The sequence below is a fragment of the Mesorhizobium sp. B2-4-12 genome (genome assembly GCF_006441575.1).
Lineage (GTDB): Bacteria > Pseudomonadota > Alphaproteobacteria > Rhizobiales > Rhizobiaceae > Mesorhizobium.
Map to the genome: position 1 here is coordinate 1 of NZ_VFVC01000017.1, position 57,671 is coordinate 57,671.

The following is a 57,671-nucleotide window of genomic DNA, read 5'->3' on the forward strand; positions in this document are numbered from 1 at the left end:
GCCAGCCATGAATCAAACTCCTGCTCTTGTGACAGAAGCCAAACAAAATGAAGCTTACTTTTGTTCCAGGGGACTAGAATGACGAAGGATAGGGCGGCGTTCGCTACGCTGCAGATAACGCCACCTCCAGCGCCGCCACGCCTCTCACGATCGCCGCCCGTTCCTCCGCACTCAGCCTCGCCAGCAACTCCCTTTCAAACGCCTTTGCCAGCGGCACCATCTCCCGATAGGCCGCGAGACCCGCTTTGGTCAGCGCCAGATGCTCGACACGGCGATCATTCTCGTCCGGCACACGCGTCAACCACCGCCGCCGCTCGAGCTCGGCGACCGCGCGCGACACCTTGGTCTTGTGCATGGCCGACTGCTCGCCGAGCTCCGTGGCCGTCATCGTGCCGCGCTGGCCGATCCCGGAAAGGGTACGCCATTCCGGCCGGGTCAGGCCGTGGCGCTCCTTGTAGATGCGCGAGAATTCGCGGCTGACTGCGTCGGCAAGCCTGTAGAGCCGATAGGGCAGGAAGCTTTCAAGTTCTAGGATTTCGGGTTCCATGATACGCACCGAGGATGCAGCGTTCGCCGTTGATAGTTACATTTTCAATGGTTACAAATGAAACCAATTTGGTCAATCGGGGAGGAAGCGATGGCCTTTTCCTATATGCCGGGTTTCGGCAACGACTTCGAAACCGAGGCGCTGCCCGGCGCGCTGCCGCAGGGGCGGAATTCGCCGCAGCGGCCAGCCTACGGGCTCTATGCCGAGCAACTCTCGGGCTCACCCTTCACCGCGCCGCGCGGCACCAATGAGCGCTCCTGGCTTTATCGCATCAGGCCAAGCGTAAAACACACTGGCCGATTCAAGCCGGCTAACTATCCCTTATGGAAGACAGCCCCCAATGTCGGCGATCATGAACTGGCGCTCGGCCAGTATCGCTGGAACCCGGTGCCGATGCCGAAGGAGCAGACCGATTTCATCCAGGGCATGCGCACCATCACCACGGCCGGCGACGTGCTCGGCCAGACCGGCATGGCAGCCCATGTCTATGTCGCCAACACATCGATGATCGATGATCATTTCTTCAACGCCGACGGTGAGTTGCTGATCGTGCCGCAGGTCGGCGCCTTGCGCCTTGTCACCGAGATGGGCGTCATCGAACTGCGGCCAGGCGAGATCGCCGTATTGCCGCGCGGCCTCGTGTTCAAGGTCGAATTGGTCGACAAGGAAGTACGCGGCTATGTCTGCGAGAACTACGGCGCCAAGCTGACCTTGCCCGACCGTGGCCCGATCGGCGCCAATTGCCTTGCCAATCCGCGCGACTTCAAGACGCCTTGCGCCTGGTTCGAGGAGAAGGAGACACCGTGCCGGCTGACCGTGAAATGGTGCGGCAATTTCCACGTCACCGACCTTGGTCATTCACCGCTCGACGTTGTCGCCTGGCACGGCAACTACGCACCCTACAAATATGATCTGGCGACGTTTTCGCCCGTCGGTGCGATCCTGTTCGACCACCCCGATCCGTCGATCTTCACCGTCCTGACGGCGCCGAGCGGCGAGGAGGGCACCGCCAATATCGACTTCGTCATTTTCCCGCCGCGCTGGCTGGTGGCGGAAGATACGTTCCGGCCGCCCTGGTACCACCGCAACATCATGAGCGAGTTCATGGGCCTGATCCACGGCCAGTATGATGCCAAGGAAGAAGGGTTTGTGCCCGGCGGCATCAGCCTGCACAATCTGATGCTGGCCCATGGCCCGGATGCGCCTGGCTTCGAAAAGGCCTCGCGCGCGGACCTGAAACCGGTCAAGCTCGACAACACCATGGCCTTCATGTTCGAGACGCGTTTTCCGCAGATGCTGACCCGCTACGGCGCCGAACTGGAAACCCGGCAGGACAATTACATCGACTGTTGGGCGGATCTGAAGAAGCGGTTCAATGGCACGCCGGAGGGCGATTGGTCTTGAGGTTCGTCCGATGAGCGACCGGCTGGTGCTGCTGGGCTCCAAGGGTGGTCCGGCGCTGAGGCCTGGCGGACCGTGGCCGAGTTCATCTCTGCTTGAGATCGGCGGGCGAGCTATCGTCGTCGATTGCGGGCTTGGCGTGACGCGCGGTCTGGTCGATGCCGGCATCGGCCTGAAGGCGCTCGACCTGATCTTCATCACCCATCTGCATTCCGACCATGTGCTGGAACTCGGGCCGCTGATCCATACCGCCTGGACGGCCGGACTGGCGACGCTGGTCACCGTGTTCGGTCCGCCCGGCACCGGCCACTACTGGCAGCGCTTCTGCCAGGCGATGGAATTCGACATCGAGATCCGAATTGCCGATGAGGGTCGGCCGGACATCCGCGAACTGGTTTCGATTGAGGAATTCGGCGAAGGCCAGGTGGTCGAGCAGAATGGCCTGAAGGTGACCGCGCTTCGCGTCGATCATCCGCCGGTGACGGACTGCTTTGCCCTGCGCTTCGAGCACGCCCCCAAATGCGTGGTGTTCTCCGCCGACACGGCCTTCTTTCCGCCGCTCGTCGATTTTGCCACAGGTGCCGACATCCTCGTCCATGAAGCCATGCTGGAGCAAGGCATCGAGCGTGTGGTTGCCAGAACCGGCAATGGCGCGCGGTTGAAAGAGCATCTGCTCGCCAGCCACAGTTTTGCCGGGGACGCCGGGCGCATCGCCAGCGATGCCGGTGTGAAGAGGCTGGTGCTCAATCATCTCATTCCCGCCGACGATCCCGGGATCAACGAGGCCGATTGGATCGCCGCTGTCAGGAAAACATGGGCCGGCGACTTGACGATCGCACGCGACGGCCTTGTTGTGGAACTCGCATGATCCCGAAAAGTGGGAACCGGTTTTCGGAAAGGATCATGCGTAAAGCAAAAGACCAAAGCAGCAGCAAAGCTGCACAAGGAGGGGAAATCGCATGAAGCTTGCCACATTGAAGGACGGGACGCGCGACGGAAAACTCGTTGTCGTCTCGCGCGACCTGACGCGCTTCACCGATGCCTCGTTCCTGGCGCGCACGCTGCAGGCCGCCCTCGACGACTGGCGCAGGATTTCCCCGCATCTGGCGACCATCGCGGAATCGCTGGAGAACAATGCGATGCCGTCTGCCCGCTTTCACGAGCACGACGCGCATTCGCCGCTGCCACGCGCCTATCAATGGGCTGATGGATCGGCCTATGTGAACCACGTCGAATTGGTGCGCAAAGCGCGCGGCGTTGAGATGCCGGCGAGCTTCTGGACCGACCCGCTGATCTACCAGGGCGGGTCCGATTCCTTCATTCCACCCCGCGATCCGATCCGCATGGCCGACGAAGCCTTCGGCATCGACATGGAGGCGGAAGTGGCCGTCGTCGTCGACGATGTGCCGATGAGCGCCAGCCTCGATGAGGCGCGCGCCGCCATCCGGTTGGTCATGCTTGTCAATGATGTCACGCTGCGCGCGCTCACCGGGCCGGAGCTGGCCAAGGGCTTCGGCTTCTTCCAGTCGAAACCATCCTCGGCCTTTTCGCCGGTCGCGGTGACGCCGGATGAGCTGGGCGACGCCTGGGACGGCGGCAAGGTCAGCCTGCCGCTGCTTGCCGATCTCAACGGCAAGCCATTCGGCCGCGCCAATGCCGGCGTTGACATGACCTTCGATTTCCCGGCGCTGATCGTGCATGCCGCCAGGACAAGGCCGCTGGTGGCCGGCACCATCATCGGCTCGGGCACGGTCTCCAACAAGCTCGACGGCGGCCCCGGCAAGCCCATCTCGGCTGGTGGCGCCGGCTATTCCTGCATTGCCGAACTGCGCATGATCGAGACAATCGAGACCGGTGAGCCGAAAACGTCGTTCCTGCGCTTTGGCGACACGGTGCGCATCGAGATGAAGGACAAGGCCGGGCATTCGATCTTCGGCGCGATCGAGCAGAAGGTCGAGAAGTACGAGGGGGTAGGGGCTACGAGAGGTTGAGGTTTCATTGATGAACCTTCTGAATCACATGCGCCGCATGGCCGGCAACAATCTCTGGTCGAACGACCGGCTCTATCGTGCCGTACTGTCGCTCCAGCCGGGTGAATTCGAGGCCAAGCGCACCAGCTTCTTTCCGTCGATCAAGGAGACGCTCAACCACATACTGGCGGTGGACCGTCTCTATCTCGATTTTCTGGAAGAGGGCGGCGTCGGGGCAGCAGTCTATGACGATTTCGTGCCGTTCGACGACCCCGTGGACCTAGCGGCGGCGCAGGCCGATTTCGATCGCAGGCTCGTTGCTTTCTGTGATGGGTTGTCGGAGCTCGACCTCGACCGCCGCGTCAACACCGACCGGCGCGAGGATGGCATGATTCCGGAAAAGATTGGGGACATCCTCGCCCATGTCCTCCTGCACGACATCCATCATCGCGGTCAGGTCCATGCGATGCTGTCCGGCACCTCGGTCGCACCGCCGCAGTTGGACGAGTTCCTGCTCGATTATGACGTCAAGGTTAGGCAGGAGGAGGTTGAGAGGCTTCGGCTCTGATACCAACCGCCTGGCTAATCACGCTACAGCGACATCGTAACGGGCCAGATGCGGGTCGGAAGTAAGGATGGTCAAGTTTTCCACTTGCGCCTGCGCGATCAGCAATCTGTCGAACGGATCGCCATGGTGGTGGGGTAGGCCGCTGATGGCATTCGCATGCTGTAACGTCACAACGAGCGGCTGAAATCGCATCTTTGGAAGCAACGTCGGCAGATCATCCGGCGCATTGAGTTTTCCGATCGATCGTTTGATGGCAATTTCCCAGATGCTTGCCGCGCTCGCAAACACCACCGCTTCCGAAGCCAAGATGGCGCGGTGATGCTCGCTGAGACGTCGATCGTCCGAAATCGACCAGAGGATGATATGTGTGTCGGCGAGAAAGGGGCCGACCGTCATTTTACGTACTCGTCCCATTCGGGACCGAGTTCGTCAAAATCGTCCGCAATCCAGATTTTGCCCTTCAATGCGCCGATACGGGGCAGAGGTTCGGCCGCTGCCGGAGGTACAATGCGCGCTGCGACCTTGCCGTGCCGAGTGAGTACGATCTCCTCACCTGCTTCCGCGCGGCTGACGAGTTCGGACAATTTGGCCTTGGCTTCGGCGATAGAAACATTCATGTGCTCGACCCTTCATGACTAGAATTTAGGTCATAATCGGTCGAGCCGCAAGAACTCCCATCTATTCCGCGGCCTGCACTTTGATCACGCCGCGTTTGATCTGGTCCTGCTCGATTGACTCGAACAGGGCGCGGAAATTGCCTTCGCCAAAGCCCTCGTCACCCTTGCGCTGGATGAACTCGAAGAAAATCGGCCCGATCACGGTTTTGGAAAAGATCTGCAGCAGGATCTTGGTCATGCCGCCATTGACCACGCCCTCGCCGTCGATCAGGATGCCGTGCTTCTTCATGCGCTCGATCGGCTCGTCATGGCCGTTAACGCGTTCATGCGACATCTCGTAATAGGTGTCGGGCGGACCTGGCATGAATTTCAGGCCGTTGGCGGCGAGCTTGTCGGTGGCCTCGTAGATTTCGTCGGTGCCGACGGCGATGTGCTGGATGCCTTCGCCATTGTACTTCTTCAGATACTCGGCGATCTGGCTGGTCTCGTCCTTGGATTCGTTGAGGGGAATGCGGATCTTGCCACAGGGCGAGGTAATGGCGCGGCTGACAAGGCCGGTGATCCTGCCGTCGATGTCGAAGAAATGGATCTGCTTGAAGCCGAACAGATTGCGGTAGAAATCCCACCATTTGTCCATCTGGCCGCGATAGACATTGTGGGTGAGGTGGTCGAGGAAATAGAAGCCGACCCCTTGCGGCCGCGGGTCGCGCGCACCGAGCCATTCGAATTCGGCATCATAAGCCGAGCCCTTCTTGCCATAGGCATCGATGAAATAGAGCAGCGAGCCGCCGATGCCGACGATGGCGGGCACGTCGAGCGCCTTGTCGTCGCCTTCGTAGGGCGTCGCACCCTTCGAGACGGCATGCTCGAAAGCATGCCCGGCATCGACCACGCGCCAAGCCATCGAGGCGGCGCAGGGGCCATGCTTGTCGACGAACCTCATCGCATGCGAGCCTGGTTCGGCATTGACGACATAGTTGATGTCGCCCTGGCGCCAGACGGTAATGTCTTTGGTGCGGTGCTTGGCCACCGCCATATAACCCATCCGGGTGAACAGTTCGGCCAGCTTCTGCGGTTCTGGATGCGCGAACTCGACGAACTCGAAACCGTCGGTGCCTGCGGGGTTGTCTTTACTGATTTTTGCGGGCGGGGCGTCGTGCGGGAAGGGACCCATGGCTATCCTCCAAAAATGTGAGGTGGCCGCGTTGGACCACACATAGCGTGAGGATAATGCAAATAGGCTGCACGGTGCTTGCATTCAAACGCTTGAAATGGTCATGTCGTGCGTGAAATATGCACGATAGGAGAAAAAATCGTGGATGAGGCGCGCATCGATCAGTTTGACCGCAAGATAATGGCGCTCTTGCAGGGCGATGCGCGGCTGACCAACAATGATCTATCGGAGCGGGTAAACCTGTCGGCATCGCAATGCTCGCGCCGCCGCCAGCGCCTCGAGGAAGACGGCTATATCAAGGGCTATCGGGCGGTGCTCGACCGCGACAGGCTAGGCTTCTCGCTGGTCAACGTCATTTCGGTGACCTTAGCCACCCACAACCGCGACAATGCCCGGCGCTTCGGCGAATTGGTGGCGCGGTTGCCGGAAGTGCAGGAGGCGCACGCGCTGACCGGCGAGATGGATTACATCTTGAAAGTGGTGACGCCCGACCTGAAGTCGCTGTCGGAATTCGTCAACGGCGTGCTCCTGCCGCACGAATCCGTGCAGCACGTGAAGACGGCGATCGTGCTGGAGACGCTTAAAGAAACCGGCGCGCTGCCGATCTAACCTTTCGATTGCTGGATCAGCCCGTATAGATTGGTGCAGCGGGCGCCGGAGCGGCAATAGGCGAACACCGGGCCTTCCAACTCGTCCAGCGCCTCGGCCTGATCCTCGACATTCTCGGCGGTGATCTGGCCGCTGATCACAGGGATGTAGCGGAAGGCGAGCCCGGCGCCTTCGACCGCCGCCCTGAGCGTGTCCGCCGACGGCTGGCCCGGCTGCTCATCGTCAGGCCGGTTGCAGATGACGCTTCTAAAGCCGGCGGCCTTGATGGCTGCGACGTCTTCGGGCTGGATCTGGCCAGAGACCGAATAATCCTCGCTGATTTCGCGGTATTCCATGGCAGCATCCTCGCAATCTGGTTTGTCGGGGAGTCTTGCCACTCCCCGACGTGGCCGGCAATCCGCGCCGACAGAAATCGTTCAGCGCAGATAGATGTTTCCGGCGAGGAATCCAACTTAAGCCGATCCGGATGGAACGAATCTGTTCGGCATGAGTGGGTGATGGAGATGTTGTTACATCAGTCGACAAGCCACTCGGGTGGAATTGCGGCCTCGAACAGCTTCCTTTCTGGTCCAAGGGGATTTGGCGCCGGCGGCCTTGCCCGAAGCCCATGGCGACTCTAAACAGGCGCGACCCTCAAAACGAAGGAACTTCCCATGAGTATTCGTCGCATCGATGTTGGCCCGCGCATGAGCCAGATCGTCATCCACAGCAACACCGTCTATCTGGCCGGCCAGGTCGGCGAGCCCGGCGGCAACGTCGCCTCGCAGACCCGCGACATCCTGGCGACCGTCGACGAATTGCTTGCCAAGGCCGGCACCGACAAGACCAAGATCGTTCAGGCAATCATCTGGTTGGCCGACATGGGCACTTTCGCCGAGATGAATTCGGAATGGGACAAGTGGGTGCCGCAAGGCCACACGCCCGCCCGCGCTACTGGCGAAGCCAAGCTCGCCGGCCCGGAATATCTGGTTGAGATCATTATCACGGCGGCGATTTAAGCCGACAATGAAGCCGCCAATCTCCCCTTGTGGGGAGATGCCTGGCAAGGCAGAGGGGGGCGCTGTCCCGCCAGCCGTCCCGTCTTCTACATGAGTTCCCGGCAGGCACATTCGAAGTTCGCGCTCTACGGCGTCCTGGCCTGCCGGCCATCTCCCCCCACCAGGGGCAGATCACTCATCCCTGCGAAGGCGTGAACCTTGCCACCAGCGTGTGGCTTTCCGCCGGATAGACGAAGCGTACATGGGTGACCGGGTGCTCCGCGCTCCAGGTGCGGCGCTCGACCACAAGGCAAGGCGCGCCGGGATCGATGTCGAGCGCATCGGCGATAAGCTCATCCGCCGCCATGGCGCGTATCCGATGCTCCGCCTCGCTCCATGGTACACGGCCGATCAGCCAAGGTCCGGCGGCAATTTCCAGAAACTCTTCGTCCCCGGCTTCCGAAACCGCCGAAAGGTTGATCAGGCGCTGCTCGAGCGCGAACGGCCGCTCGCCCGCGAAATGCAGGCCTTCAAGCCATAGCACCGACCCTGCGGCGGACGGTCCGAGCAGCGCCCTGTCTTCAGCGTTGCTGCGCCGCTTCAGGCGCTCCAGCCGCTCGTAGCGGTAGGGCAGGCCGAGCGCTTCGACTTCGATCCTGATGTCGTGGAGTTCCAGCACGGCCGCCTGCGACTGCGGCCGGCGGACAAAACTGCCCGAGCGGCGGCGGCGTTCGATCAGACCGGATTTGGCGAGTTGCGACAGCGCCTTGTTTACCGTCATGCGCGAGCATTTATATTCGGTGGTCAGCTCATGTTCAAACGGGATACGGTGGCCGGGCGCCCAGGTTCCGGACAGGATCTTTTCGCGGATATCGGAAAGAATGCGCTGATGCAGCGAGACTGTCTCGCTGTCCTCCATCTCCGTCGTTTCGGCCATGTTCATCTGGAATCAGCCCTCGGAAAGTGCCGTCATCACCTTGCGGAACCGCTCGCCAACCGCTTCACGGTTCAGGTGCTTGCCGCCGCTCACCTGTTTCTGCCCATGCGCCCAGACGCAGTCGACCTTGCTGCCATTGGCGAAGATCCAGGCGTCGAGGATCGCGTCACCGGTCTTACCGGCCAGCGAGGGGTTGGCGGCGTCGAGCGAGACGAGATCGGCGGTTGCGCCGACGGCGATCTGCGAGGCGCCGGCACCGAGCGCGGTGCTGCCGCCGTCAAGCACGGCGTCGAACAAGGCACGCCCGGTCGAACCGCCGGCCACGGCAAGCACATTGCGGGCGCGATGGGCGAGGCGCTGCGAATATTCGAGCTGGCGCAATTCGTCGGGCAGGCCGATCAGTACGTTGGAATCGGAGCCGATGCCGAAGCGGCCGCCATGCTCCCTGAACAGCGGTGCGGCAAAAGTGCCGTCGCCAAGATTGGCCTCGGTGATCGGGCAGAGGCCGGCGATGGCGCCGCTTTTGGCCATGCCGATGGTTTCGGCGCCGGTCATGTGGGTGGCGTGGATCAGGCACCAGCGCCGGTCGACATCGGCAGCCCCAAGCAGAAATTCGACCGGGCGCGCACCGGCCCAGGCAAGGCAGTCCTCGACTTCCTTCACCTGTTCGGCGACGTGGATGTGGATCGGCCCGTTCGGCGCCAGAGCGGCGACCTCTGTCAGTTCCTCCGGCGTCGCGGCGCGCAGACTGTGCGGGGCGACGCCGACGACAGCGTGATTCAACACGCGAACCGATTCGCGGCTTTTCTCAACAAGCCGCGAGAACCGATTCACATCATTTATGAATCGCCTTTGGCCTTCATTCGGCGCGGCACCGCCGAAGGAGGAATGCGCATAAAACACCGGCAGCAGCGTCAGGCCGATGCCGGTTTCGCTGGCCGCGGCAGCAATCCGTTCCGCCATCTCGGCAAGGTTGGCATAGGGTTGTCCATCGCGGTCGTGATGCAGATAGTGAAATTCGCCGACGCGGCAAAAACCGGCCTCCAGCATCTCGACATAGAGCTGCGCGGCAACCGCCTCGACCTGATCCGGTGTCATCGACAGCGCGAAACGGTACATCACCTCGCGCCAGCTCCAGAAACTGTCGGCGGAGGGGCCGCGAAGTTCGGCGAGCCCGGCCATGCCGCGCTGGAAGGCGTGGCTGTGCAGATTGGGCATGCCGGGCAGCACAATGGCATGACGCTCGTCGTCGGCATGCGCGGCCACGCCGGCATCGATCGCGGAAATCAGCCCTCCGCTCATGGCGATCCGAACATTATTCTGCCAGCCTCCCGGCAGGAGTGCCTGTTCCGCGAAGATTGTCGTCACGCTCGTCTCCGAATCCGGTTCGCCGATAACAATAGCACTTGCAGTGCAAGTTAATATGTATATACATAATCGCCATCCTTTCAAATGGAAAAGATAATGGCTGGAGAGAGCAGGGCAGGAGGACTTCGTCTTTGGCGCAATGCGCGCCTGGCGACCATGGCCGAGAGTGCGGCCGGACTCGGCATCGTCGAGAAGGGCGCGGTCGCGGCGCGAGATGGGCTGATCGTCTATGCGGGCGCCGAGGCCGAAATGCCGATGGCGTTCGCGGGAGGGGAAACCGTCGACTGCGAGGGCCGCTGGATCACGCCCGGGCTGATCGACTGCCACACCCATCTGGTCCATGCCGGCAACCGCGCCAACGAGTTCGAGATGCGGCTGGCCGGCGCCACCTATGAAGAGGTCGCCAGGGCCGGCGGTGGCATCGTGTCATCGGTCAAATCCTTGCGGGCCGCCAGCGAGAACGAACTGGTCGCCCAGTCCCTGCCCCGCCTCGACGCGCTGATCGCCGAGGGCGTAACCACCGTGGAAGTGAAATCGGGCTACGGACTCGACCTCGAAAACGAGCAGAAATCGCTGCGCGCGGCCCGCCAACTTGGCGATCGGCGGCCGGTGACGATCCGCACGACCTTCCTCGGCGCCCATGCGCTGCCGCCGGAAGCCAAGGGCGACAAGGACGCCTTTATCGATCTGGTCGCCAGGCAGATTCTCCCTGCCGTTGCCGCCGAAGGACTGGCCGATGCGGTCGACGGTTTTTGCGAGGGCATAGCGTTTTCGCCGGAACAGATGGCGCGCGTCTTCGACGCCGCCAAGGCCGCAGGCCTGCCGGTCAAGCTCCACGCCGACCAGCTGTCCAACCTGCACGGCGCCGAACTCGCCGCCCGCTATGGCGCGCTGTCGGCGGATCATCTCGAATACACCGATGAAGCAGGCGCCGTGGCCATGGCCAAGGCGGGAACCGTGGCGACGATCCTGCCCGGTGCCTACTACTTCATTCGCGAGACGAAGAAGCCGCCGATCGACCTGTTCCGCCGGCATGGAGTCAAGATGGCGGTCGCCACCGACAACAATCCCGGCACTTCGCCACTGACCTCGCTGCTGCTGACCATGAACATGGCGGCGACATTGTTCGGCATGACGGTCGATGAATGTCTTGCCGGCGTTACCCGCGAGGCCGCCCGCGCGCTGGGGCTGTTGAAGCAGACCGGCACGCTGGGAGCGGGAAAATCCGCCGACCTGGCGATCTGGGACATCGAGCGTCCCGCCGAACTCGTTTATCGCATGGGCTTCAATCCGCTGCATGCCCGTATCTGGAGAGGACAATGAACGAACTGACCTTGAAGCCCGGCAATGCGACGCTGGCCGACTGGCGCGCCATTTACCGTGGTGCCGTGCCGAGACTTGACGATGCTTGCCGTCCAAAGATCAAGGCGAGCGCCGAAGCGGTCGCCAGGATCGTTGCCAAGGGTGAGCCTGTGTATGGCATCAACACCGGCTTCGGCAAATTGGCCAGTGTGCGCATCCCGGCTGGCGATCTCGAAACCTTGCAGCGCAACATCGTGCTGTCGCATGCCGCTGGCGTCGGCGAGCCGATGCCGGTGGCCGTTGCCCGCCTGATGATGGCGCTGAAGCTTGCCAGCCTGGCGCAGGGTGCATCCGGCGTGCGACCCGAGACCATTCAGCTGCTCGAAGCGATGCTCGCCAACGACGTCATCCCGGTGGTGCCGGCGCAAGGCTCGGTCGGCGCGTCGGGCGATCTGGCGCCGTTGTCGCACATGACGGCGGTGATGATTGGTGTCGGCGAATGCTTTACCCCGCATGGCCGTTTCCCGGCCAAGGTTGCCTTCGTCTCGCATGGGCTGGAGCCGGTCACATTGGGCGCAAAGGAGGGTCTGGCGCTGCTCAACGGCACGCAGTTTTCGACGGCCTATGCGCTGGCCGGCCTGTTCGAGGCCGAAGTGCTCTACCAGTCGGCGCTGGTCGCGGGGGCGCTGTCGACCGACGCGGCCAAGGGTTCCGACGCGCCTTTCGATCCGCGCATTCATCTGTTGAGAAAGCACCATGGCCAGATCGAGACGGCGGAGGCGCTGCGCAATCTGATGGCCGGCAGCGCCATCCGTGAATCGCACCGCGTCGGCGACGAGCGCGTGCAGGACCCGTACTGCCTGCGCTGCCAACCGCAGGTGATGGGCGCCGCGCTCGATGTGCTGCGCAAAGCCGCCGATACGTTGGAAACCGAGGCCAATGGCGTCACCGACAATCCGCTGATCTTCGCCGAGGACGACACCGCGCTTTCCGGCGGCAATTTCCACGCCGAGCCGGTCGCTTTTGCCGCCGACATGATCGCGCTGGCCGTCTGCGAGATCGGCTCGCTTTCGGAACGCCGGATCGCCATGCTGGTCGACCCGGCGCTGTCGGGCATGCCGGCCTTCCTGACGCCGAAGCCCGGCCTGAATTCCGGTTTCATGATCCCGCAGGTGACGGCGGCTGCTCTCGTTTCGGAAAACAAGCAGAAAGCCTATCCGGCCAGCGTCGATTCGATCCCGACCTCGGCCAATCAGGAGGACCACGTTTCGATGGCCGCGCACGGCGCGCGCCGGCTGATCGGCATGGTCGAGAACGCCACGGCGGTGATCGGCATCGAACTGCTGGCTGCCGCACAAGGCTGCGATTTCCACCAGCCATTGGCGTCGAGCGATCCGTTGGAGGCCGTGCGCAAGCTGGTCCGGGCCGAAGTTCCCCATCTCGACAACGACCGGCATTTCCATCCCGATATGGAAAAAGCCATCGCCATGGTGCGCAGCGGCGCAGCCGCCAAGGCCGCTGGCGCGGTGGCGCTGCCGTCGATCGCGGGAGCAGCGTGATGGCTGCCGCTCCCTGGCTCACCGTCAGGCAAGGCACGGCGCCGCTGCTGGTGTCGATCCCGCACACCGGTATCGACCTTGCCGACATCGAGAGCCGGCTTGTCTCGACTTGGCTAGGTCGGCGCGACTGCGACTGGTGGATCGACAAGCTCTATGATTTCGCCACCGACCTTGGCGCCACCGTCGTGCACACCGCCATCTCGCGCACCGTCATCGACGTCAACCGCGACCCTTCCGGCGTCTCGCTTTATCCCGGACAGGCGACAACCACGCTTTGCCCGACCGACACGTTCGACGGCGATCCCCTCTATCGCATGGGCGAGGAGCCGACCCCGTCCGAGATCGACCAGCGCCGCGAGACCTATTTCAAGCCCTACCACGCCGCCCTTAAGGCCGAGATCGACCGGCTGCGCGGCATGCATGAAAAAATCGTGCTCTACGATTGCCATTCGATCCGCTCGGTGCTGCCGCGCCTGTTCGAAGGCACGCTGCCGGTATTCAATCTTGGCACCAATGACGGCAAGAGCACGGATCCGGTGTTGCAGGAAAAGGTAGCCGCCATCCTCGCGACGACTGGCGAGACATGGGTGGTCAATGGCCGCTTCAAGGGCGGCTCGATCACGCGCACCTTTGGCCAGCCGCAAAACGGCGTTCACGCGCTGCAGATGGAGCTTTCCAACCGTGGCTACATGCGCGAGCCGGCGGAGAAGGGTTCTCCGGAGAATTGGCCGGTTCCCTACGATCCGACTTATGCCGCGCCGATCCGCGCCACGCTGAAGCAGATTCTCGAAACCGCCATTGACTGGGCCGGTCGCTGACGCGCCGCCATCCGAAAGGGACAATGATGACCAATCCTCGCCACAACATTCGCGAAGTCCGCGCGCCACGCGGTGACAAGCTCAATGCCCGGTATTGGACGACCGAGGCGCCGCTTCGCATGCTGATGAACAACCTCGATCCCGACGTTGCCGAAAACCCCAACGAACTGGTCGTCTATGGCGGCATCGGGCGGGCGGCGCGCACCTGGAACGATTTCGACCGCATCGTCGCTTCGCTGAAGACGCTCGGCGAGGACGAGACGCTGCTGGTGCAGTCGGGCAAGCCGGTCGGTGTGTTCCGCACCCATCCGGATGCGCCGCGTGTGCTGATCGCCAACTCCAACCTGGTGCCGCACTGGGCGACCTGGGAAAAATTCAACGAGCTCGATAAGAAGGGCCTGATGATGTACGGCCAGATGACGGCCGGCTCCTGGATCTACATCGGCACGCAGGGCATCGTGCAGGGCACCTACGAGACCTTCGTCGAGGCCGGCCGCCAGCATTATGGCGGCAACCTGAAGGGCAAATGGATCCTGACCGGCGGTCTTGGCGGCATGGGCGGCGCCCAGCCTCTCGCTGCCGTCATGGCCGGCGCCTGCTGCCTGGCGATCGAATGCAACCCGGATTCGATCGATTTCCGCCTGCGCACCCGTTATGTCGACGAGAAAGCCGAGACGCTCGACGAGGCGATGGAAATGATCGAGCGCTGGACCAAGGCCGGCGAGGCGAAGTCGGTAGGCCTGCTCGGCAATGCCGCCGAAATCGTGCCCGAGATGTTCAGGCGCGGCATCCGCCCCGATATCGTCACCGACCAGACTTCGGCTCACGACCCCATCAATGGCTATCTGCCGAAGGGCTGGACCATGGCCGAGTGGCGCGAGAAGCGTGTCAGCGATCCGAAGGCGGTCGAGAAGGCGGCGCGCGCGTCGATGCGCGAGCATGTCGAGGCGATGGTGGCGTTCTGGAACGCCGGCGTGCCGACACTCGACTACGGCAACAACATCCGCCAGGTGGCCCTGGAAGAAGGTTTTGAGAACGCCTTCGCCTTTCCGGGTTTTGTGCCGGCCTATATCCGCCCGCTGTTCTGCCGCGGCATTGGCCCGTTTCGCTGGGCAGCCCTTTCCGGCGATCCGGAGGACATCTACAAGACCGACGCCAAGGTGCGCGAGCTGACCCCTGGCAATACCCACCTGCACAACTGGCTGGACATGGCGCGCGAGCGCATCTCCTTCCAGGGCCTGCCGGCGCGTATCTGCTGGGTTGGCCTCGGCGATCGCCACCGGCTCGGTTTGGCCTTCAACGAGATGGTGGCCAGGGGCGAGCTCAAGGCCCCGGTCGTCATCGGCCGCGACCACCTCGATTCCGGCTCCGTCGCCTCGCCGAACCGTGAGACCGAGGCGATGAAAGACGGTTCCGACGCCATCTCCGACTGGCCGCTGCTCAACGCGCTTCTCAACACGGCGTCCGGCGCCACCTGGGTGTCGCTGCACCACGGCGGCGGCGTCGGCATGGGCTTCTCGCAGCATGCCGGCATGGTCATCGTCGCCGATGGCACGCCCGAGGCGGCAAAGCGGCTGGAGCGGGTGCTGTGGAACGACCCGGCGACCGGTGTCATGCGCCATGCCGATGCCGGGTACGAGATCGCCATCGAATGCGCCAAGGAGCACCAGCTCGACCTGCCCGGCATTCTCGGATAACGGGCTGACGTCATGCGCGTCCTGCGGGCAGCCGAATATAAGTCGATGCCATGGAAGAACGGCGGCGGGGTGACGACGGAAATCGCCGTCTCGCCCGCTGGCGCCGGGCTCGACGATTTCGACTGGCGCGTGTCAATGGCCCGCGTCGAAAGCAGCGGGCCATTCTCCCGTTTTGCCGGGATCGACCGCACGCTGTCGGTGCTGGAAGGCGAGGGGATCGTACTTGATATCACCGGTCAGCCGTCGACACGGCTGGCGCCGGCTACCGCGCCTTTTTCCTTCCCAGCCGACCTGCCCACGAGTGCCGCCTTGATCGCCGGCCCGATCACAGACCTCAACGTCATGACTCGCCGCGGCCGCATGCTGCATTCGGTCGAACGCCTGGCGATTTCGCGGCCTGTGGAAATCGTGACCCGGGCCGGTTCGACCCTCATCCTTTGTCACGACGGCGAAGCCGTTTTTCCCGATGCCGGGCCAATTCGCCTAGGGCCTCTCGACGCGCTGCTGCTCGGGCCGGATGCTTCGGTCCTGCGGGCTGAGCCCGCCCGGAATGGGACGCTGTTCGTGGTCCGGATAGCCGCTGCGGCCTGATGCCTTCGCGCTAACGGTTACCGCCTGTTTCCAAACATGATCGCGATGTCGGCGAAATATAGCGTAAGCTGTCGGCGGCACCACGAAAAAGCCTGAATCCTCGCCGCCGATCAGTGCCGACGGGAGGGAGGGGCGCTCGTCTTAGAATCTTGTCGAGAGATGACGCCCTGTCGTGGTGCGGAAACAAACTTTCGGCAAGTGGGACTATGCAACCAATTGCATTTGAATCGGTTTTAGGGCCATTGCCGTGGCGGTGACGCCGCTGAGTGCTCCGCTTACGGAATTTTCAATGAATATTCAGACGAACCCAGCCCAGATCGAGAAGACGAGCGCGAGCTTCCCGGTCATCACGGAAGAGCCGATAAGATCGACATTCCTGCCGGAGGAACGCCTCCGGCTGCTTGGCGAAAGCCTGGCAAAGGGGGACCTCGCCGACCTGTTCGGCCTCATCCCATTCGATTTCCAGGCCCGTATCCGCGACAGCGCCAAGAAGATCCTCGAAGTCTATCGCTCGACCAATGCGGCGCAAGCCAAGGGCGAGACGATCACTCCGGCCGCGCAATGGCTGCTCGACAACAATTATCTGGTCGAGGAGACCATTTTCCAGGTCAAGCGCGACCTGCCGCGCCGCTTCTATCGTCAGCTGCCGACGCTGAAGCTGCCCGATGGCGGCACCGTGCCGCGCGCGCTGGCGCTGGCCTGGACCTATGTGGCGCATTCGGACAGTTCCGTCTCGGCGACGATGTTCAAGGCGATCGTCCAGGGTTTTCAGTCGGTCGAGCCGCTGAAGATCGGTGAACTCTGGGCGCTGCCGTCGCTTCTGCGCTTCGTGCTGATCGAAAATCTCCGCCGGCTGGCCGTCAGGGTCAATCGCACCCGCCAGATGCGCCAGATCGCCAACGATGTGGCCGACAAGGTGCTGGCGACCGACGACAGCGCTGACCGGCAGGCGATCCTGGCCAATTTCAGCATGCACGCGCAGGACACCACCTTTGCCACCCAGCTTCTCTATCGCTTGCGCGATGGATCGCAGAACGCCGGCAAGGCGCTGGAATGGCTGGAAGGCGAGCTTGAGAAGACCGGCTCCGATGCCGAGGAGATCATCATCTCCGAGCATCACACGCTGTCCAGCGGCAATGTGACGACCGGCAACATCATCCGCGGCCTGCGCCTCATCAACGACGTCGACTGGACGGTGTGGTTCGAAGGCGTCAGCCGCATCGATACCGTGCTGCGCGAGCGCACCGATTTCGCCGCGCTCGACTTCTTCTCGCGCGACCAATACCGGACCGCGATCGAGGAATTGGCGCGCCGCTCGAGCCTGTCGGAATACCGCGTCGCCGAAAAGGCGATAGAATTGGCCGGTCATGCCGTCGGTGAGACCACGTCAGTCGGTAGCGAAGGCAGTGATGCCCCTGTCGCATCCGCCCATACCGATGTCGGATTTTATCTCGTTGGCCCGCGCCGGCTGGAGCTGGAAAGGGCGATCGGCTATCGGCCGACTGTCAGCCAGACGGTCAAGCGGACCTTCGCCAAGACCGGATGGCTTGGCATCGTCCTGCCGGTCTTCGCGCTGACCGTGCTGCTGCTCGTGCTTTCGGGCAATGCGCTGGCCAATCTCGGCCTGTCGGTGCCGTCGATCGTGCTGATGCTGGCGCTGTTCGCCGTGCCGGCCAGCGAGGGCGCACTCGCTTTCTTCAATACCGTGGTCTCGTTGTTCCTCAAGCCGACACGGCTGATTGGCTATGATTACAGGCACGGCGTGCCGCCAGAAGCGCGCACGTTGGTGGTGGTGCCGTCGCTGATCGGATCGCGCGACGATGTCGAGGAAAACATCCGCAACATCGAAGTGCACTACCTTGCCAATCTGGCGGACGAGATCCATTTCGCGCTGCTGTCGGACTGGCCCGACAGTAAGATGGAGATCGATGCGGCGGATACCGAAATCCTCGAATATGCCCGCGCCGAGATCGCCCGTCTCAATGCCCGCTATCCCTCGGAAGGCGCGCCGCGCTTCTACATCCTGCACCGCCGCCGGCTCTTCAATGCGGCTCAAGGGTCCTGGATGGGCTGGGAGCGCAAGCGTGGCAAGCTGCACGAGCTCGACCTGCTGCTGCGCGGCGACAGTGACACCACATTCCTGCCGCTCGATGTGCCGCTGCCGGAAAAAGTCGTCCACGTGATGACGCTGGATGCCGATACGCGCACCACCCGTGATGCCGTATCGAGCCTTGTCGGCAAGCTCTGCCATCCGCTCAACCGCCCGCATTTCGACGCGACCAAGCGCGTCGTCACCGCTGGCTATACGATCCTGCAGCCACGCATCACCGCCTCGCTTACCAGTGGCGACGAGGCTTCGTTCTTCCAGCGCGTCTTCTCGGCCAACCGCGGCCTCGACCCGTATGTCTTCGCCGTCTCGGATCTCTATCAGGATGTGTTCGGCGACGGATCCTTCACCGGCAAGGGCCTCTATCATGTCGACGCTTTCGAGGCGGCCCTGCAGGGCCGCATCGAGGAAAACACCATCCTCAGCCATGATCTGCTCGAAGGCGCGCTGGCGCGCGCCGCGCTGGTCACCGACGTCGAACTGGTCGAGGACTACCCGACCCGCTACTCGGTCGACGCCTCTCGCCACCATCGTTGGGCACGCGGCGACTGGCAGCTGCTGGGCTTCATCCTCGATCCGCGTTCGGGCGTTCCGGCCCTGTCGCGCTGGAAGATGGTCGACAATCTGCGCCGTTCGCTGACACCGATCTTCTGGGTGATGGCGGCGATCGCCGGCTGGACGCTGCTGCCTTTCACACAGGCCGCGCAATGGCAGGCTTTGCTGATCCTCAGCCTGTTCATGGCACCGACCTTCGACGTGGTCAACGCCATCCTGCCCAAGAGCGGCGACCAGACGCCGCGCGGCCATTTCTCCGCGCTCGCGCGCGACGTCGCCTTCGGCACCGCCATGGTGGCGCTGAAAATCGTGCTGATGGCGCACAATGCCTGGATGATGGGCGACGCCATCGTGCGCACGCTTTACCGGCTGTTCGTCAGCCGCCAGAACCTCCTGGAATGGCGCACCGCCTCGCAGGCGCACAAGGCCGGCGACAACGACGTCGGCTCTTACTATGGCATGATGTATGGCGCCGTGATCATCGGCTTCGTCGGCCTCGCCATTCCGGTGCTGGCCGATTCCACCGGTGCCTTCGTCGCCTTCTTCTTCGCCCTGTTCTGGATCGGCTCGCCGGCGATCGCCAGCTGGATCAGCCGCTCGGCCGAAACCGAGGATCGCTTGCGCATATCGCAGGCCGATATCCATGCGCTGCGCACGGTGGCGCGGCGCACCTGGCACTATTTCGAGACCTTCGTCACGGCAGAGCATCACAATCTGCCGCCCGACAATTTCCAGGAAAGCCCGGCACCGGTCGTGGCGCCGCGCACCTCGCCGACCAATATCGGCGTCTATCTTCTGTCGATCGTCTCGGCGCGTGATTTCGGCTGGATCAGCCTGTCCGATGCCATCACCCGCATCGATGCGACGATGACGACCATAGAGAGCATGCCGCGCAACCGCGGCCATCTCTTCAACTGGTACGACACCACGACGCTGAAGCCGCTCTACCCGCTCTATATTTCGGCCGTCGACAGCGGCAATCTCGCCGGCCATCTCGTGGCGGTGGCGGCTGCCTGTGCCGAGTGGGCGGAAGCGCCTTCCGTCCATCTCCAGGGCGATTTCGAAGGCATTCTCGACACGGTGACCATTCTCAGCGAAAGCCTGGACGAGTTGCCCGACGATCGCCGCCAGCTGCGGCCTCTGCGCCAGCGTCTTGTTGACCGCCTGGATGGCATGCGGCGCGCCGTCGACACGATCAAGGCGCAACCGGAAATGGCCTCGATCCGCACCATCAACCTGGCGGTTCTGGCAGGCGAGATCCGCAAGCTGGCCACCGCCATCCACACCGAGGCGGCATCGGCCCAGAGCGACGTCATCGTCGACTGGGCGGCGAGGCTGGAAGCCACGTGCGAGGCGCATGTCCACGACGCCCACAGCGACGACAACGCCGTCGAAGCACTGCGCGCCAAGCTCTTGACCCTGCGCGAGCGCACGCGCCGCTTCGCCTTCGAGATGGAGTTCGCCTTCCTGATGCGGCCGGAGCGCAAGCTGCTGTCGATCGGCTACCGGGTCGAGGAACACCAGCTCGACGAAAGCTGCTACGACCTTCTTGCCTCCGAGGCGCGGCTGACCAGCCTGTTCGCCATCGCCAAGGGCGACCTGCCGACCGAGCACTGGTTCCGGCTCGGCCGCCCGATCGTCGAGATCGGCTTCCAGGGCGCTTTGATGTCCTGGTCGGGCTCGATGTTCGAGTATCTGATGCCGCCGCTGGTGATGAAGGAGCCGCAAGGCAGTATCCTGAACCAGACCAGCAAGCTGATCATCAAGCGTCAGATCCAGTATGGCCGTCAGAAGAACGTGCCGTGGGGCATTTCGGAGGCGGCTTACAACGCCCGCGACCGGGAACTGACCTACCAGTACACCAATTTCGGCGTGCCGGGCCTCGGCCTGAAGCGCGGCCTTGGCCAGAACACGGTGATCGCGCCTTACGCCACTATCCTGGCGGCACAGTTCAATCCGCGGGAAGCCGTGCAAAATCTTGCGCGTCTGCGCGAGATCGGGGCGCTTGGCCGCCATGGCTACTACGATGCCGTCGACTTCACGCCGCAGCGCGTGCCGGAAGGCACCAATCATGCCGTGGTGCAGAATTACATGGCCCACCATTCCGGCATGTCGATCGCCGCCGTCGCCGACGCCATCTTCGAAGGCCGCCTGCGCGATCGCTTCCACAGCGATCCGGTGATTGAATCGGCTGAACTGCTGCTGCAGGAGAGGGCGCCGCGCGATATCCCGACGGCGACCGTGCGCACCGAGGCGGACGAGCGCGCCAAGGACGAGACCGAAACCGAGAGCCCCGACACCCGCATCGTGCTCGATCCCTTGCGGGCATTGCGTTCCACCAATGTGATGTCGAACGGCCGCTATTCGGTGATGGTCACCGCGACGGGCTCCGGCTACAGTCATTGGGGCGATCTTTCCGTCACCCGCTGGCAACCCGACCCGGTCGAGGATCGGCTTGGCTCCTATATCTTCTTGCGTGATGCAGCCACAGGCGATTGGTGGTCGGCGACGTCAGAGCCCAAGCGTGCGATCGAGGAAAGAACGCAGACCCTGTTTTCCGACGACAAGGCGAGCTTCGTCAAAACGGTCGGCACGCTGCGCTCCGAGGTTGAATGCATCGTCATCTCCGAAGGCAATGGCGAAGGCCGGCGCGTCACAATTTTCAACGAGGGCCCCGCTGACCGTCATATCGAAGTGACGTCCTTTGCCGAGCTGGTGCTGGGTTCGGAGGCCTCCGACAACGCGCATCCGGCCTTCTCGAAGATGTTTGTGGAGACGGAAATCGCCGCCAACAATGGCGCGATCTTCGCCACGCGCCGCAAGCGTGAAACCAGTGAGCCCGATGTCACCCTGGTGCATTTCGTCACCGATCCGTCGGGGCCAGCGCGCGATGCCGAGGCCGAGACCGACAGGCGCGCCTTCATTGGCCGAGGCCGCACCATCGTCGACGCAGCCGCCTTCGATCCAGGCGCCAGGCTCGGCGGCCATTCCGGTTTCACGCTCGATCCCATCGCTTCGCTGCGCCGCCAGGTGCGCGTGCCCGCCAACAAGAAGATCTCGCTGACCTTCTGGACCGTGGTCGGTGCCAACCGCGCCGAACTGGTGGAAGCCATCAACCGGCTCGACCATCAGGAGAGCTTTGCCCGCCAGGCCATGCTCGCCTGGACGCGCAGCCAGGTACAGACCCGCCATATGGGCCTCAGCCTGACCGATGCCGCCAACGTGCAGAAACTGGCGCGTTATCTGATCTATCCGGATTCATTCCTGCGCCTGCCGGCCGAATCCATCGCCTCCGGCCTCGGCAAGCAGTCAAGCCTGTGGCCGACCAGCATTTCGGGCGATTTCCCGATCTTCCTGGTCAGGATCGGCGATGTGGCCGACCTGGAGATCGTTGCCCAGGCGCTGCGCTTCCAGGAATATATGCGCACCCGTGGCATGATGATCGACTTCGTCGTCGTCAACGAGCAGGCCTCGTCTTACGTCCAGGATCTGCAGCGTGCGGTCGAGACGCTGTGCGAAAACAGCCGTTTGCGCGGCAAGGAGCTTGGGCCGAGACAGCACATCTTCGCGGTGCGCCGCGATCTGATGGAAGAAACCACCTACAAGACGCTGCTCGCCGTTGCCCGGGTGGTGCTGCATACGCGCAACGGCACCATCTTCGATCAGATCGAGCGGGCCGAGGCGGCTGCCCTGCAGGCGCGCGACGGACTGGTGCCGGCCGGATTGCTGGCTCCGCGCGAAATTCAAGCGACGGCTCCGATCGCGCATGCACATGCCTCGCAGGCCGTGACGGTTGCCAGCGCCGATGGCTCCGGCCTCAGCCAGTGGAATGGTTTCGGCGGTTTCGACGGCGACGGGCGGCACTATGTGGTGCGGCTGGCAGGCCGGCGCACCACACCGCAGCCCTGGATCAATGTCGTCTCCAACGCTTCTTTCGGCTTCCACACTTCGGCCGAGGGGGCTGCCTTCACCTGGAGCCGCAACAGCCGCGACTACCAGTTGACGCCGTGGTCCAATGATCCGGTTTCCAACCGGCCGGGCGAGGGCATCTACATCTATGATCAGGCAAGCGGCCGGGCGTTCTCGCCGCTAGCCGCGGTGGTGCGCGATCCCTCGGTGACCTACGAAGCCTGGCACGGCCAGGGTTTCTCGACCTTCCGCGCCAGGCGTGGGGCCTTGTCGATGGACCTGACCCATGTCGTCGATCCGGTCGATCCGGTGAAGATCACACGGCTGCGCATCCAGAATTCTGGCTCGGTGCCGGCGCGGCTGCGCGTCTATGCCTATGCCGAATGGGTGCTTGGCGGGCATCGGTCCCGCACCGCGGCAACCATCGTCCCCTCCCGCGACGGTGCGACCGGCGCGTTGCTGGCGCAAAACCCCTACGGGCTCGATTTCAGCGAGCGGGTGGCTTTCCTTGCCGCCGATGCCGGCGTCCATTCGGTGACGGCCGACCGCTCGGAGTTCCTCGGCCGGCATGGTTCCAGCGAACTGCCGCAGGCGGTGCTGAGTGGTGCGGCGCTGTCGGGCCGCGTCGAAGCCGGAGACGATCCTTGCGCGGCGATTGCCCGCGACATCGAAATCCCCGCCGGCGGCGACGTCACGCTGCTCTGGCTGCTCGGCGATGCCGAGTCCTCGGCTCATGCGAGTGCCCTGGTGCAGAAGCATCGGGGCAAGGATTTCGATCAGCGCCTGGCCGACAATGAGCGCGAGTGGCGCGGCTTCCTCGACACCATCCAGGTCGAGACGCCGGATAAGGCGCTCGATGCCATGGTCAATCACTGGCTGCCCTATCAAAGCCTTGCCTGCCGCATCCGGGCCCGCTCGGCCTTTTACCAGGCAAGCGGCGCCTTTGGCTTCCGCGACCAGTTGCAGGACACGCTGGCACTGCTGGCGCATGATCCGACGCTGGCACGCGACCAGATCCTCAACGCCGCACGGCGGCAATTCCCGGAAGGCGACGTGCAGCATTGGTGGCTGCCGCGCACCGGAGCCGGCGTGCGCACCATGATCTCCGACGACGTGGTCTGGCTGGCCCACGCCACGGCGCGCTACCTCTCGGTGACCGGCGACGCCGGCATCCTGAAGGAGCAATTGCCTTTCATCGATGGGCAGGCGCTGGGCGAGGGCGAGCACGACGCGTTCTTCACCCCGGAAATATCGAAAAAGACGGTGTCGCTTTACGACCATTGCGCGCGTGCGCTCGACCTGGCCATCAAGCGCAGCAGTCCCGCCGGTCTGCCGCTGATCCTTGGCGGCGACTGGAACGACGGCATGAACCGTGTCGGCGAGCACGGCAAGGGCGAGAGCGTGTGGCTGGGCTGGTTCCTGCTGAAGACGCTGGGCGACTTCGCCGCCGTCGCCAAGAGCGAAGGCGACAGCAAGCGCGCCCAGGCCTGGGCCAAGCATGCCGAGGTCCTGAAGCGGGCTCTTGAAAGCACCGCATGGGACGGCGAATGGTATCGGCGCGGCAGTTTCGATGACGGCACGCCGCTGGGTTCCCGCACGTCGCAGGAGTGCAAGATCGACTCCATCGCCCAGTCCTGGAGCGTGCTTTCGGGCGAGGGCGACCCGGCGCGATCGACAACGGCGATGCAGCAGGCGACGAACCTGCTCGTCGACGACCAGCTCAAGATCGTCAAACTGTTCACGCCGCCTTTTTCGAAGACGGACAAGGACCCCGGCTACATCAAGAGCTATCCGCCCGGCGTGCGCGAGAATGGCGGCCAGTACACCCACGCCGCTACCTGGTTCGTCATCGCCCTCGCGGAGATGGGACTGACCGACGAAGCTTATCGCTGCTTCTCGATGCTGAACCCGGTCAACCACGCATTCGACGAGGTTTCGGCCGAGCACTACCGCGTCGAGCCCTATGTGGTCGCCGCCGATATCTATGCCGGAGACGGCAGTGCTGTTGGTGACAAGGGCGGGCGTGGCGGCTGGACTTGGTACACAGGCTCGGCCGGCTGGCTATACCGCGCTGCGGTCGAAGGCATCCTCGGTATCGAGCGGCGCGGAAAGCAGATCACGTTCCGGCCCAAACTGCCCAGCCATTGGGATGGCTATGAAGCCTCGCTCAAGATGCTGGGCGCCGAGATCAAGGTTCACGTCGTTCGCGATAAAAAGACCAAGATGATCTCGCTTGAAGTCGATGGCGCGAAAACAAAGTCGGCGTCTTTCGAGCCCAAAGCCGGTGGTAAAATCGACGTCATCGTCAAGATACCGGCATAAATCAACAGCTTAGATCAAAAGATCGCGCGTCCTCCGGGGCGCGCGAAACCGCTTCCTGTTTACTTGCGTCCGATCTGTGACGGTGTCCGTTAAACACGCCCGATCCGACTGCGCAGGCCTGTTGTGCTCAAAAATGTGGCAGTGCTCGTCTATTGCCATGATTTTGCCGCAAGGCTGACATTTCACCTTTTATCTCAAACTGTTAGGTGATCACGTCAGATTTCGTATCGTCGTCATCTTTTGTTCGCTAAATGGGAACGGAAGCGATAGACGAGCATTGTTTTGCGACGCGTCAGCCGTTACGTGTCGGGAAATGGTGCAGTGCACAATATTGGTATTGGGCACAATAGAGAGTTGGCGGAGTAGCTGAAGTGTCACTTCTGCAGATCTATTGGAGAGCGCTGGGGTATCTGGCCGCCGACAAGAAGCGCGTCGCGCTGATTTGTTCGGCCAACGTGGCCCTTGCCGCTGTCGCCATTCTCGAGCCGATCCTGTTTGGCCGGGTGATTGACGCAATCTCCGCGCATGGCTCGGTATTCTCCACGCTTGCCGTGTGGGCCGCCTTGGGCGCCTTCAACGTGGTCGCCTTCGTTCTGGTGGCGCGCGGCGCGGACCGCTTTGCCCACGCCCGGCGCAGCCAGGTTCTGTGCGAGTCGTTCGAGCGTGTCATCACCATGCCGCTCGCCTGGCATCACCAGCGCGGCACTTCCAACGCCCTGCACACGCTGCTGCGTGCCGTCGAGACGCTGTTCAGCCTTTGGCTCGAATTCATGCGCCAGCATTTGTCCACGGCTGTTGCCCTCGTCCTGCTGGTTCCGACCGCCATCAGCATGGATGTGCGCATGTCAGGGGTACTGCTTGCGCTCGGTGTCCTCTATGTCGGCATAGGCCGCCTGGTCATGAAGCGCACCAAGGAGGGTCAGGCCGCTGTCGAGCGCCACTACCACAAGGTGTTCGCTCACGTGACGGACTCCGTGAGCAACGTCGCCGTTCTCCAGAGCTACAACCGTCTTGGCCATGAGGCCGAGACGCTGCGCTGCTACGTCAAGAACCTGCTTGATGCGCAGAACCCTGTGCTCGACTGGTGGGCCATTGCGAACGCGCTCAATCGCCTGTCATCGACAATCTCGATGATGGTGGTGCTTCTGATCGGCGCCTATCTGGTCACCCATGGCCAGCTGCGCGTCGGCGATGTCATCGCCTTTACCGGTTTCGCCACGTTGCTGATCTCGCGGCTCGACCAGATGTCGGCTTTCGCCAACCAGATCTCGGAGGCTCGCGCCAAGCTCGAGGACTTCTACAAGCTCGAGGACTCGGCAGCCGATGCCGCCGAGCCGGATGGCCTGCGTGACCTCGCCAACGTCACCGGCCATGTCCGTTTCGAGGATGTGAGCTTCGAATTCGCCAATTCGGGGCAGGGCGTCAGTGATGTGTCTTTCGAGGTTCAGGCTGGCCAGACGGTTGCCATCGTCGGACCGACGGGTGCGGGCAAGACCACGCTCATCAACCTGCTGCAGCGTGTCTTCTCGCCGTCCAGCGGCCGCATCCTGATCGACGGCATCGATACCCGCACCGTGACCCGCAAGTCACTGCGCCATTCGATTGCCACCGTGTTCCAGGATGCCGGGCTTCTCAACCGCTCGATCGAGGACAATATTCGCGTCGGCCGTGCCGACGCCACCAATGACGAGATCCATGCGGCGGCCGACGCGGCCGCGGCCCAGGACTTCATCCTGGCCAAGAGCAATGGCTATGACACGGTGGTCGGCGAGCGCGGCGGCCAGCTCTCGGGTGGCGAGCGCCAGCGCATCGCCATTGCCCGTGCCGTGCTGAAGGATGCCCCGATCCTGGTGCTCGACGAGGCGACCAGCGCGCTTGACGTCGAGACCGAGGACCGCGTCAAGGAAGCGATCGACGAGCTGCGGCGAGACCGCACCACCTTCATCATCGCCCATCGCCTGACCACCGTTCGCGACGCCGATCTGGTCGTGTTCATGGACAAGGGCAGGGTGGTCGAAATGGGTGGTTTTGCCGAACTGTCGCTGCGCAACGGCCGCTTTGCCAGCCTGCTGCGCGCGGGCGGCCTTCTCAACGACGAGGAAGTCCGCCGCCTCAGCCGCTCCGTGCAGGGCGAGGCTGCCTGAGCAGATGATGGTTCTTCCTTCTCCCCTTGTTGGGGAGAAGGCGTTGCCGAAGGCGACGGCTGAGGGGGGCTCCAGCTGGCGGAACCCAAGTCCGCATAGAATTTCCATCGCCTCATTCCTTCCAGCACCCCTCATCCATCTCGGCGCTGCGCGCCGATCCCGGGAAAAGGCAAGGCCTGCGACACCGCCGCTCGATTGCTCCAAACGCGCCGGCGGTCTATGTAAGGCGGCATGAGTGATACCACTTCACGCCTGAGCGGCTGGACCGATCTTGCCAACCCGACGCGGTTCGTCGCGCTGGCAGACAGGCTTGTGCCATGGCTGGCGGCGATCGCCGCACTCATTCTTGCCGTCGGGCTCTATATGAGCTTCACGGCGCCGGAAGACTTCCAGCAAGGCATCACCGTGCGCATCATGTACATCCATGTGCCTTTCGCCTGGCTCGCCATGATGTGCTATACGCTGATGGCGGTTTCGGCGCTGGGCACACTGGTCTGGCGCCATCCGCTGGCCGATGTCGCGCTGAAATCGGCCGCACCCATCGGCGCCGTCTTCACCGCGCTGGCGCTGATCACCGGCTCGATCTGGGGCAAGCCGATGTGGGGCACCTGGTGGGTGTGGGACGCCCGCCTGACGTCGGTCTTCGTGCTGTTTTTGATGTATCTCGGCATTATCGCGCTGACCCGCGCGCTCGACGATGCCGGACGCGCCGCCTGGGCCGCCGCCATTATCACGCTGGTTGGTTTCATCAACATCCCGATCATCAAATTCTCGGTCGACTGGTGGAACACGCTGCATCAGCCAGCCTCGGTGTTCCGCATGGGTGGTTCTACCATCGATCCCTCTATGCTGTGGCCGCTGCTGGCGATGGCACTCGGCTTCACCGTGCTGTTCTTCGCCCTGCACCTGATGGCGATGCGCACCGAAATCCGCCGCCGCCGGATCATCGCCATGCGGCGAGTGGCGGCGCGGCAGGTCAACTGACGCACGCCGAGTCTCTTCCCAGCGCCAGCGTTGTGATGAATTCCGCGACCCGCGAGGTCGTCCGGCATCTCATCCCATCAGCCCGCGCGCTGCCACCGGCAGCGTATCGAGCACCTTCTCGCCGTCGACCAGATTGACCTCGTTGAAGAGGTTGGTGACCACGCAGCAATGATCGGGCACGACACGCACGCGCTCGCCGATGCGCAGCCTGGCCTCGCTCGACAGCGTGACCGTGCCATGCTCCTCGCTGAGGCCCGTCACCCGCGCCCCCGGGACACCCATCAACTCGCCGAAATCGGGCAGCCCCAGCGTGTCGCTGGACAGCGCCTTGCTGCCGCTATCCAGAATGGCGCGGCTCGGCGTCGGATGGCTGACCACGGTCGACAGCACCGTGAGCGCGCAATCGTCCAAGGTGCCGACGCCTTTGGCGACCTGATAGCGGTCGAGATAGATGTAGGTGCCGGGCCGGTATTCGGTGACGACGGATGCGGCAGCGGAGCGCCACATATCCGGCGTGCCACCGCTCGAAACGCGCTCGCAGGCGAGACCCGAAGCGGCCAGCACCCGCTTGGCGTCGGCAAGCCAGGCTTCGGCTTCCGCTGCCCGGCCGGCGGCCGGATAGGTCATCAGCCCGCCGAAGGCGAGGCCGCCGGCCTTGTCGATCAGCCTCGCCAGCGCAACCGCTTCATCGGCCGTCTGCACGCCGCAGCGGCCCATGCCGGTATCGCATTCGACCAGCACCGGCAGAGGGTGGCCGGCATCGGTGAAAGTTGCCGAGAGTCCCTCCAGCGTATCCATGCTGTCCGCCGTCACCGACAGCGTTACGCGACCGTGCAGCGCCTTCAGCCGCTCCAGCTTGGCGCGGCCGAGAATGTTGTAGGGGAGAAAAATGTCGGTGAGACCGGCATCGGCCATCACCTCGGCCTCGCCGATCTTCTGGCAGGTGATGCCGACGGCCCCCGCCGCCACCTGTTTCTTCGCCCAATAGGGCAGCTTGTGGGTCTTGATGTGCGGCCTGAGCTTCAACCCGTTCTTCTCGGCATGGGCTTGCGCGCGGGCAATGTTGGCTTCGGCGCGTGCGGCGTCGATCAGGATCGACGGCGTATCGAGGTCGTGGATCGTCGGCATCGGCTATCCCTATGAAAATTCACAGGGGTTATGAGCCTGAAAGCACGCTGTGTCACGCGGCCAGCCGACCGGATCGGTAGGCCATCCGTTCACGGTGCAAGGCAGGGCAGGCGGCTGGGTGGATCGACACCGAACCCGCGTTCGGCTATGCGGTTTTCCAGACAAGTCGACGCCAAGGGGTCACGATCATGAAACGCTCCGCCATCAACGAAATCATCCGCGAAGCCGACGCTTTCATACGCTCGTTCGGCTACATCATGCCGCCCTTCGCCTACTGGTCGCCGGAGGAAATGAAGGCGCGCCAAGTTGACTCCTCCGCCATCCACACCTCGCGGCTGGGCTGGGACATCACCGACTATGGCCAGGAGAAATTCAAGGAACTCGGCCTGTTCCTGTTCACCGTCCGCAACGGCCGTTACGAGGATATGAAGAAGGGCATGGGCATGCTTTATGCCGAGAAGATCATGATCTCGCGCAAGGACCAGCTGTCGCCCATGCACCGCCACAACATCAAGGCCGAGGACATCATCAATCGTGGCGGCGGCAAGCTGGTGCTGGAACTGTTCATGCACGATCGTGACGGTGGCATCGACCCCAAGGCCGAAGTATCGGTACCCGTCGACGGAACCATCCACCGGCTTCCGGCGGGCGGACTGTTGAAACTCGACCCGGGCCAGAGCGTCACGCTGCTGCCGGGCGTCTGGCACGCCTTCTGGGCCGAAGGCAAGGACGTGCTGATCGGCGAGGTCTCCACCGTCAACGACGATCTCACCGACAATGTCTTCCGCGAGCCGATCGGCCGCTTCTCCAACATCGAAGAGGACGTCGCTCCCCTGCATCTGCTGGTGGCCGACTATGAGAAGTGGCTGAGATAAGGCAAGGCCGGCAGCGGCCGCCTCCCGGCAGCTTTAATGGCAGCAACCTGCGGCAGTCTCATCAAAATGGATGGCGACTCTCGTCCGCGTCTGTGGTGGTATCCGGCCCAGGTGGGGAGCGGGGACCCGGAGCAAAAAGGTGGTCCCATCCCCGTAAGTGGGCCAACACCCTCATTGATCTGGCCTCTCTATGGGCTCTGACCGAGGAGAGTCGAGAATGCTGTATCCTGCCGAGAGGAACAAAAGGCCGCCTTGTAGCCAACCAGCCGACGATGAGCGCCAGGCGCGGCTCGAGAAAACAGCCAGGCTCAAGCGGCTTCGGTCGTACGCTTCCTGGCTCACGCCTGACCCACACGCCCCACTTCATGATGAGATAGACTGCTCTGTGGTAATTGAGGAAAGCAGGTCAGTGAGCCTGGCCTGATCGGCAGAGTGAAGCAGCTTGCCGGCGAGGCGCCTACGGTAGCCTCAAAGACAGCAGCTTGCCGCCGATTGCACGCTCGTCCGGCATAGGCATGACGAACTGATCGGCACGTCGGCCTTGGCCATCGCCGTGGCGAGCTTTGCCTGCAGTGCCGGCAACTCGTCGCTCTCGCCGCGCCGTTTCAGGCACTCCACCAGACCGTGCAGCGCCCAGACATTGTCCGGGTGCTGCGCGCAGCGCTGCACCTTGTCGCTCAAGCCCAGATCGTCGCGATAGATCTGTTCGGCCTCCTGCGCGTAGCCCTGGTCGAGAAGCAGCGCCGCCAGCGCATGGCGCGGCGGGTGCATCCACGCCCACGGCTCGGTGTAGGACAGATTGTCGTCGAGCTCGACCGCTTGCCGCAGATGCCTATAGGCCTCCTCATGCCGGCCCTGATGATAGGCAAGCTCGCCATCAAGCAAGGCAGCGCCCACGGCGAGCGAGGCGCGGGTCGGGTTGCTGAGGAAACGCCGCTCGACTGGAATGCGCGCCATATGCTGGTGGAATCGGTCGCGCTCACGCTCGGCCTCAGCGAAGTTTTTCAACGTCGCATGCGCGACGCCCTTGGCATAATGCTGCATGGCGGCCGTGAGCACGTGGAGGCCGGGCTCCGCGGTGATCGGCTCGTCCACGATCTCCCGCCAGCGGCCGAAGCGCACCTGCACATGCGATTTCATCGCATGATAGCCTTCCACCGTCTGGGTGAGCTTTGGCCGATCGGGCAGGCTGACCACATCGCGCGTCACCAGGCTGCGCACCTTGTCGGCGGCCCACAGCGCCGGCCGGTACTGGCCGAGGAACATGCAGGTGAACATCATCAGATGCAGATCGTGGCAGCAGCCAAGCAGGTAGTAGGTCGGCTCATCGGCATAGGCGAGATAGAGGTCGTTGGCGCGGACAGCCTTTTCGCTGGCCAACTTCGCCTTCTCGTATTCGCCGCACAGCACATAGATATGCCCCGGCATGTGGTTCATGTGCCCCGCATCGGGGCAAATTTCGCCCAGCAGGTCGGCCGAGCGCATGCCGCGTTCCGGCATGGTGGACATTTCCAGGAGATGGATGTGCAGATGCAGGATCGCCGGATGCTGGGTCGCCCGGGCTTCGTCGGCGAGCCGGATTGACCGCTCGCAGACCTCCAGCGCCTCGACGACATCGGAATTCGGCGCCGGCGCGCCGGTCTTGAGGTTCCATAGGCGCCGGACGGTGCGCATCATCAGCGCCTCGACCAGCAGCGCCATCACATCATGGTCGTCGGCAAAATCCTGGTAGACGCGCCGCATCGCGGCGGCATAGGCATCATCCCACTGTTCGAATTCCTGCGGGGTCACCCGCTGCGGCTTCTGGAAGCGACAGGCCAGCGCTTCGATCAACCGCTTTTCGACGTCGCTGGCGCCAGCCGCGTTGGCGCGCGCCAACTGGACATGCTCGAAGCAACGCTTCGTCGCATTGTTCGCCTCGGCCTCGCCATGCTCCTTCCAGGTCAGATTGTAGAAGGGCCCGGCGGCATAGGCGATGCCCCAATGAACAAAAGCGCAGTCCGGATCCGTCTCCAGCCCCTTCTCGAAACACCTGATGCCTTCCTCATGGTTGAAGCCGTAGCACCAGTTCAGCCCGATATCGAACCAGCGCTGGGTTTCGGCGGAGCGGGTAGAGATGGGGCGGCGGTAGGTGCCGAGGTCGAAGCGGTCCATGGGGTCTCGTTAGTTCTTGTTGGCAGGCAGCCAAGTTCCGGAGAGATTTCGTCACCAACAATGTGTGCCGAAATCTCCAGGCATGGCAAACGCCCAGAGTGCAATCGCCACTGTTTGAGAGGTACGGCTGTAGGCGCGGGCGGCTTTTTTAAAAATGGAGGTCTGAGTGGGAATTGAACCCACTACGTCGGTTTTGCAGACCGATGCGTCACCGTCCCGCCCTCAGACCATGTTGCTCTTATGACCACCCCATAAACACTCGTCAACTTTGCTGAAGGGCGCAACAGGCATTTGGCCCAGAATGTCGCCTTCGTCGGACCTGTCGCTCATCTTGTGCAAGGCGTCCTGCTGCTTGTCCACGGCCATTCTGTGTAGAGGGTGCGGGCCGCGTCAGGACATGCGACGGGACAAACTGATCAAGCACGCGCCGGGGTCTGGTGGCGGTTGCAGCTTGACACTTCCGGGCAACGATGTAGCCTGAATTGACTGGTCTAGCGCGCCGATCGTTCGCTGTGTTGGCCTGTTAGCCGCTCGCCGATGGAGGTGAAGCGGCGCCACCTGCCAAGAAAGCGGCGATACGCCGACGCGCCTCACGATGGGGAGGAGCCAATGGCAACCGGTTGGCAATTGTCTGGAAACTATTTCGAGAATTGTAGCTGCGACGTCGTATGTCCCTGCCTGATGTCGCCCAACGCGCAGCTGACATCAAGGCCGACGCGAGGCGTTTGCGATGTCGCCATGGCCTTCCATATCGATACGGGCAACTACGGTGACGCTCGATTGGATGGCCTCAACGTTGCGATGATTGCCCACACTCCGGGTCCGATGGCGGACGGCAATTGGACGGCTGCCGCCTATATCGACGAACGGGCCGATGAAGGGCAGATGGAGGCGCTGGGCGCGATCTTCACCGGCGCCGCCGGCGGTCCGTTGGCTATGCTCGCGCCTCTGATCGGCACGAACCTGGGAGTCAGGAAGGTGCCGATCAAGTACCAGATCGACGGCAAGAAGCGGTCGGTGGAAATCCCGGGTGTCATGCAGATGGCGGTCGAACCACTGCCGACAATGCGCGAGGACGGCGAGATGTGGGCCGCGACCGGCCATCCCGTCAATCCCGACTGGCTTGGTATGGCGATGGGCGTGCCGGGCAGCACGTTCGGCGACCACGGCATGCGCTGGGACAATTCCCGCCGAAACGGGCATTACGCGCCGATCAACTGGTCCGGCCAGCAATAGGCCGCGCTCCCATATCGGAACGGGGCTCGCCCATGGCCAATGCGGGAACTCCATCGCTGACGCTGCAGCGAAACATCATTGTCGCGCTGTTGATCGCTATCGCGGCGGCAGCTTGGGCCATGCTCGTCTGGCAGCAGACTGGCATAGACATGCCAATGGAAATGAAAACGCCCACCATGGGCATGAATGCGCCGTTGTTCCTTGCAGTCTGGATCATTATGATGACCGCCATGATGTTTCCGACAGCCGCCCCCATGATCCTGACGTTTCACCAGGTCCAGGCCGGTCGGCAGGGGCGCGGTGAGACCTTCGTCTCAACCTGGGTATTCATGGGGGGCTACATGCTGGTCTGGGGCGCGGCGGGCGTGCTTGTCTTTGCTGGCGCGGCTGGCGCGGAGAAGATTGCAACGCATACAGGAATGTCCGCGGCGACCGCCTCCCGCATCGGCGGCGTGCTGCTGATCATTGCCGGCGCCTATCAACTTTCGCCGCTCAAGGATCTCTGCCTGGCCAAATGCCGTACTCCGATGAGTTTCATCCTCACCTCATGGCGCGATGGACATTGGGGCGCGGTGCGCATGGGATGGGAGCATGGGCTCTTTTGTCTGGGCTGCTGCTGGCTCTTGTTTCTTGCCCTTTTTCCTCTCGGGATCATGAACATTGCTGCGATGGCTATGCTCACCTTGCTGATCTTTGCGGAAAAGACCTTCCCGGCAGGAGAGAGGATAGCAAAGCTATCGGGCACCGCTTTGCTGCTTTACGGCGCGGCGGTGTTGGTCTTTCCACAACTGTTGCCGACGTTTCCGGCAGTGCACGCCATGTTAATGAATTGACGAACGGCTTGATGCGCCCACCGCGCCGCTTGGCTCGAGCATTCCTAAGCGGAAGAGGCATATTCTACTTAAATTTAAATTGATCTATGCCCTGCTGTAGAGACAGCTTTTCAAGCATGTGCTAACAAAGGCGTTGCAGGGGGATGCCATGCCGTCCTTGAGGTGGGCTGCTATTGCCGCGCTGGCCGCGATGTTCAGCAATGCGACGCCGACCATGGCCGCCGAAGCAGTGGGCCAAGCGGTCGTGATCAAGACTGCCGTTACCGGCGCAACCGGACCGCTGGTGGTCAGTGCACCCGTTTATCGGGACGAACGTATCAGCACATCCAATACCGGGCTTGGCCAATTCGTGTTCCTGGATGGCACCAAGCTGGCGGTAGGGTGGGGTTCTTCCGTTGTCATCGACAAGTATGTCTTCAACAATGAGAATTCGGTCAAGAACCTGACCATCCGCGCTGCCAAGGGAACGTTTCGCTGGATAAGCGGAAGCTCGCCTTCGTCAGCTTACCAGATCGTGACGCCTGCAGGCACGATAGGCGTGCGGGGAACAGCATTCGATGTCCACATCGCGCCCAACGGCAAAACCGCCGTCGTGCTTCTGAAGGGGGCGGCCAGATTCTGCAGCGGCGGCAGATGCAGGGAACTGAAGCGGCGCTGCGATTGTGTGGTCGCGACGCCATCAGGCGCAATGACCGATGTTACCAAGGTCAATCGGTCTGTGCTCAGCACACTCGGCACCTTGCGGGCATTGCCGTTTCTGACAGGCAATCAGCAGCTTTCGGGAGGCTTTGCCGCACTCGGAAATTGCGGGCTTATGGCAGCCAGTCAGCAAGAGGATAGGGCGCGGCCGCAGCAGCGCAACTCACCGGCGCCCACTCCGCCCAGTCCGCCTAGCCCACCTAGCCCACCCGGTCCGCCGGACCCACCGCATGGCGACACCGATGACGGCAACAACGGCCATGGAAATGATCCAGGCAAGCATGATGGCAGCAATCCCGGAAAATCCAACGGCCACGGCAAGGGCAATGGGAACGGCACGGGCGACGGATAGCCGCTCTTTTTCTTGGCGCGCGTCTGGTGTTCGACTTCGCTGGCCAGCGAGTCCTGCGGTCAACGGCCCTGTTTGAATGCAGGTCAGGAACCGGAGCCGAATTGTTGCTCCGCATAGCCGGCATTCGCCTCCACCGCTGCTCCCGCCCGTTTGGCAAGAAAATCATCCGGTCTGCGCGATATCCGGCCATAGAAGTCCTGCAAGTCTGCCGGCAGCCCCGCGGCCTTGGCTTTGGCCGCCGCTATGATCTTTCGGCTGCCTGGCGAGCGCGAATGCAACGCCTCGATGAGTTTGCCGTGGAGAAGCCGCAATTCCGCGAAATCCGGCGACGACGCAACATTTTCATCGCCGACAACGGCATTGATTCTCGTCCTAGCGCTCTTTCCCTTGAGCTCCAGCGATCCCGCTTCGAGCAACGCCCAGCCGGGCAGCGATCTTGCTGTGTCGTAGGACGCGAGGATGTCGAAACTCACCGTCTTGCACGCTGTCTCGATACGCGCTGCGATGTTCACCGCGTCGCCAACGGCCGAATAGTTGAATCGCGACTCCGCCCCCATGTTTCCGACGCAGGCGATGCCGGTATGGATTCCGATACCGATGCGAACCGTCTGCCCGGCCCCGAATCCGAATGCATCGCTTTCGTTGAGGCGGGCCATCGTCTCGCGCATGGCCAATGCCGCGCGAACGGCCTTGGCAGGATGATCGGCGACGTCGACCGGGGCATTCCAGAAGGCCATGATCGAGTCGCCGATGAACTTGTCGAGTGTGCCTTCATTGGCGGTGACATGACGGCTGAGCGCGTCGAGAAGCGTGTTCAGAAACCGCACGAGGGCGGTGGGCGGCAGTCTTTCGCTGATCTCAGTGAAGTTTCGCACATCGACGAACATCACGGTCAGCTCGCGGTCGTCTCCGCCAAGACGAAGTGCGTTGCGCGTGTGCTCGATGCGGTAGAGAAGCGATGGCGATAGATATTGGCCGAAGGCCCGCCGGATCGCGCGCCGCTCCCGGTCGGTCACCAGGAAGCGGAAAGAGGTTGTCGCGAAATGCGTGATCGTGCCCATGACGATCGGCGCAAATGGATCGAACAGCAGTCCGGCCAGCGAAAAGGCAAGCCACGATGCGACGAGCGCAAGGCCCGTGATCGCCAGGCCGCAGGCGAGCGCAATCGCCGGGCTCACGAAAATTGTGAGAAACACCAGAAGGGTGCCGAGGATCGCGATGGACGCGATTTCCAGCCCGTTTGCCCAGTCGGGCCGCGACAGATAATGCCCGGACAGGATCTGTTCAACCATCTGCGCGTGGAGCGATACACCGGGCACGTTCTCACCGAGTGCCGTGACACGAATATCCTGCAAGCCGGCGGCGGAAGTGCCGACAAACACGATGTTGCCCTCGATGGCGGCCCTTGTTTTGGGTGAGACGCCGGCGAGTGCGAGCAGGTCCTTCGCAGAAACATATCGTTCCGGCCTGTCGGGACTGACATAGAGCCAGAGTTCGCCGGCCGAGGTCACCGGGATAACGAAGTCGCCGATCTTGACGGATGTCATTATGCCCTGCCGATCCGGCACGCCGGCAATCAGATAGGTGGATGCGCCCTGCGCTACCCTCATGGCTTCGAGGGCAAGATTCGGATAAAGCTGCTCGCCGTCGGTCAGAAAGAGTGGAGCTGCCCTGACCACCGCGGTCGATCTGCCCGGATTGAGGCTGATATGTCCGAGACCGGCGGCGTTGGCCTCGAGCTGCGGCCGCAGCGGTGTGGCTGCCCTGATATGAGGGGGAGCCTCCATCGGGCTCTCGCCCGTAAAGGCGATGCCAGCCCTCATGTGCGGCCGATAGGTCCCTTCGTTGGAGATGCCGTAACCCAGGATAACCGGCTTGCCGGCGATCGATCGGGCGAAGATTTCATCATTATCGGGCAGGCGATCGAGCAGGGCAGGATCGATGCCCGGCACCTCGCGGACAACACTGCGAGGCGACAAACGATCGGGTTCGGCGAAAAGGATGTCGAACGCGATGGCTGCCGCACCAAGCTCCGTCAGTTTCTCGACCAGAGCAGCCATGCGATTCCTGGGCCACGGCCACTGCCCGAACTGCTGCAATGAGGCTTCGTCGATGTCGACCACGCGGACAGGCATCGGTTCGAAGCTGCGAGGTGCCAACCTCTGATATTGGTCGAATGTGGCTTCGCGGGCGAGTCTCAACGGCTGCGGATCGATCGCCCGGACAACGGTAAGTGCTGCCACCAGGGACAAGCCCAGGATGACGCCGGCCAACTGGGAGCGGGTCATGACTGCTGCATCAATTGTTGTGCCGCGTATCCTTGCTGCATGGTCCCGCTCCGGGAATAGCTTTTCGAGCCTTGAGGCTAGGCTGCATTGTTCCCGGCGAATGCGCAATCGCCAACCTTACCGCCCAGCGGAGTAATGCAGTTGCGGCGCTGGCGCGACCGCTCGCCCGGGAGGCCCTTCGCTGCCGGTCCTTCGAGACGGGTACGGGCGAGCACGGCATCGAAGCTCCAGGAACAAAGTGGTTCCGCTAATGTTGGGATGAAAATTAGCGGAGACTAATATGAAATTCTTACCCGTTCTGGAACCCTGCGGCACATGGGCGGTATTCGACACTACAACCGACGAACCGGCCGAGTTTGCAGGTGAGTGCCTCATTGGTCTGACAAAGGCTGCCGCTATTTGGCTCGCGGCAAGAGCCAGCGACGATGAAAGAAGAAACCGTTGCCGGCATGCCTCGAGCATCAGCGTACTGGGTAGCGCTGGGTTTTTTCAGCAGCAACCGCGTGAACAGTCGTGGGGGTGATGAGTGACGAGGCCATGGCTGCCGTATTGGCCTCACGCGATGATGAAGTGCAGGTCCTTGGTGTATTCGACGCAGCGAACAAGAAAGAAGCTTCCCTTGAACTTCGCCGTCTTGGAGAGGCAGTTCAGTTTATAGCAAACGCGTCGGTATTGGGCTACGACGTTCGTTCTGCGATAATCTTCCATGGAGTTGCGGGAGCGCCAAGCTTGAGAGCGAAGCAATGTGAGCAACTTTGGGCGAAACACGGCGCGCTGCTGGTAAAGTAGGACTGCAGTTCTTGAGGGGCGGTTTGTCGGTGATGGGCTGGCCCGACCGTCTCTGTGAGTCCCGACGGCTGGCCCGGGCCTCGCCCGATCAGGTTGCTTTACGGATGACCGCCTTGAACGAATGATCCATGATGAACGCATCTGGCCGGCCGCCCCGCTCAACTTGGCCCCAGGTCACTGGAATGGGCGATTGGAACCCGCAGCGGGTTCGGGGAGAGAACACGCCCACGGCCGTGTTGCCTCTCCCCAAAGCGCCCCATGTTGCCTGTGGCGTTCGCCAAACTCCGACCCATTCGGAGCCGCTTTTTGACCAGCCGGATATCAAGCTAAGACACCAGCCAATTACGGCATTTCTTCCCGACCCCCAGAGCCATGCGAGAAGGACTGGATTTCATCCATGTCGATCTTCCCGTCACCGTTCTGGTCGATTGCAGAGAAGATTCGGCCGACAGCCTCCTGGACCTCGTTCTCGGACAGCGATCCGTCACCATCCGTGTCCAGAAGCGCGAGTACAAGTCGCATCCCGGTGCCGCGCATCATGCGAGGACCATGATTTCCGACCATTCCATGCTCACCGACTGGGCCGCCATTGCGGTGCCACCGCCAACCGTCTCCATGACGGGAAGCTTCCTGTTGCCGATTGTTACCTTCGTTAGAGCTCCGATCCTGTTGCATCCTCTCCTGGACGGCTTGCTCAATCATCTGGCGAATCATTTCATGCGTCGGCCCACCCGCCTGTCCGTTCACATCCGGCAGTTGCCCGGCACCGGGCTGTTGGGTGGTCGCCGGGGTTGGTGCAGGTGTTCCGTTCGTCTGGGCGAGCGCAGGGAAGGTCGCTAACATAAAAGCGGCGGCCGCGGTGGTCGTGCAGCGTGGAAATCTCATGACATGCTCCATTGGTTGGTCGTGGTCTGCCTCAAGCTGATTGGCTGGCCCCAACTTGGAGTTCATTCCGATTGTTCCTCCCTGGAGATCGGGTCACGATGAAGTTACACGAACCATAGGGGTATAGGCTTCAACATACTGTGCCGACAGCAGCCGCACGTCACGGCCAGGAAGCGGGCCTCTATTCCTACATGATCGGTTGAAGTCCGCTGGCGCCGACCCCGCAGGCGAACAAAAGCTCGGAGCGAAGCCGCCGGCCAAATCAGCGGAGGTGATGGGGATCATTTTAATGAATCGTTGACCGCGCTGTCCTATTTTGGAACAGCGCGGTCAAACCCCAACCTGACTGCGTAGGCGGCTCCGGCAACCAGCCCGCCAGCTATGCCGGAGCCGCCGCTACCACGCTTGCATAATACCAGCAATGGTTGAATCAACTGTTACTAAGTGTCCTTTCTAGTTCGCTTTCCCGGTCGTTAGACCTTGATAAAACCGGGGATTTCAGATCCCGTGCCCGCCCTCGATAAAGCCGGGAAAATCGATCTCGGCATCATCCCGCTCCCGGTCGGTGCATACCTCCCGCTCGTGGTCGCCACGCGCGCCGTCCGCCCAATGGGTTTGATTGTGGTAGCGGTTCGGAGCGCCTAGCGTCGGCTCCTCGGTGCCGTCGTCCTCCAGGTCGCGGTGATCGGCCTCACGATCGTCGTTGTCGCCAGACCAGCCCGCCATGTATGGCTCATGGTCTGCGCCGTCTTCCAGATCGCAATCGGCTTCCATGAGGTCGAGCGCGGTGATGAGGCTCATGGCGCGGTCTAGGAGGTCGTCAAGGCGCTTCTGGACTTCGCTGGGCCATGTGCGGGGATCTATCCCAGCGGGCATTCCATAGGGCTTTAGAAGGCTGACAGGCGCGTTCATATGGTCGCCCCCGACAACTTCGCTTTGAATTGCGCGAAGACTCCATCGTTATCCTTCAGGCCGCGAATGTATGCCAGGATTTCAGCACGGGGAGCGCCGCCCTCGTTCATCCATACTATATGGTCAATCCATCTGCGCAGCTGCGCACGATAGGCGGCGGCCAGTTCTGGCGGCAGCGTGTCCAATAAGGCTTCGATGCGGCGTATTTTGGCCTCGGTGCTTTCTCTGCTGGGCGCGACCAGGGTAAGCGGCGCCGGCAGGGCCAAGGCCGTTGTAGCTGCTCCCATGGCTGCAACAGAGGTGAGACCGACAAGGAGCCGGCGGCGAGAAAATCGCCCGGTGATGATGTGCATTCCCTCGACAGCGGCCATAGTTTCGCCGGCCGCCGGAACATGGGTGTTCGGCATGGTGACTTCCAGGTTGATGTTTTCGTATTACAGTGATACGAATAGATCACATTGGCACAAACGTCAACACTTTTAGATAAAGTTGATCCGAATGGATAAGCCGACAGGCCGACAAATCGCCGCTGCTCGAACGCTCGTCGGCATGACACAACCGGAATTGGCAGAGCTGTCAAAGGTTTCTGTGCCGACCGTCAAGCGCATGGAGGGCAGCGACGGCCAGGCTGTCGGTATGGCGAATAATGTCGAAGCAGTGTGCCGCGCCCTTGAGGCGGCTGGCGTCGAGTTCATCCCAGAGAACGGCGGCGGGGCTGGCGTGCGGCTCCGCAAGGCCTGAAGGCAGCTTGCGTGCAATCCTAGATTGCGCAATGCTTGCTGGGGGAAAAAGGGAGGGGTGTATCTTGAGTAGATTCCCACTCGTTGTTGCGCTTGGTCTTTGTGCGAGCGTGACGGCCCATTCAGTCTCGGCAATGACCACAGATGAAGCATGTGCGCAGGTCGCTGGAGCCGCACAAGCGGTTATGACTGCTCGGCAGAACGGCACCCCGATGCAATCAGTTCTTGAAGTCGCCAACGATCCCAAATTTGCATCAGGCAAGGCAGGCTTCCGGGCTATTATTATGATGGCTTACGACCAGCCTCGTTTCAACACTGACGAAAACAAACAACGGGCAATAGATGATTTCCGCGGCCATGTTCAACCCGAAGGAAAACCGGCGGGCAGGGCAAGGATATCAAGACGGTGCAGGCGCGCATGGGGCATTCCAGCATCGTCATGACCGCCGACACCTACGGACACCTGTTCCCCGGCACCAATGACCAGGAAGAACTGGCAGCGGCGGAAAAGTCCCTGCTTGGCGCTTGACGCGACACAAACGCGACATGGCGGCTTGTTCGGCGTGTCTAGATTTGGCTAAGTGCTTGATTTGTTTGGCTGGGGAACCTGGATTCGAACCAGGACTAACGGAGTCAGAGTCCGTGGGTCTACCGTTAACCTATTCCCCAGCAGGTGCGGTCATGAACCGCGCGGCCGAGCGGCTGAGCCGCTTGAGCGCTGCCTTGTAGCCGCCAGCGGAAAATAGTCAAGCCTGCTCTGCGGTACAAATCGGGCAATCGCACAAGTTTGCGCTGCCCTTCATCAGCCTGCCGGCAGCTTCTGCCCGTGAACAGGAGAAGCCCGCTGGCCGCGCCTCAGCTCTCTGTCCGGCTGAATTGCGAGCGTTCGAAGAACAGCACGATGCCCAGCCCGAGAATCAGCGGGATGATGAGATAAAGCAGCCGGAACACCAGCAGTGCGGCCAGCACGCCCACCGGGTCCATGTCGGAAAGCCCGGCGAGAAATACCACTTCGAACACGCCGAGCCCGCCCGGCGCGTGCGAGAGCTGGGCGACCGAAAAGGAGACGAGGAAGACGCCGAGCACGACGAAATAGCCGGGATTCTGGGCTTCGGGCAGGGCAAAGAAGATGATCGCGGCGGCGGCGAGCAATTCGATCGGGCCGATAAGCAACTGCCTGGCGACGATCGGCAGCGCCGGATAGTGCAGTTGGAAGCTGGCGATCTTCAGCGGGCGCAGATGCAGCCAGCTGCCGAATATATAGGCGGCGACGATCAGCAGCATCGCAATGCCGGCCGCTTCCGACAGGCCATGATGGGCAATGCCGGAAAACCGGTCGAGGATCTCGGGCTCGAACACCAGCACCAGGCCGGCCATCAGGATGGTCGACAGCACGAAGGTGATCCAGCAGATTGCCACAAGCACGCCGACATCCTGTCCGGTCAGCCCTCTGGTGCCATAGGCGCGGTAGCGGATGACGGCGCCGGAGAACACCGAACCGCCGATATTGTGCGAAAGTGCGTAGGTGGTGAAGGAGCAGAGCGTCACGAACAGCCACGACACCTTCTTGCCGATATGCAGGAGCGCGATGTGGTCGTAGCCGGCGAGCGCGGCATAGGCGATGACGGAACTGAGCGCCGCCAGCACCCAGCCACGGGTTGGAATGGCGGCAAGCCCGTCCCAGACATCGTCGATCGAGATGCCGCGCAGCTCGTGCCAGAGCAACAGCAGCGAGAAGATCACCGCGGCACCGCCGACGACCGGCCAGAAATAGCGTCTCCAGTTCATTGCCTGACTGCCATGCGTTGCGTGTCCGCTTCCTTTTCTCTTGAAGATGGGAGGCCGGTTGCCCGGCTTCTTCCGTTCATTTCAGAAATGCCTCATTGAAGCCGGCTATTCAACCGCGAACGCTTACCGGTGCTACCCACCTGCAAGATCCGCCTGCACCGAAGGCGGTGCAAAGGCGCCAGCAAGCGGTGAGGCGTCGGCTCTTCCGGGAGATCGTCTCCGACAGTCTCACACTATCAATCCAGCCTTGCGGCTAGATTACGCACGAAGGCGGCTTGGGAGCCCAGCCGGCAAAATTCGGCGCATGGCTCTTGGTGATCGGGCGCACCGCTGTTAGTCTGGCGGCAACTTGAAACATGCCAAAGCGCCTGCAGCGTCCGTCATCGGTTCGCGCGGCGCCGGAAGGAACGACAGTGGAAGACCGCGACACCGGCGCAGGCGCGCCGGAGGTGGGCGCGTCCAGCGCTTCCCCAGGGCCATCTGGCTCGGGGACAGCCGGTTGGCAGCAACGCCGCCCGACGGAGCTTGGCTCCGCCGACGGGCCGGCGGGCGACGCGACCCGCAACCAGAAGGGCAAGCCCAAGAAGCGGCGCAAGCGAAGGCGAGGGCGCAAGGTTTTTGCGCGCGACGAAGCGCGCCCCCAAGACAATCGATCGCCGATGCCAGGCAAAGCCGCTGTCTCGGCCATGGAACCGAAGCAGGCGGCTCCGGTGATCTCGCCCGTCGCTTCAACGCCGCGCCCGGAGCAGGGCGTCCGCCGCCCGCCGGTGCACGAGCTTCCCGTCTTCGCGGCCCTCGACCTCGGCACCAACAATTGCCGGCTGCTGGTCGCCGTTCCCTCACGGCATGGCCAGTTTCGCGTCATCGATGCCTTCTCGCGCATCGTCAGGCTGGGCGAAGGGCTCACTGCCAATGGCCGGCTCAGCCAGCCGGCGATGGACCGCGCCGTCGAGGCGCTGAAGATCTGCGGCGACAAATTGCGCAGCCGCAAGATCAGGAAGGCAAGGCTGATCGCCACGGAAGCCTGCCGCTCGGCGGCAAACGGCGTCGAGTTCCTGGAACGCGTCGAGCGCGAGGCCGGCGTGAAGCTCGAGATCATCGACCGCCAGACCGAGGCGCGGCTGGCGGTGTCCGGCTGCGGCTCGCTGGTCGAGCGCGACACGCAGGGCGTCGTCCTGTTCGATATTGGCGGCGGCTCTTCCGAAATCGCACTGATCGATCTCACCGGTCGCCGGTCGCCGCGCCTCGCCAACCATATCGTCTCCTGGACGTCGCTGCCGGTCGGCGTCGTCTCGCTGGCCGAACGTTTCGGTGGCCGCACGGTGACACGCGAGATTTTCACGGCCATGGTCGATGACGTTGCCGGCCGGTTGGCCGCCTTCGATGGCCGCGACCGGCTAAGCCACCTCAAGGCCAACCCGAACTTCCATCTGCTGGGCACCTCCGGCACGGTAACGACGCTCGCCGGCGTCCACCTCGATCTCGAACGCTATGATCGCCGCCGGGTCGACGGGCTGTGGATGGACCGCGACAGCGTCGACCGCATGGTGGAGAGACTGGTCGGCTGGGATTTCCAGCAGCGTGTGGCCAATCCCTGCATTGGCGCCGATCGCGCCGATCTGGTGCTGGCCGGCTGCGCCATACTGGAGGCGATCCGCGCGGTTTGGCCGTCGGAGCGGCTGCGTGTCGCCGACCGTGGCCTGCGCGAGGGCATACTGAGCGAACTGATGGCCGATGACGGCGTCTGGCGCAATGATGGGCGTGGCAGAGCATGATCATGCTCGGACAAGAAATCAAGCGATGACCAAGAAACCGGAAAAGCCAGGAACGGCCGGCATTCGCGTGCTGAAGACGCGTATCAAGAAGAAGAGCGGCCTGAAGGAGTCCTCGCGCCGCTGGCTGCAGCGCCACATCAACGATCCCTATGTGCAGAGGTCGAAGGCTGATGGCTATCGCTCGCGCGCGGCCTACAAGCTGATCGAGATCGACGACAAGCATCATCTTCTAAAGCCCGGCATGAAGGTGATCGATCTTGGCGCTGCGCCCGGCGGCTGGTGCCAGGTGGCAGCCGCGCGCACGAAATCGACGGCGGAAAACCCGCATGTCGTCGGCATCGATTATCTGGAAATGGATGCCGTGCCTGGAGCGCCGGTGCTTTTGATGGATTTCCTGGACGTGGATGCGCCGCGCAAACTGTCCGAGGCGCTGGGTGGCGATCCCGATGTCGTGCTGTCCGACATGGCGGCACCGACCACTGGCCATAAGCGGACCGACCACATCCGCACCATGCATCTGTGCGAGGTGGCGGCCGATTTCGCGCTGTCCGTGCTGAAGCCGGGCGGACATTTCCTCGCCAAGACTTTTCAGGGCGGCGCGGAAAACGAGCTGCTGTCGATGCTCAAGAAGAATTTCCGCTCCGTCCACCACGTCAAACCGCCGGCTTCGCGCGATGAGTCGGTCGAACTCTATTTGCTGGCGAAGGATTTTAAGGGGCGCTCCCTTCCTTCTCCCCTTGTGGGAGAAAGTGGCGCCGAAGGCGACGGATGAGGGGTGTTCCAAGGAGCACCAATGTCTCACTCCGTCCAACACCCCTCAACCGTCTCGGCGCTCCGCGCCCGATCCGCCTTCTCTCGCGAGGGGAGAACGAAACGGCCGGACTCACTCCCCCGGCGATCTCGCCGGCTGCAGGTCCTTCGGTGTCGTCAGCCGGCCATGGCCCGACACGGCGTTGCCGGCATCCGGCGCCAGCCGCATGAAAGAGAGCGCCGCGGCGGCTGAGATCGCGGCGACGATGAAGAAGGCGGTGTGGAAATCCGTCAGCGTCAGCGGTCCGCCATGGACGCTCGTCGACACTTCCAATATGCCGCCGGCCACCGCCACGCCAAGCGCGATCGACAATTGCTGGAACACGGCGGTGATCGGCGTTGCCTTGCTGGTGTCCTCGGCCGAAACCTCGGCATAGGACAGCGCATTGACGCCGGTGAAGAACATCGAGCGGATGAAGCCGCCGACCAGAAGCACGGACAGCATCAGCAGGTAGGGCGTGTCGGGCGTGAACAGGCCGTTGATGGCGATCGATCCGGCGGCGACCAGCGAGCCCACGATCAAAACGCGGCGGAAGCCGACGACGCGGAAAATCAGCGCGGTGACGAATTTCATGCCGATGGCGCCGATTGCCGAGACGAAAGTGATCATGCCGGACTGGAACGGCGTCAGCCCGAAGCCGATCTGGAACATCAGCGGCAAAAGAAACGGCACCGCGCCGATGCCGATGCGGAACAGCGAGCCGCCGAGCACGGAGGATCGGAACACCTGGTTGCGGAACAGTTCGAGCGCCAGCAGCGGGTTTTTGGCGCGGCGCGCATGCATCAGGTAGAGCGCGCCCGACACCAGCCCGACGGCCACGGTGATGAAGCCGGTCGCCGGCGGCAAATAGGGCAGGCTGACCACCGACAGGCCGAACACGATCCCGGATGCCGCCAACCCGCTGAGCACGAAGCCGATGAAATCGAGCGGCGGCGTCTCCATGGATTCGGTCTGGGGCAGGAAGCGGGTGGCCAGCCAGATGCCGATCAGGCCGATCGGCACGTTGATCAGGAAGATCCAGTGCCAGGTGAAGTAGGTGGTGATGAAGCCGCCGATCGGCGGGCCCACCAGCGGGCCGACCAGCGCGGGAATGGTCAGCCACGACATGGCCGCGACCAGTTCGCTCTTGGGCGTCGCACGCACCAGAACCAGGCGCCCGACCGGCGTCATCATGGCGCCGCCGATGCCTTGCAGGAAGCGTGACACAACGAAGGCCGGCAGCGAACCTGAGAAGGCGCAGGCGACCGAACCGGCGATGAAGACCGCGATCGCGGCGCGGAAGATATTCTTGGCGCCGAAGCGGTCGGCCATCCAGCCGCTGATCGGAATGAAGATCGCCAGCGACACCAGATAGGCGGTCAGCGCCAGCTTGAGCGCGATAGGGCTGGTATGGATGTCGATGGCGATCGCCGGCAGCGACGTCGCGATCACGGTCGAATCCATGTTTTCCATGAAAAGTGCGACCGCCAGGATGAGCGGAATGGTGCGGTTCACGAGCGTGCCTGTTTCAGATTCTCTTTCCGGCCGGGGGCGAGCCGATACGAGGGGCGGGTATCACGGCCGGGCACCGATGTCGTGTTAATTTGCTGTCACTTTTGTGCGACCGCAAGGATGCCGACTTTCGCTTTGACATGCCCATGCCGGCAGAGATCATATCCGTTCCAGGCAAGGGACACCTTGCAGGGAGCGGTACACATCATTATTGTAGTGAATATAACTACTATGGGACATTATCATGGACAAAGCTGTTTCGGCAGCCGATGCCAATCGCAGGTTTTCTCTCCTGCTGCGCGGCGTTCGCGAAGGACAAAGCTACGTGGTGACCAGTCACGGGCGTCCGGTCGCTCGGATCGTGCCCGCGGATCATCAGGAGGGTGTGGCTGCCCGATCGCGCGCGGCGTTGTTGTCGCGCCTTGAGCGCCAGCCTGTCATGGATGCCGGGCGGTGGACGCGTGATGAACTCTACGAGGACGAGCATTGAAGATCGCGCTCGATACCAATGTCCTTGCTTACGCGGAAGGGGTGAACGGTGCGGAGAAGCGCGACGTCGTTCTCGAATTGCTGCGCAATGTCCAGCAAGATGACGCCGTTATTCCTGTTCAGGTTCTTGGTGAACTGTTCAACGTTTTGGTCCGCAAGGCAGGAAGACCGCCCGCGGAGGCACGGGATGCCCTTCTGAGCTGGAGCGACGCATTCTCCGTTGCCGCGACGACGCAAGATGTGATGATGATGGCCGCTGATCTGGCTGCCGATCACCGATTCAGCATTTGGGACTCGGTCATTCTCTCCACGGCCTCGCAAGCTGGTTGTCGGCTGCTGGTCTCGGAAGATCTGCAAGACGGCTTCACATGGGGCGGGGTCACTGTCGTCAGTCCTTTTGCAGCGCCACGTCATGCATTGCTTGATGCTCTGGCGGGGAAGTCTGGCGACTAGAACGCGGAACGCCGCAACGATCGGCTTTTCATCGGCGCCGCGACGTGTTACCAGCCAGCGCCAATCCTGAAAGGGAAGATGAGAGTCGGCGCTGCCCATTCTGGTCCAGCGCTTTTTCCGCATTCAAAGGGCTGGCCATGGCAAAGATCATCGAAACGTCCACCGGCGCGCTGGCGCTGACCTTTGACGACGTGCTGTTGCAGCCCGGCCATTCCGAGGTCATGCCCGGCCAGACCGACATCCGCACCCGCATCGCCGGCGACATCGACCTCAACGTGCCGATCCTGTCGGCGGCGATGGACACCGTCACCGAAGCGCGTCTCGCCATCGCCATGGCCCAGGCCGGCGGCATCGGCGTCATCCACCGCAATTTTTCGCCGGCCGAACAGGCCGAGCAGGTGCGTCAGGTCAAGAAATTCGAATCCGGCATGGTGGTCAACCCGGTCACCATCGGCCCCGACGCCACGCTTGCCGATGCGCTGTCCCTGATGCGCACCTACTCGATCTCCGGCATACCGGTGGTCGAGAATGGCGGCACTGGCGGCCACAAGACCGGCCGATTGGTCGGCATCCTGACCAATCGCGACGTGCGCTTTGCCTCCGATCCGGGGCAGAAGGTCTACGAACTGATGACCCGTGAGAACCTGATCACGGTCAAGGAGAATGTCGACCAGGACGAAGCCAAGCGGCTCCTCCACCAGCACCGGATCGAAAAGCTCGTCGTGGTCGACAAGTCAGGAAATTGCGTCGGCCTGATCACCGTCAAGGACATCGAGAAGTCGCAGCTGAACCCCCACGCCACCAAGGACGCGCAGGGTCGCCTGCGCGCGGCGGCCGCCACCAGCGTCGGCGACGACGGCTTCGAGCGCGCCGAACGCCTCATCGAGGCCGGCGTCGACCTTCTGGTGATCGATACCGCGCATGGCCACTCGCAGCGCGTGCTGGATGCGGTCGCGCGCGCCAAGAAACTCTCCAACTCGGTTCGCATCCTGGCCGGCAATGTCGCCACCGCCGAAGGCACGCAGGCCCTGATCGATGCTGGCGCCGACGCCGTCAAGGTCGGCATCGGCCCGGGCTCGATCTGCACCACCCGCATCGTTGCCGGTGTCGGCGTGCCGCAGCTTTCGGCCATCATGTCGGCGGTCGAGACGGCGCACAAATCGGGTGCCTCGGTCATTGCCGACGGCGGCATCAAATATTCCGGTGATCTCGCGAAGGCGCTCGCGGCCGGCGCCAGCGCCGCCATGATAGGCTCGCTGCTGGCCGGAACCGACGAAAGCCCAGGCGAGGTCTATCTGCACCAGGGCCGCTCCTTCAAGGCCTATCGCGGCATGGGTTCTGTCGGCGCAATGGCGCGCGGCTCCGCCGACCGCTACTTCCAGGCCGAGGTGCGCGATACGCTGAAACTGGTGCCGGAAGGCATTGAAGGGCAGGTTCCCTACAAAGGACCTGTGTCTGGCGTGCTGCACCAGCTTGCAGGCGGCCTGAAAGCCGCTATGGGTTATGTTGGCGGTCGCGATCTTGCCGATTTCCGCGAACGCGCCACCTTTGTGCGCATATCCAACGCCGGACTTCGTGAAAGCCACGCCCATGACGTCACGATTACCCGCGAAAGCCCGAACTATCCCGGCGGAGCCTGATTCCGACGGAATCGGGCGAAGCCTGACGGCGGCGGTCCTGCGGCTGTCACGTCACGCTGCCGCCCTCTGTTTCCTGTCGGCGGCGGTTTTCATTCTCATGACGGTGCTGGAGTTCTTCTATTTCCGCCAGTTGAGCGGCGGCCTGCCGTCGCTCGACATGCGCTATTTCGGTTTTACGCCCGATGAAGGCATGGCCTGGCTGACGGCGCTCGGCCGGCGCGGCGGCGAGATCATTCTGGTCTGGCACTATCTGACCTTCGACCTCTTATTCCCGGCATTGCTGTCGCTGACGCTGGTCAGCCTGATCCTGGCGACCGGTCGTCGCCTGAAGAATTTCCGCGTACTGTCGGGGCAGGTGCAGTCGATCTTCGCGCTGGTCCTTGTGCTGCCCTACACGATCGCCGACTATGCCCAGAACGTCGCCGTGGCGCGGCTTTTGTCTGATTTCCTGTACGCCAACCCGGATTCGCTGGCTTTCGCGTCGGCGCTGATCGTCACCAAATTCGCGCTTCTCGCCGTCCCGGTTACCATAATTGCCGTTTTTTGGGTGGCGGGCCTGAGACGCCAGGATTGATGACGCCAGAATTGATGCCGAACAGGGCAGGGACCACTTCATGAACCAGACGGCGATCTTCTGGCCGATGCTTGCGCACGTGCTGCTGATCTATATCGTTTACGCGGTCCTCGGCCGCCGCAGATTTTTTGCCGTCAACTCGGGTGAAGCCAAGGCCGGCCAATACAAGGTGCGCTCGACCGAACCAGCCTCCAGCGTTGCCAGCAATCTCATCAGCCAATTCGAATTGCCGGTGCTGTTCTATGTGCTGTGCCTGGCGTTGCACCTGACCAATGGCGTCAACTATCTTACGCTGGCGCTGATGTGGATTTTCGTCCTGACGCGCTATGTCCACGCCGGGATCCACCTGACGGGCAACAACCTGCTGCTGCGCAACCGTTCTTTCGTCCTCGGGGCGGTGGTTCTTTTGCTGGGGTGGATCTGGTTCGCCCTGCACCTGCTGCAAGTGGTTTGAGCCGCGCCGGCCGGCGCCTACAGATCGAACACCGCGATCTTGCGCTTGTCGAACTTGATGCCGATTTCGCCGCGCACCAGTTTCAGCGCCGCTTCGCCGAACACGGCGCGGCGCCATCCCTGCAGGGCCGGCACATCGGCATCTTCCCCTTCGGCCGCGATGCGGTCGATATCGTCGCTGGAGGCCAGCACTTTCGAGGCCACGCCCTGCTTTTCGGCAACGATCCTGAGCAGCACTTTCAACAGTTCCGCCGCGGCGCTTGAGCCTTCGGGGGGCTGAAAATTCTTCGGCAGTTTCGGCATCTGCTCCTTGGGCAAGGCCAGTGCCATATTGACCGCGCCAAGCAGGGCTGTCGCCGTCGAGGAGCGTTCCCAGCCCTTGGGCGTGGTGCGCAGCTTGGCAAGGGCCGCCGCATCGCGCGGCGCCTGCTGTGCCACTTCGTAGATCGCATCGTCCTTGAGCACGCGGCCACGCGGCACGTCGCGTTCCCTGGCCTCGCGTTCGCGCCATGCCGCCACAGCCTGCACGATCGCCAGCTCCTGCGGCTTGCGCAGCCGCATCTTCAGCCGCTTCCAGGAGTCTTCGGGATGCGGATCATAGGTCTCGCGCGAGGTCAGGATGTCCATTTCCTCATTCAGCCAGTGGGCGCGGTTTTCCCGCGCCAGCTCGGCGCTGAGGTGCTGATAGACCTCGATCAAATGGGTGACGTCGGCCAGCGCATAGTCGAGCTGCTTGTCGGAAAGCGGCCGGTGGCGCCAGTCGGTGAAACGTGACGATTTGTCGAGCCGCGCGCCGGTGATGCGCTGCACGAGCTGGTCGTAGGAAACACTGTCGCCGAAGCCGCAGACCATCGCCGCGACCTGTGTGTCAAATACCGGATGTGGGACGAGGCCGCCGAGATGGACGATGATTTCGATGTCCTGTCGGGCGGCATGGAAGACTTTGACCACTGCCTCGTTGGCCATCAGCCTGAAGAACGGGGTGAGGTTTATGTCGGGCGAAAGCGGATCGATCAGCGCCGTCACGCCGGGGGCCGCCATCTGGATGAGGCACAGGATTGGCCAGAAGGTCGTTTCGCGGATGAATTCGGTGTCGACGGTGACAAAATCCGACTTTTCGAAAGCGGCGAGAACGGTCTCGAGTTCTTTCTGGGTGGTGATGACGTGCATCAAATCGCTTTTGGCAGGAGTAGGGTCTTCCTAGATTTCAGCCGGGAAGGCTTTCGTCAAGCGTCGGCATTGGCGTCGTGAAGCGGCTGGGGCGCCGGAATCGCCGTTTTTCCCAGTCGGCCGAGCGAAAACTGGCCGAGATGCACAACAGAGCGGCGAAGCGAAAGACTTGGCCGCAGGAACATCCCCCGCCAAATTGATTTTCTGCCGGGAGGCGGTCACTCAATCTGTGTCGACATTCAGCGTCTTCACCGATGCCGCATACGCGACGAACGCTTCGATATTTCAGGCAATGCCGCTCAAGGTCCGGCAATGGCCCAAAGCCATCCGCTTGCCTTGACAAAGCCGGCCTCTCATGCGCTTTTCGCGCCAATTTCGAGCCGGGCCTCGGCCCGCACCCAGCATCCGGACTTTACCAATGACCATGCACCGCTACCGCAGCCATACCTGTGCCCAGTTGAGAAAGAGCGATGTGGGCAATTCCGTACGCCTGTCGGGCTGGGTGCATCGCGTGCGCGACCATGGCGGCCTGCTCTTCATCGACTTGCGCGACCACTATGGTTTGACCCAGATCGTCGCCGATCCCGATTCGCCAGCCTTCAAGGTCGCCGAGACCTTGCGTGGCGAGTGGGTCATCCGCGTCGATGGCGAGGTCAAGGCACGCTTGCCCGAGACCGTCAACGCCAACCTGCCGACGGGAGAGATCGAGATTTTCGCCCGCGAGATCGAGGTGCTGTCGGCCGCCAAGGAATTGCCGCTGCCGGTGTTCGGCGAGCCCGACTATCCCGAGGACATCAGGCTTAAATATCGTTTCCTCGACCTGCGCCGCGAGACGCTGCACAGGAACATCGTGGCGCGCACGAAGATCATCGCCGAGATGCGCAAGCGCATGACCGATGTCGGCTTCACCGAGTTCTCGACGCCGATTCTCACCGCCTCCTCGCCGGAAGGCGCGCGTGACTTCCTGGTGCCGTCGCGTATCCATCCCGGCACGTTCTACGCGCTGCCGCAGGCGCCGCAGCAGTACAAGCAGTTGATCATGGTGTCCGGCTTCGACCGCTATTTCCAGATCGCGCCCTGCTTCCGCGACGAGGATCCGCGCGCCGACCGTCTGCCCGGTGAATTCTACCAGCTCGACCTCGAAATGAGCTTCGTCGAGCAGGACGACGTGTTGTCGACCATGGAGCCGGTGATGCGGGGCGTCTTCGAGACCTTCGCCAACGGCAAGCCGGTAACACAGAAATTCCAGCGCATTCCCTATGATGTCGCCATGCGCAAATACGGCTCCGACAAGCCGGACCTGCGCAACCCGATCGAGATGCAGGCCGTCTCGGAGCATTTCCGCGATTCCGGCTTCAAGGTGTTCGCCAACATCCTGGCCAACGACCCGAAGGCCGAGGTCTGGGGCATTCCGGCAAAGACCGGCGGCAGCCGCGCCTTCTGCGACCGCATGAATTCCTGGGCGCAAGGCGAGGGCCAGCCGGGGCTGGGCTACATCTTCTGGCGCAAGGAGGGTGAAAAGCTCGAAGGCGCCGGCCCGCTCGCCAAGAACATCGGCGAGGAGCGCACCGAGGCGATCCGCCAGCAGCTCGGCCTCGCCGATGGCGATGCCGCCTTCTTCGTCGCCGGCGATCCGAAGAAGTTCGTTTCCTTTGCCGGAGCGGCACGCACCCGCGCCGGCGAGGAGTTAAATCTCGTCGACCGCGAGCGCTTCGAACTGTGCTGGATCGTCGATTTCCCGTTTTTCGAATGGAACGAGGACGAGAAGAAGATCGACTTCGCCCACAATCCGTTTTCGATGCCGCAGGGCGGCATCGATGCGCTGAACGGCGAGGATCTGCTCGGCATCAAGGCCTTCCAGTACGACATGGTCTGCAATGGCTTTGAGATCGCCAGCGGTGGCATCCGCAACCATCTGCCTGAAACCATGGTCAAGGCGTTCGAGACCGTCGGGCTGGACCGCGCCACGGTGGAAGAGCGCTTCGGCGGCCTTTACCGCGCCTTCCAGTACGGCGCGCCCCCGCATGGCGGCATGGCCGCCGGTGTCGACCGCGTCGTCATGCTGCTTGTCGGGGCGAAGAACCTGCGCGAGATCACCATGTTCCCGATGAACCAGCAGGCCTATGACCTGTTGATGAACGCGCCCTCGGAAGCCTCGCCGCAGCAGCTTCGCGAACTGGCCCTACGTGTGGCGCCGATCAAGAAGGACTGACGGCAGCGTTGCAACTGCCATTTCTCCCCGTCACTATACGAGGGAAATGTCCGGCAGGACAATGAGGGGCTGCGCGGGTGCTGGCGATTTGCGAGCGGTCGTAGCAGCTGAGGCCTTTTGACAGGCAATCGTTTCATTTCAGAATCGAATTCATATTCGCAAGCGTAGGCGCTGCCCCTCATCCGCCTGCCGGCACCTTCTCCCCGTATAGTGACGGGGAGAAGATAGCTAATTCGATCAGTCCTCGTTGGCCTTGACGGCCACGCCGAGCGTCTTCGGCAGGTCGAGGGGGTTGGACATGGCGCCCGCCATGATCAGCGCGAACGGCACCGATGCCGGCGGTTCGGCCGAGATTTCGAGGCTCTTGGGGTCGTCGAGATATTTGCTGACCGCTGCCGTAACCTGCGCCGTCAATTCGGGATTGTTGAGCTGCGCCATGCCGAACGGCACGATCGCCTTGGCCTGGTTGGCGACGTCCTTGGCCGACATGCCTTGCTGCTTGCCGACATAGTCCAGCACCTTGCCGGTCAGCGAATCGTCGTCGAAACGAATCGAGGCGCTGTTGAACGAAAGCTGCTGCAAGAGGCCGAGCATGGCCATGCCTTGCGCGGAATTGTCGGCGCCTTGGGGCTGTGCCGCCATCTTCTTCTGCATCTCCTGCAGTGACTTGATGAAGTCCAGCGTGTAGCCGCCGAGGTTGAAGGTCATGCCGAGCGTGCCGGCATTCTCGACGGAGATGTCGTATTTCGACAGGTCCATCTTGCCGTCGGTTGGCTGCCAGGTGCCAGCCATCTCGAAATTGCCCGAGATGTTCTGGTAGCCAAGCGCATCGATCACCTCTTTCGACTTGGGGTCATCGACCAGCGTCAGATCCGCGTGGAACTTTTCCGTGGTGCCGGTGAATTCCATAGCCTTGCCGTCGGCCGGTGGCGTAATCTCGATGGCGAGCCCGTCCATCGAGAAGGCGGTCTTGTCGGCGACCTTGACCGTCATGTTCGAAAGTTCGGCGGACTTGTACATCATCAGGGAGCCGAGCGGGCCCGTTGCGCCGTCGGCGGGAACCGCCATGTCATGGATGACGAAGGGGCTGAGATCGAGGGTGACGCCGTCCTTGCTGTGTTCGAAGGCCGATGTCGAAACGGTGGCGATGTCAAAGCCACCATTCGCCGCGGTAATGCCTTCGAGTTTGACGTCACCGATGGTGAGGGGCTCCTTTTCCGCCGCCGGCTTTACCGACACGCCTTGCAACACCATGCTGGTGTTGTCGCCGGTCACGCCGGTCCAGGAGATGTCGATGCCCTGGGCGGCCAGCGCCGCCTTCAGCCGATCGGCGACCGCCGTGTCCTGGGCAAGGGCCGCATTCAGCGGCAGTGTGAGCAAGAAGGTCGAAAGAGCGAATTTCCGGAGAGTTGGGCGTCTGATTGTCATCGCGGAGTTCCCTGAGATCCTGAAATTATTTTTCAATTCTTTGCGCCATCACCATTCCGTGACGAACTGGTCCGGAAAAAGGCATCTCCCGCCACAATGGTCAAAAATCACGGCGAAAGGCAAACCTGCCTCCGACGTCATCCGACAAAGCAGTGAATTTGGCATGAAGATCGGGCCACCCGGTATCATCGCGCTTCGCAATAGATGCGGCATGTAACAGATTGATGTTGGTCGGCAAGCCCGCCGTTGCCGTCCCGTGTTGCAGAAAGCGCGCAAGGCGGTCGGCGCGGTTCGCGCCTCTTGCCGCGAATCACCCGCTCGGCTAGTTCCAGCACATGGGAAAAAGGCTTTTGCCACCTGAAGATGGTGGCGGCGACAACATTGAACCGGTCGATCTGAAGAAGGCGCTGGAAGAGCGCTATCTCGCCTATGCGCTGTCGACCATCATGCATCGGGCGCTGCCCGACGTGCGCGACGGACTGAAGCCGGTCCACCGCCGGATCATGCACGCCATGCGGCTGCTGCGCCTCAATCCCGACCAGGGCTTCGCCAAATGCGCCCGTATCGTCGGCGAGGTGATGGGCAAGTTCCATCCCCATGGCGACCAGTCGATCTATGACGCGCTGGTGCGGCTGGCGCAGGATTTTTCGATGCGCTATCCGCTGGTCGACGGCCAGGGCAATTTCGGCAACATCGACGGCGATAACGCAGCCGCCATGCGCTACACCGAAGCGCGCATGACGGACGTCGCGACCGAACTTCTCGCCGGCATCACCGATGATGCCGTCGATTATCGGCCGACCTATAATGAGGAAGACGAGGAGCCGGTGGTGCTGCCCGGCGCCTTTCCCAATCTGCTCGCCAACGGCTCGTCCGGCATCGCGGTTGGCATGGCGACATCGATCCCGCCGCACAACGCGTCCGAACTCTGCGACGCCGCACTGCACCTGATCGAGCACCGGGACGCGCCGGTGGCAAAGCTGATGGATTTCGTCCAGGGCCCGGATTTCCCGACCGGCGGCATTATCGTCGACAGCCGCGCCTCCATCCTGGAAGCCTACGAGACCGGCCGCGGCGGCTTTCGTGTCAGGTCGAAATGGAGCCAGGAGGACCAGGGCAGGGGCACCTGGAGCATCGTCGTCACCGAAATTCCTTATGGCGTGCAAAAGGCCCGGCTGATCGAGAAGATCGCCGAGCTGTTAATGGCCCGCAAACTGCCGCTGCTGGAGGATGTCAGGGACGAAAGTGCCGAGGACATCCGCGTCGTGCTGGTGCCGAAGAGCCGTTCCGTCGATCCGGGCATCCTGATGGAATCGCTGTTCAAGCTCACCGAGCTCGAAAGCCGGTTCCCCCTCAACATGAACGTGCTGTCGCGCGGCAAGGTGCCCAATGTGCTGTCGCTGAAGGGCGTGCTGCAGGAATGGCTCGACCACCGTCGCGACGTGCTCGTCCGTCGCTCGAGGCATCGCCTGGGCGAGATCGAAAGACGGCTGGAGATCCTTGCCGGTTACCTGATCGCCTATCTCAACATCGACGAGGTGATCAAGATCATCCGCGAGGAGGATGAGCCCAAGCAGGTGATGATGGCCCGCTGGTCGCTCACCGACACGCAGGCTGAAGCCATCCTCAACATGCGCCTGCGCGCTTTGCGCAAGCTGGAAGAATTCGAAATCCGCAAGGAATTCGACGGCCTGAGCGCCGAGAAGAAGCAGATCGAGGCGCTGCTGGCGTCCGATGCGAAGCAGTGGTCGACGATCAAGTGGGAAGTCGCCAATCTGCGTGAAAAATTCGGCCCGGAGACCAACCTCGGCAAGCGGCGCACCCAGTTCGCCGATGCGCCCGAGCACGACCTGACCGACATCGCGCACGCCATGATCGAGCGCGAACCGGTCACCGTGGTGGTTTCGGAGAAGGGCTGGCTGCGGGCGATGAAGGGTCATCTGGCCGACCTTTCGACGCTGACATTCAAGGAAGGCGACAGCCTCAAGCTCGCCTTCCATGCCCAGACCACTGACAAGGTGCTGGTCTTCACAACCGGCGGCAAGTTCTACACGATCGGTGCCGATCGGCTGCCGGGCGGGCGCGGTCACGGCGAGCCGATCCGCATCATCGTCGATATGGACAACGACCAGGACATCGTCACCGCCTTCGTCCACGATCCGAAGCGCAAGCTGCTGCTGGCCTCGTTCGAGGCCAACGGCTTCATCGTGCCGGAGGAGGAAGTCGTCGCCAACACCCGCAAGGGCAAGCAGGTGATGAACGTCAAGGCGCCAGACGAGGCCAAGCGCTGCGTGCCGGTCACCGGCGATCACCTGGCTATCGTCGGTGAGAACCGCAAGA

At 62.6% G+C, this 57,671-nt stretch carries 46 protein-coding genes and 2 tRNA genes (1 of these 48 running past the window's edge); 29 read left to right on the forward strand and 19 right to left on the reverse strand.

The window, feature by feature from the left end:
- Positions 1-103 precede the first annotated feature (103 nt).
- Complete coding sequence (locus tag FJ934_RS12450) at positions 104-547, reverse strand: MarR family transcriptional regulator (RefSeq protein WP_140609921.1); 444 nt, start codon at positions 545-547, stop codon at positions 104-106.
- A 90-nt stretch (positions 548-637) separates the two neighbouring features.
- Between FJ934_RS12450 and hmgA the strand changes: the two genes are divergently transcribed.
- The 4 genes from hmgA (at position 638) to FJ934_RS12470 (ending at position 4,486) form a co-directional block, all read left to right on the forward strand.
- Entirely contained in the window at positions 638-1,951 is a 1,314-nt protein-coding gene (gene hmgA / locus FJ934_RS12455) for a homogentisate 1,2-dioxygenase (RefSeq protein ID WP_140609922.1), read from the forward strand.
- A gap of 10 nt (positions 1,952-1,961) precedes the next feature.
- Positions 1,962-2,816 carry an MBL fold metallo-hydrolase gene (locus FJ934_RS12460; protein ID WP_140609923.1) on the forward strand — a complete coding sequence of 285 codons (855 nt, stop codon included), beginning with the start codon at positions 1,962-1,964 and terminating at the stop codon, positions 2,814-2,816.
- A gap of 91 nt (positions 2,817-2,907) precedes the next feature.
- Positions 2,908-3,939 carry a fumarylacetoacetate hydrolase family protein gene (locus FJ934_RS12465; protein ID WP_140609924.1) on the forward strand — a complete coding sequence of 344 codons (1,032 nt, stop codon included), beginning with the start codon at positions 2,908-2,910 and terminating at the stop codon, positions 3,937-3,939.
- 10 nt (positions 3,940-3,949) lie between these two features.
- Positions 3,950-4,486 carry a DinB family protein gene (locus FJ934_RS12470; protein ID WP_140609925.1) on the forward strand — a complete coding sequence of 179 codons (537 nt, stop codon included), beginning with the start codon at positions 3,950-3,952 and terminating at the stop codon, positions 4,484-4,486.
- A gap of 18 nt (positions 4,487-4,504) precedes the next feature.
- Here FJ934_RS12470 and FJ934_RS12475 read toward each other — a convergent pair whose 3' ends face one another.
- The 3 genes from FJ934_RS12475 to hppD all read right to left on the reverse strand — a co-directional run bounded on the left by FJ934_RS12475 (position 4,505) and on the right by hppD (position 6,277).
- The gene (locus tag FJ934_RS12475; protein ID WP_140609926.1) at positions 4,505-4,882 is read right to left on the reverse strand and encodes a type II toxin-antitoxin system VapC family toxin; all 378 of its coding nucleotides are present in this window, start codon (positions 4,880-4,882) and stop codon (positions 4,505-4,507) included.
- Positions 4,879-5,103 carry a type II toxin-antitoxin system prevent-host-death family antitoxin gene (locus FJ934_RS12480; RefSeq protein WP_023813589.1) on the reverse strand — a complete coding sequence of 75 codons (225 nt, stop codon included), beginning with the start codon at positions 5,101-5,103 and terminating at the stop codon, positions 4,879-4,881. Before FJ934_RS12480 ends, FJ934_RS12475 begins: the two co-directional genes overlap by 4 nt.
- A 61-nt stretch (positions 5,104-5,164) precedes the next feature.
- A complete protein-coding gene (gene hppD, locus FJ934_RS12485; protein ID WP_140609927.1) occupies positions 5,165-6,277 on the reverse strand; it encodes a 4-hydroxyphenylpyruvate dioxygenase in 1,113 nt (370 codons plus the stop codon).
- 141 nt (positions 6,278-6,418) lie between these two features.
- Here hppD and FJ934_RS12490 point away from each other — a divergent pair, with 141 nt between their 5' ends.
- Entirely contained in the window at positions 6,419-6,886 is a 468-nt protein-coding gene (locus FJ934_RS12490; protein WP_140609928.1) for an Lrp/AsnC family transcriptional regulator, read from the forward strand.
- Here the strand turns inward: FJ934_RS12490 and FJ934_RS12495 are convergent.
- Positions 6,883-7,221: a TIGR01244 family sulfur transferase gene (locus FJ934_RS12495; protein WP_140609929.1), complete on the reverse strand. Its 339-nt coding sequence runs from the start codon at positions 7,219-7,221 to the stop codon at positions 6,883-6,885. The genes FJ934_RS12490 and FJ934_RS12495 overlap by 4 nt on opposite strands.
- 318 nt (positions 7,222-7,539) lie before the next feature.
- Here FJ934_RS12495 and FJ934_RS12500 point away from each other — a divergent pair, with 318 nt between their 5' ends.
- Positions 7,540-7,884 carry a RidA family protein gene (locus FJ934_RS12500; protein ID WP_140609930.1) on the forward strand — a complete coding sequence of 115 codons (345 nt, stop codon included), beginning with the start codon at positions 7,540-7,542 and terminating at the stop codon, positions 7,882-7,884.
- 175 nt (positions 7,885-8,059) lie between these two features.
- On the opposite strand, the gene hutC is transcribed toward FJ934_RS12500, so the two are convergent.
- A complete protein-coding gene (gene hutC / locus FJ934_RS12505) occupies positions 8,060-8,806 on the reverse strand; it encodes a histidine utilization repressor (RefSeq protein WP_181165592.1) in 747 nt (248 codons plus the stop codon).
- A gap of 6 nt (positions 8,807-8,812) precedes the next feature.
- Positions 8,813-10,168 (reverse strand): formimidoylglutamate deiminase, encoded by a 1,356-nt coding sequence (locus FJ934_RS12510; protein WP_140609931.1) that lies wholly within the window; start codon positions 10,166-10,168, stop codon positions 8,813-8,815.
- Positions 10,169-10,264: 96 nt separating this feature from the next.
- Between FJ934_RS12510 and hutI the strand changes: the two genes are divergently transcribed.
- The 8 genes from hutI (at position 10,265) to FJ934_RS12550 (ending at position 28,156) form a co-directional block, all read left to right on the forward strand.
- Positions 10,265-11,491 carry an imidazolonepropionase gene (gene hutI, locus FJ934_RS12515; protein WP_140609932.1) on the forward strand — a complete coding sequence of 409 codons (1,227 nt, stop codon included), beginning with the start codon at positions 10,265-10,267 and terminating at the stop codon, positions 11,489-11,491.
- The gene (gene hutH / locus FJ934_RS12520) at positions 11,488-13,029 is read left to right on the forward strand and encodes a histidine ammonia-lyase (RefSeq protein WP_140609933.1); all 1,542 of its coding nucleotides are present in this window, start codon (positions 11,488-11,490) and stop codon (positions 13,027-13,029) included. The genes hutI and hutH overlap by 4 nt, the downstream gene beginning before the upstream one ends.
- Positions 13,029-13,847 carry an N-formylglutamate deformylase gene (hutG, locus tag FJ934_RS12525; protein WP_140609934.1) on the forward strand — a complete coding sequence of 273 codons (819 nt, stop codon included), beginning with the start codon at positions 13,029-13,031 and terminating at the stop codon, positions 13,845-13,847. Before hutH ends, hutG begins: the two co-directional genes overlap by 1 nt.
- Before the next feature lie 23 nt (positions 13,848-13,870).
- Positions 13,871-15,544 carry a urocanate hydratase gene (hutU, locus tag FJ934_RS12530; protein ID WP_181165593.1) on the forward strand — a complete coding sequence of 558 codons (1,674 nt, stop codon included), beginning with the start codon at positions 13,871-13,873 and terminating at the stop codon, positions 15,542-15,544.
- A gap of 12 nt (positions 15,545-15,556) precedes the next feature.
- On the forward strand, positions 15,557-16,135 hold the full coding sequence (locus FJ934_RS12535) for a HutD family protein (protein ID WP_140609935.1): 579 nt from the start codon (positions 15,557-15,559) through the stop codon (positions 16,133-16,135).
- Between the two features lie 289 nt (positions 16,136-16,424).
- On the forward strand, positions 16,425-25,028 hold the full coding sequence (locus FJ934_RS12540) for a glucoamylase family protein (RefSeq protein WP_140609936.1): 8,604 nt from the start codon (positions 16,425-16,427) through the stop codon (positions 25,026-25,028).
- A gap of 371 nt (positions 25,029-25,399) precedes the next feature.
- Positions 25,400-27,172, forward strand: a complete 1,773-nt coding sequence (locus FJ934_RS12545; protein WP_140609937.1) for a glucan ABC transporter ATP-binding protein/ permease — start codon at positions 25,400-25,402, stop codon at positions 27,170-27,172.
- 231 nt (positions 27,173-27,403) lie between these two features.
- Positions 27,404-28,156: a heme ABC transporter permease gene (locus FJ934_RS12550; protein ID WP_140609938.1), complete on the forward strand. Its 753-nt coding sequence runs from the start codon at positions 27,404-27,406 to the stop codon at positions 28,154-28,156.
- A 69-nt stretch (positions 28,157-28,225) separates the two neighbouring features.
- Here the strand turns inward: FJ934_RS12550 and FJ934_RS12555 are convergent, their stop codons facing one another.
- The gene (locus FJ934_RS12555; protein WP_140609939.1) at positions 28,226-29,284 is read right to left on the reverse strand and encodes a D-TA family PLP-dependent enzyme; all 1,059 of its coding nucleotides are present in this window, start codon (positions 29,282-29,284) and stop codon (positions 28,226-28,228) included.
- Between the two features lie 188 nt (positions 29,285-29,472).
- On the opposite strand from FJ934_RS12555, the gene FJ934_RS12560 reads away from it, so the two are divergent.
- Complete coding sequence (locus tag FJ934_RS12560) at positions 29,473-30,159, forward strand: D-lyxose/D-mannose family sugar isomerase (RefSeq protein WP_140609940.1); 687 nt, start codon at positions 29,473-29,475, stop codon at positions 30,157-30,159.
- A 468-nt stretch (positions 30,160-30,627) separates the two neighbouring features.
- Here FJ934_RS12560 and FJ934_RS12570 read toward each other — a convergent pair whose 3' ends face one another.
- Both FJ934_RS12570 and FJ934_RS12575 read right to left on the reverse strand, forming a co-directional pair.
- On the reverse strand, positions 30,628-32,313 hold the full coding sequence (locus tag FJ934_RS12570) for a hypothetical protein (RefSeq protein WP_140609941.1): 1,686 nt from the start codon (positions 32,311-32,313) through the stop codon (positions 30,628-30,630).
- Between the two features lie 155 nt (positions 32,314-32,468).
- Positions 32,469-32,542: transfer RNA gene (locus FJ934_RS12575), tRNA-Cys, on the reverse strand.
- A gap of 380 nt (positions 32,543-32,922) precedes the next feature.
- On the opposite strand from FJ934_RS12575, the gene FJ934_RS12580 reads away from it, so the two are divergent.
- The 3 genes from FJ934_RS12580 to FJ934_RS12590 all read left to right on the forward strand — a co-directional run bounded on the left by FJ934_RS12580 (position 32,923) and on the right by FJ934_RS12590 (position 35,433).
- The gene (locus FJ934_RS12580) at positions 32,923-33,549 is read left to right on the forward strand and encodes a DUF1326 domain-containing protein (protein ID WP_140609942.1); all 627 of its coding nucleotides are present in this window, start codon (positions 32,923-32,925) and stop codon (positions 33,547-33,549) included.
- A gap of 32 nt (positions 33,550-33,581) precedes the next feature.
- Positions 33,582-34,382: a DUF2182 domain-containing protein gene (locus tag FJ934_RS12585; protein WP_140609943.1), complete on the forward strand. Its 801-nt coding sequence runs from the start codon at positions 33,582-33,584 to the stop codon at positions 34,380-34,382.
- A 148-nt stretch (positions 34,383-34,530) separates the two neighbouring features.
- Positions 34,531-35,433 (forward strand): FecR domain-containing protein, encoded by a 903-nt coding sequence (locus tag FJ934_RS12590; protein WP_140609944.1) that lies wholly within the window; start codon positions 34,531-34,533, stop codon positions 35,431-35,433.
- An 83-nt stretch (positions 35,434-35,516) separates the two neighbouring features.
- Here FJ934_RS12590 and FJ934_RS12595 read toward each other — a convergent pair whose 3' ends face one another.
- Entirely contained in the window at positions 35,517-37,721 is a 2,205-nt protein-coding gene (locus tag FJ934_RS12595; protein ID WP_140609945.1) for an adenylate/guanylate cyclase domain-containing protein, read from the reverse strand.
- Positions 37,722-38,243: 522 nt separating this feature from the next.
- On the opposite strand from FJ934_RS12595, the gene FJ934_RS12600 reads away from it, so the two are divergent.
- On the forward strand, positions 38,244-38,510 hold the full coding sequence (locus FJ934_RS12600; protein WP_140609946.1) for a hypothetical protein: 267 nt from the start codon (positions 38,244-38,246) through the stop codon (positions 38,508-38,510).
- Positions 38,511-38,852: 342 nt separating this feature from the next.
- On the opposite strand, the gene FJ934_RS12610 is transcribed toward FJ934_RS12600, so the two are convergent.
- The 3 genes from FJ934_RS12610 to FJ934_RS12620 all read right to left on the reverse strand — a co-directional run bounded on the left by FJ934_RS12610 (position 38,853) and on the right by FJ934_RS12620 (position 40,714).
- Positions 38,853-39,461, reverse strand: coding sequence for an EF-hand domain-containing protein (locus tag FJ934_RS12610; protein ID WP_226890602.1), 609 nt, complete (start codon positions 39,459-39,461; stop codon positions 38,853-38,855).
- Between the two features lie 432 nt (positions 39,462-39,893).
- A complete protein-coding gene (locus tag FJ934_RS12615; protein WP_140609948.1) occupies positions 39,894-40,196 on the reverse strand; it encodes a hypothetical protein in 303 nt (100 codons plus the stop codon).
- 107 nt (positions 40,197-40,303) lie between these two features.
- On the reverse strand, positions 40,304-40,714 hold the full coding sequence (locus FJ934_RS12620; protein ID WP_140609949.1) for a hypothetical protein: 411 nt from the start codon (positions 40,712-40,714) through the stop codon (positions 40,304-40,306).
- A gap of 82 nt (positions 40,715-40,796) precedes the next feature.
- On the opposite strand from FJ934_RS12620, the gene FJ934_RS12625 reads away from it, so the two are divergent.
- On the forward strand, positions 40,797-41,048 hold the full coding sequence (locus tag FJ934_RS12625) for a helix-turn-helix transcriptional regulator (RefSeq protein WP_140609950.1): 252 nt from the start codon (positions 40,797-40,799) through the stop codon (positions 41,046-41,048).
- A gap of 594 nt (positions 41,049-41,642) precedes the next feature.
- On the opposite strand, the gene FJ934_RS12635 is transcribed toward FJ934_RS12625, so the two are convergent.
- A tRNA-Gln gene (locus tag FJ934_RS12635) sits at positions 41,643-41,716 on the reverse strand.
- Between the two features lie 186 nt (positions 41,717-41,902).
- Positions 41,903-42,835, reverse strand: coding sequence for a lysylphosphatidylglycerol synthase domain-containing protein (locus FJ934_RS12640; RefSeq protein WP_140609951.1), 933 nt, complete (start codon positions 42,833-42,835; stop codon positions 41,903-41,905).
- A 413-nt stretch (positions 42,836-43,248) separates the two neighbouring features.
- Here FJ934_RS12640 and FJ934_RS12645 point away from each other — a divergent pair, with 413 nt between their 5' ends.
- Both FJ934_RS12645 and FJ934_RS12650 read left to right on the forward strand, forming a co-directional pair.
- Positions 43,249-44,610, forward strand: a complete 1,362-nt coding sequence (locus FJ934_RS12645; protein WP_140610005.1) for a Ppx/GppA phosphatase family protein — start codon at positions 43,249-43,251, stop codon at positions 44,608-44,610.
- 25 nt (positions 44,611-44,635) lie between these two features.
- A complete protein-coding gene (locus FJ934_RS12650) occupies positions 44,636-45,382 on the forward strand; it encodes an RlmE family RNA methyltransferase (RefSeq protein ID WP_140609952.1) in 747 nt (248 codons plus the stop codon).
- Between the two features lie 111 nt (positions 45,383-45,493).
- Here FJ934_RS12650 and FJ934_RS12655 read toward each other — a convergent pair whose 3' ends face one another.
- Positions 45,494-46,915, reverse strand: a complete 1,422-nt coding sequence (locus tag FJ934_RS12655) for an MFS transporter (RefSeq protein WP_140609953.1) — start codon at positions 46,913-46,915, stop codon at positions 45,494-45,496.
- A gap of 241 nt (positions 46,916-47,156) precedes the next feature.
- Here FJ934_RS12655 and FJ934_RS12660 point away from each other — a divergent pair, with 241 nt between their 5' ends.
- The 5 genes from FJ934_RS12660 (at position 47,157) to FJ934_RS12680 (ending at position 50,522) form a co-directional block, all read left to right on the forward strand.
- Entirely contained in the window at positions 47,157-47,402 is a 246-nt protein-coding gene (locus FJ934_RS12660) for a type II toxin-antitoxin system prevent-host-death family antitoxin (protein ID WP_140609954.1), read from the forward strand.
- A complete protein-coding gene (locus tag FJ934_RS12665; protein WP_140609955.1) occupies positions 47,399-47,854 on the forward strand; it encodes a PIN domain-containing protein in 456 nt (151 codons plus the stop codon). The genes FJ934_RS12660 and FJ934_RS12665 overlap by 4 nt, the downstream gene beginning before the upstream one ends.
- A gap of 137 nt (positions 47,855-47,991) precedes the next feature.
- The gene (gene guaB, locus FJ934_RS12670) at positions 47,992-49,494 is read left to right on the forward strand and encodes an IMP dehydrogenase (RefSeq protein WP_140609956.1); all 1,503 of its coding nucleotides are present in this window, start codon (positions 47,992-47,994) and stop codon (positions 49,492-49,494) included.
- A complete protein-coding gene (locus FJ934_RS12675) occupies positions 49,445-50,068 on the forward strand; it encodes a hypothetical protein (RefSeq protein WP_140609957.1) in 624 nt (207 codons plus the stop codon). Before guaB ends, FJ934_RS12675 begins: the two co-directional genes overlap by 50 nt.
- 40 nt (positions 50,069-50,108) lie before the next feature.
- Positions 50,109-50,522: an MAPEG family protein gene (locus FJ934_RS12680; RefSeq protein WP_140609958.1), complete on the forward strand. Its 414-nt coding sequence runs from the start codon at positions 50,109-50,111 to the stop codon at positions 50,520-50,522.
- Positions 50,523-50,539: 17 nt separating this feature from the next.
- On the opposite strand, the gene rnd is transcribed toward FJ934_RS12680, so the two are convergent.
- On the reverse strand, positions 50,540-51,691 hold the full coding sequence (gene rnd / locus FJ934_RS12685; protein ID WP_140609959.1) for a ribonuclease D: 1,152 nt from the start codon (positions 51,689-51,691) through the stop codon (positions 50,540-50,542).
- A 424-nt stretch (positions 51,692-52,115) separates the two neighbouring features.
- Here rnd and aspS point away from each other — a divergent pair, with 424 nt between their 5' ends.
- Positions 52,116-53,903, forward strand: a complete 1,788-nt coding sequence (gene aspS, locus FJ934_RS12690; RefSeq protein WP_181165596.1) for an aspartate--tRNA ligase — start codon at positions 52,116-52,118, stop codon at positions 53,901-53,903.
- A 237-nt stretch (positions 53,904-54,140) separates the two neighbouring features.
- On the opposite strand, the gene FJ934_RS12695 is transcribed toward aspS, so the two are convergent.
- On the reverse strand, positions 54,141-55,331 hold the full coding sequence (locus FJ934_RS12695) for a hypothetical protein (RefSeq protein WP_140609961.1): 1,191 nt from the start codon (positions 55,329-55,331) through the stop codon (positions 54,141-54,143).
- 335 nt (positions 55,332-55,666) lie between these two features.
- On the opposite strand from FJ934_RS12695, the gene parC reads away from it, so the two are divergent.
- Positions 55,667-57,671, forward strand: the 5' portion of a protein-coding gene (gene parC / locus FJ934_RS12700) for a DNA topoisomerase IV subunit A (RefSeq protein WP_140609962.1). It continues 248 nt past the right edge of the window; only the first 2,005 of its 2,253 coding nucleotides appear in the window; its start codon is at positions 55,667-55,669; its stop codon lies beyond the right edge, outside the window.

Excerpts from the sequence above, each read along its gene's own strand:
- FJ934_RS12450 (WP_140609921.1), bottom strand. The coding sequence starts at position 547 with ATGGAACCCGAAATCCTAGAACTTGAAAGCTTCCTGCCCTATCGGCTC.
- hmgA (WP_140609922.1), top strand. The coding sequence starts at position 638 with ATGGCCTTTTCCTATATGCCGGGTTTCGGCAACGACTTCGAAACCGAG.
- FJ934_RS12460 (WP_140609923.1), top strand. The coding sequence starts at position 1,962 with ATGAGCGACCGGCTGGTGCTGCTGGGCTCCAAGGGTGGTCCGGCGCTG.
- FJ934_RS12465 (WP_140609924.1), top strand. The coding sequence starts at position 2,908 with ATGAAGCTTGCCACATTGAAGGACGGGACGCGCGACGGAAAACTCGTT.
- FJ934_RS12470 (WP_140609925.1), top strand. The coding sequence starts at position 3,950 with ATGAACCTTCTGAATCACATGCGCCGCATGGCCGGCAACAATCTCTGG.
- FJ934_RS12475 (WP_140609926.1), bottom strand. The coding sequence starts at position 4,882 with ATGACGGTCGGCCCCTTTCTCGCCGACACACATATCATCCTCTGGTCG.
- FJ934_RS12480 (WP_023813589.1), bottom strand. The coding sequence starts at position 5,103 with ATGAATGTTTCTATCGCCGAAGCCAAGGCCAAATTGTCCGAACTCGTC.
- hppD (WP_140609927.1), bottom strand. The coding sequence starts at position 6,277 with ATGGGTCCCTTCCCGCACGACGCCCCGCCCGCAAAAATCAGTAAAGAC.
- FJ934_RS12495 (WP_140609929.1), bottom strand. The coding sequence starts at position 7,221 with ATGGAATACCGCGAAATCAGCGAGGATTATTCGGTCTCTGGCCAGATC.
- FJ934_RS12500 (WP_140609930.1), top strand. The coding sequence starts at position 7,540 with ATGAGTATTCGTCGCATCGATGTTGGCCCGCGCATGAGCCAGATCGTC.
- hutC (WP_181165592.1), bottom strand. The coding sequence starts at position 8,806 with ATGAACATGGCCGAAACGACGGAGATGGAGGACAGCGAGACAGTCTCG.
- hutI (WP_140609932.1), top strand. The coding sequence starts at position 10,265 with ATGGCTGGAGAGAGCAGGGCAGGAGGACTTCGTCTTTGGCGCAATGCG.
- hutH (WP_140609933.1), top strand. The coding sequence starts at position 11,488 with ATGAACGAACTGACCTTGAAGCCCGGCAATGCGACGCTGGCCGACTGG.
- hutG (WP_140609934.1), top strand. The coding sequence starts at position 13,029 with ATGGCTGCCGCTCCCTGGCTCACCGTCAGGCAAGGCACGGCGCCGCTG.
- hutU (WP_181165593.1), top strand. The coding sequence starts at position 13,871 with ATGATGACCAATCCTCGCCACAACATTCGCGAAGTCCGCGCGCCACGC.
- FJ934_RS12535 (WP_140609935.1), top strand. The coding sequence starts at position 15,557 with ATGCGCGTCCTGCGGGCAGCCGAATATAAGTCGATGCCATGGAAGAAC.
- FJ934_RS12540 (WP_140609936.1), top strand. The coding sequence starts at position 16,425 with ATGAATATTCAGACGAACCCAGCCCAGATCGAGAAGACGAGCGCGAGC.
- FJ934_RS12550 (WP_140609938.1), top strand. The coding sequence starts at position 27,404 with ATGAGTGATACCACTTCACGCCTGAGCGGCTGGACCGATCTTGCCAAC.
- FJ934_RS12555 (WP_140609939.1), bottom strand. The coding sequence starts at position 29,284 with ATGCCGACGATCCACGACCTCGATACGCCGTCGATCCTGATCGACGCC.
- FJ934_RS12560 (WP_140609940.1), top strand. The coding sequence starts at position 29,473 with ATGAAACGCTCCGCCATCAACGAAATCATCCGCGAAGCCGACGCTTTC.
- FJ934_RS12570 (WP_140609941.1), bottom strand. The coding sequence starts at position 32,313 with ATGGACCGCTTCGACCTCGGCACCTACCGCCGCCCCATCTCTACCCGC.
- FJ934_RS12580 (WP_140609942.1), top strand. The coding sequence starts at position 32,923 with ATGGCAACCGGTTGGCAATTGTCTGGAAACTATTTCGAGAATTGTAGC.
- FJ934_RS12585 (WP_140609943.1), top strand. The coding sequence starts at position 33,582 with ATGGCCAATGCGGGAACTCCATCGCTGACGCTGCAGCGAAACATCATT.
- FJ934_RS12590 (WP_140609944.1), top strand. The coding sequence starts at position 34,531 with ATGCCGTCCTTGAGGTGGGCTGCTATTGCCGCGCTGGCCGCGATGTTC.
- FJ934_RS12595 (WP_140609945.1), bottom strand. The coding sequence starts at position 37,721 with ATGACCCGCTCCCAGTTGGCCGGCGTCATCCTGGGCTTGTCCCTGGTG.
- FJ934_RS12600 (WP_140609946.1), top strand. The coding sequence starts at position 38,244 with ATGAGTGACGAGGCCATGGCTGCCGTATTGGCCTCACGCGATGATGAA.
- FJ934_RS12610 (WP_226890602.1), bottom strand. The coding sequence starts at position 39,461 with ATGAACTCCAAGTTGGGGCCAGCCAATCAGCTTGAGGCAGACCACGAC.
- FJ934_RS12615 (WP_140609948.1), bottom strand. The coding sequence starts at position 40,196 with ATGAGCCTCATCACCGCGCTCGACCTCATGGAAGCCGATTGCGATCTG.
- FJ934_RS12620 (WP_140609949.1), bottom strand. The coding sequence starts at position 40,714 with ATGCCGAACACCCATGTTCCGGCGGCCGGCGAAACTATGGCCGCTGTC.
- FJ934_RS12640 (WP_140609951.1), bottom strand. The coding sequence starts at position 42,835 with ATGAACTGGAGACGCTATTTCTGGCCGGTCGTCGGCGGTGCCGCGGTG.
- FJ934_RS12650 (WP_140609952.1), top strand. The coding sequence starts at position 44,636 with ATGACCAAGAAACCGGAAAAGCCAGGAACGGCCGGCATTCGCGTGCTG.
- FJ934_RS12660 (WP_140609954.1), top strand. The coding sequence starts at position 47,157 with ATGGACAAAGCTGTTTCGGCAGCCGATGCCAATCGCAGGTTTTCTCTC.
- guaB (WP_140609956.1), top strand. The coding sequence starts at position 47,992 with ATGGCAAAGATCATCGAAACGTCCACCGGCGCGCTGGCGCTGACCTTT.
- FJ934_RS12675 (WP_140609957.1), top strand. The coding sequence starts at position 49,445 with ATGACGTCACGATTACCCGCGAAAGCCCGAACTATCCCGGCGGAGCCT.
- FJ934_RS12680 (WP_140609958.1), top strand. The coding sequence starts at position 50,109 with ATGAACCAGACGGCGATCTTCTGGCCGATGCTTGCGCACGTGCTGCTG.
- rnd (WP_140609959.1), bottom strand. The coding sequence starts at position 51,691 with ATGCACGTCATCACCACCCAGAAAGAACTCGAGACCGTTCTCGCCGCT.
- aspS (WP_181165596.1), top strand. The coding sequence starts at position 52,116 with ATGCACCGCTACCGCAGCCATACCTGTGCCCAGTTGAGAAAGAGCGAT.
- FJ934_RS12695 (WP_140609961.1), bottom strand. The coding sequence starts at position 55,331 with ATGACAATCAGACGCCCAACTCTCCGGAAATTCGCTCTTTCGACCTTC.